Annotated in this window: 50 protein-coding genes (2 of these 50 running past the window's edge); 31 read left to right on the top strand and 19 right to left on the bottom strand. The window is 73.1% G+C overall.

The genetic code is table 11. From position 1 onward, the window contains the following. On the bottom strand, positions 1-1,397 hold the 5' portion of the coding sequence (locus PV364_RS03000) for an MDR family MFS transporter (RefSeq protein WP_319658004.1). The gene continues 64 nt to the left of window position 1, outside the view; only the first 1,397 of its 1,461 coding nucleotides appear in the window; it begins with the start codon at positions 1,395-1,397; the stop codon falls past the left edge of the window. Positions 1,398-1,622: 225 nt separating this feature from the next. Between PV364_RS03000 and PV364_RS03005 the strand changes: the two genes are divergently transcribed. Next, positions 1,623-2,411: a tyrosine-protein phosphatase gene (locus PV364_RS03005; RefSeq protein ID WP_319658005.1), complete on the top strand. Its 789-nt coding sequence runs from the start codon at positions 1,623-1,625 to the stop codon at positions 2,409-2,411. A gap of 6 nt (positions 2,412-2,417) precedes the next feature. Here PV364_RS03005 and PV364_RS03010 read toward each other — a convergent pair whose 3' ends face one another. Then, on the bottom strand, positions 2,418-3,416 hold the full coding sequence (locus PV364_RS03010; protein WP_319658006.1) for an NAD-dependent epimerase/dehydratase family protein: 999 nt from the start codon (positions 3,414-3,416) through the stop codon (positions 2,418-2,420). A gap of 65 nt (positions 3,417-3,481) precedes the next feature. Beyond that, positions 3,482-4,057, bottom strand: coding sequence for an SDR family NAD(P)-dependent oxidoreductase (locus PV364_RS03015; protein ID WP_401974308.1), 576 nt, complete (start codon positions 4,055-4,057; stop codon positions 3,482-3,484). Positions 4,058-4,194: 137 nt separating this feature from the next. On the opposite strand from PV364_RS03015, the gene PV364_RS03020 reads away from it, so the two are divergent. The 5 genes from PV364_RS03020 (at position 4,195) to PV364_RS03040 (ending at position 8,627) form a co-directional block, all read left to right on the top strand. After that, positions 4,195-5,847, top strand: coding sequence for an amidohydrolase (locus tag PV364_RS03020; RefSeq protein WP_319658007.1), 1,653 nt, complete (start codon positions 4,195-4,197; stop codon positions 5,845-5,847). A gap of 55 nt (positions 5,848-5,902) precedes the next feature. Then, positions 5,903-6,325 carry a VOC family protein gene (locus PV364_RS03025; protein ID WP_319658008.1) on the top strand — a complete coding sequence of 141 codons (423 nt, stop codon included), beginning with the start codon at positions 5,903-5,905 and terminating at the stop codon, positions 6,323-6,325. Then, positions 6,322-7,413 (top strand): adenosine deaminase, encoded by a 1,092-nt coding sequence (locus PV364_RS03030; protein ID WP_319658009.1) that lies wholly within the window; start codon positions 6,322-6,324, stop codon positions 7,411-7,413. The genes PV364_RS03025 and PV364_RS03030 overlap by 4 nt, the downstream gene beginning before the upstream one ends. Positions 7,414-7,532: 119 nt before the next feature. Next, complete coding sequence (locus PV364_RS03035; protein ID WP_319658010.1) at positions 7,533-8,186, top strand: hypothetical protein; 654 nt, start codon at positions 7,533-7,535, stop codon at positions 8,184-8,186. 204 nt (positions 8,187-8,390) lie between these two features. Next, positions 8,391-8,627: a hypothetical protein gene (locus PV364_RS03040; protein WP_319658011.1), complete on the top strand. Its 237-nt coding sequence runs from the start codon at positions 8,391-8,393 to the stop codon at positions 8,625-8,627. Positions 8,628-8,653: 26 nt separating this feature from the next. Here PV364_RS03040 and PV364_RS03045 read toward each other — a convergent pair whose 3' ends face one another. The 5 genes from PV364_RS03045 to PV364_RS03065 form a co-directional block, all read right to left on the bottom strand. Beyond that, positions 8,654-9,925, bottom strand: coding sequence for an alpha-L-fucosidase (locus PV364_RS03045; RefSeq protein ID WP_319658012.1), 1,272 nt, complete (start codon positions 9,923-9,925; stop codon positions 8,654-8,656). Between the two features lie 176 nt (positions 9,926-10,101). After that, positions 10,102-11,028, bottom strand: coding sequence for a carbohydrate ABC transporter permease (locus PV364_RS03050; RefSeq protein WP_319658013.1), 927 nt, complete (start codon positions 11,026-11,028; stop codon positions 10,102-10,104). After that, positions 11,025-12,374 (bottom strand): sugar ABC transporter permease, encoded by a 1,350-nt coding sequence (locus PV364_RS03055; protein WP_319658014.1) that lies wholly within the window; start codon positions 12,372-12,374, stop codon positions 11,025-11,027. Before PV364_RS03055 ends, PV364_RS03050 begins: the two co-directional genes overlap by 4 nt. Before the next feature lie 9 nt (positions 12,375-12,383). Further along, complete coding sequence (locus PV364_RS03060) at positions 12,384-13,715, bottom strand: ABC transporter substrate-binding protein (RefSeq protein ID WP_319658015.1); 1,332 nt, start codon at positions 13,713-13,715, stop codon at positions 12,384-12,386. Positions 13,716-13,938: 223 nt separating this feature from the next. Then, a complete protein-coding gene (locus PV364_RS03065) occupies positions 13,939-15,216 on the bottom strand; it encodes an ABC transporter substrate-binding protein (protein ID WP_319658345.1) in 1,278 nt (425 codons plus the stop codon). 169 nt (positions 15,217-15,385) lie between these two features. On the opposite strand from PV364_RS03065, the gene PV364_RS03070 reads away from it, so the two are divergent. From PV364_RS03070 to PV364_RS03090, 5 genes are all read left to right on the top strand, one after another. Continuing rightward, positions 15,386-15,892 (top strand): PadR family transcriptional regulator, encoded by a 507-nt coding sequence (locus tag PV364_RS03070; protein ID WP_319658016.1) that lies wholly within the window; start codon positions 15,386-15,388, stop codon positions 15,890-15,892. Then, positions 15,889-16,665, top strand: coding sequence for an ABC transporter ATP-binding protein (locus tag PV364_RS03075; protein WP_319658017.1), 777 nt, complete (start codon positions 15,889-15,891; stop codon positions 16,663-16,665). Before PV364_RS03070 ends, PV364_RS03075 begins: the two co-directional genes overlap by 4 nt. 5 nt (positions 16,666-16,670) lie before the next feature. Then, positions 16,671-18,986 (top strand): ABC transporter permease, encoded by a 2,316-nt coding sequence (locus PV364_RS03080; RefSeq protein ID WP_319658018.1) that lies wholly within the window; start codon positions 16,671-16,673, stop codon positions 18,984-18,986. A 422-nt stretch (positions 18,987-19,408) separates the two neighbouring features. After that, the gene (locus PV364_RS03085; RefSeq protein ID WP_319658019.1) at positions 19,409-20,494 is read left to right on the top strand and encodes an S-(hydroxymethyl)mycothiol dehydrogenase; all 1,086 of its coding nucleotides are present in this window, start codon (positions 19,409-19,411) and stop codon (positions 20,492-20,494) included. Next, positions 20,494-21,123 carry an MBL fold metallo-hydrolase gene (locus PV364_RS03090; RefSeq protein WP_319658020.1) on the top strand — a complete coding sequence of 210 codons (630 nt, stop codon included), beginning with the start codon at positions 20,494-20,496 and terminating at the stop codon, positions 21,121-21,123. Before PV364_RS03085 ends, PV364_RS03090 begins: the two co-directional genes overlap by 1 nt. A gap of 51 nt (positions 21,124-21,174) precedes the next feature. Here PV364_RS03090 and PV364_RS03095 read toward each other — a convergent pair whose 3' ends face one another. The 7 genes from PV364_RS03095 to PV364_RS03125 form a co-directional block, all read right to left on the bottom strand. After that, a complete protein-coding gene (locus tag PV364_RS03095) occupies positions 21,175-21,303 on the bottom strand; it encodes a hypothetical protein (RefSeq protein ID WP_319658021.1) in 129 nt (42 codons plus the stop codon). Continuing rightward, on the bottom strand, positions 21,300-21,458 hold the full coding sequence (locus PV364_RS03100; protein WP_319658022.1) for a hypothetical protein: 159 nt from the start codon (positions 21,456-21,458) through the stop codon (positions 21,300-21,302). Before PV364_RS03100 ends, PV364_RS03095 begins: the two co-directional genes overlap by 4 nt. An 84-nt stretch (positions 21,459-21,542) precedes the next feature. Further along, positions 21,543-22,487, bottom strand: coding sequence for a D-2-hydroxyacid dehydrogenase family protein (locus tag PV364_RS03105; RefSeq protein WP_319658023.1), 945 nt, complete (start codon positions 22,485-22,487; stop codon positions 21,543-21,545). Positions 22,488-22,604: 117 nt separating this feature from the next. Next, the gene (locus PV364_RS03110; protein WP_319658024.1) at positions 22,605-25,556 is read right to left on the bottom strand and encodes a SpoIIE family protein phosphatase; all 2,952 of its coding nucleotides are present in this window, start codon (positions 25,554-25,556) and stop codon (positions 22,605-22,607) included. 1,138 nt (positions 25,557-26,694) lie between these two features. Next, positions 26,695-28,800 (bottom strand): prolyl oligopeptidase family serine peptidase, encoded by a 2,106-nt coding sequence (locus tag PV364_RS03115; RefSeq protein WP_319658025.1) that lies wholly within the window; start codon positions 28,798-28,800, stop codon positions 26,695-26,697. Then, positions 28,797-30,224 carry a diaminopimelate decarboxylase gene (lysA, locus tag PV364_RS03120; protein WP_319658026.1) on the bottom strand — a complete coding sequence of 476 codons (1,428 nt, stop codon included), beginning with the start codon at positions 30,222-30,224 and terminating at the stop codon, positions 28,797-28,799. The genes PV364_RS03115 and lysA overlap by 4 nt, the downstream gene beginning before the upstream one ends. A 5-nt stretch (positions 30,225-30,229) precedes the next feature. After that, positions 30,230-30,862: a helix-turn-helix domain-containing protein gene (locus PV364_RS03125; RefSeq protein ID WP_319658027.1), complete on the bottom strand. Its 633-nt coding sequence runs from the start codon at positions 30,860-30,862 to the stop codon at positions 30,230-30,232. Positions 30,863-30,986: 124 nt separating this feature from the next. Between PV364_RS03125 and PV364_RS03130 the strand changes: the two genes are divergently transcribed. The 17 genes from PV364_RS03130 to PV364_RS03210 all read left to right on the top strand — a co-directional run bounded on the left by PV364_RS03130 (position 30,987) and on the right by PV364_RS03210 (position 48,308). Continuing rightward, positions 30,987-31,955 carry a MurR/RpiR family transcriptional regulator gene (locus PV364_RS03130; protein WP_319658028.1) on the top strand — a complete coding sequence of 323 codons (969 nt, stop codon included), beginning with the start codon at positions 30,987-30,989 and terminating at the stop codon, positions 31,953-31,955. Beyond that, positions 31,952-33,304 (top strand): M20/M25/M40 family metallo-hydrolase, encoded by a 1,353-nt coding sequence (locus tag PV364_RS03135; RefSeq protein WP_319658029.1) that lies wholly within the window; start codon positions 31,952-31,954, stop codon positions 33,302-33,304. Before PV364_RS03130 ends, PV364_RS03135 begins: the two co-directional genes overlap by 4 nt. 57 nt (positions 33,305-33,361) lie before the next feature. Next, the gene (locus tag PV364_RS03140; protein ID WP_319658030.1) at positions 33,362-35,221 is read left to right on the top strand and encodes an ABC transporter substrate-binding protein; all 1,860 of its coding nucleotides are present in this window, start codon (positions 33,362-33,364) and stop codon (positions 35,219-35,221) included. A gap of 3 nt (positions 35,222-35,224) precedes the next feature. Further along, positions 35,225-36,316: an ABC transporter permease gene (locus PV364_RS03145; protein ID WP_319658031.1), complete on the top strand. Its 1,092-nt coding sequence runs from the start codon at positions 35,225-35,227 to the stop codon at positions 36,314-36,316. After that, positions 36,313-37,206: an ABC transporter permease gene (locus PV364_RS03150; protein ID WP_319658032.1), complete on the top strand. Its 894-nt coding sequence runs from the start codon at positions 36,313-36,315 to the stop codon at positions 37,204-37,206. Before PV364_RS03145 ends, PV364_RS03150 begins: the two co-directional genes overlap by 4 nt. Then, on the top strand, positions 37,203-38,219 hold the full coding sequence (locus PV364_RS03155; RefSeq protein WP_319658034.1) for an ABC transporter ATP-binding protein: 1,017 nt from the start codon (positions 37,203-37,205) through the stop codon (positions 38,217-38,219). The genes PV364_RS03150 and PV364_RS03155 overlap by 4 nt, the downstream gene beginning before the upstream one ends. Next, complete coding sequence (locus PV364_RS03160; RefSeq protein ID WP_319658035.1) at positions 38,216-39,286, top strand: ABC transporter ATP-binding protein; 1,071 nt, start codon at positions 38,216-38,218, stop codon at positions 39,284-39,286. Before PV364_RS03155 ends, PV364_RS03160 begins: the two co-directional genes overlap by 4 nt. Then, positions 39,283-40,134, top strand: coding sequence for a hypothetical protein (locus tag PV364_RS03165; RefSeq protein ID WP_319658036.1), 852 nt, complete (start codon positions 39,283-39,285; stop codon positions 40,132-40,134). Before PV364_RS03160 ends, PV364_RS03165 begins: the two co-directional genes overlap by 4 nt. Before the next feature lie 11 nt (positions 40,135-40,145). Further along, positions 40,146-41,291, top strand: coding sequence for an o-succinylbenzoate synthase (gene menC / locus PV364_RS03170; protein WP_319658037.1), 1,146 nt, complete (start codon positions 40,146-40,148; stop codon positions 41,289-41,291). Then, on the top strand, positions 41,288-42,127 hold the full coding sequence (locus PV364_RS03175; RefSeq protein ID WP_319658039.1) for a M55 family metallopeptidase: 840 nt from the start codon (positions 41,288-41,290) through the stop codon (positions 42,125-42,127). The genes menC and PV364_RS03175 overlap by 4 nt, the downstream gene beginning before the upstream one ends. Continuing rightward, positions 42,120-43,298, top strand: coding sequence for a M20/M25/M40 family metallo-hydrolase (locus PV364_RS03180; protein WP_319658040.1), 1,179 nt, complete (start codon positions 42,120-42,122; stop codon positions 43,296-43,298). The genes PV364_RS03175 and PV364_RS03180 overlap by 8 nt, the downstream gene beginning before the upstream one ends. Beyond that, on the top strand, positions 43,295-44,224 hold the full coding sequence (locus PV364_RS03185) for an LD-carboxypeptidase (RefSeq protein WP_319658041.1): 930 nt from the start codon (positions 43,295-43,297) through the stop codon (positions 44,222-44,224). Before PV364_RS03180 ends, PV364_RS03185 begins: the two co-directional genes overlap by 4 nt. A gap of 111 nt (positions 44,225-44,335) precedes the next feature. Continuing rightward, complete coding sequence (locus PV364_RS03190; protein ID WP_319658042.1) at positions 44,336-44,785, top strand: Rrf2 family transcriptional regulator; 450 nt, start codon at positions 44,336-44,338, stop codon at positions 44,783-44,785. Between the two features lie 91 nt (positions 44,786-44,876). Then, positions 44,877-46,076, top strand: coding sequence for a globin domain-containing protein (locus PV364_RS03195; protein ID WP_319658044.1), 1,200 nt, complete (start codon positions 44,877-44,879; stop codon positions 46,074-46,076). 17 nt (positions 46,077-46,093) lie between these two features. Then, positions 46,094-46,612: an NUDIX domain-containing protein gene (locus PV364_RS03200; protein ID WP_319658045.1), complete on the top strand. Its 519-nt coding sequence runs from the start codon at positions 46,094-46,096 to the stop codon at positions 46,610-46,612. 79 nt (positions 46,613-46,691) lie between these two features. Beyond that, the gene (locus PV364_RS03205; RefSeq protein WP_319658046.1) at positions 46,692-46,883 is read left to right on the top strand and encodes a hypothetical protein; all 192 of its coding nucleotides are present in this window, start codon (positions 46,692-46,694) and stop codon (positions 46,881-46,883) included. Between the two features lie 675 nt (positions 46,884-47,558). Beyond that, positions 47,559-48,308: an SDR family oxidoreductase gene (locus PV364_RS03210; protein WP_319658047.1), complete on the top strand. Its 750-nt coding sequence runs from the start codon at positions 47,559-47,561 to the stop codon at positions 48,306-48,308. A gap of 108 nt (positions 48,309-48,416) precedes the next feature. Here the strand turns inward: PV364_RS03210 and PV364_RS03215 are convergent, their stop codons facing one another. After that, complete coding sequence (locus tag PV364_RS03215; protein WP_319658048.1) at positions 48,417-49,883, bottom strand: FAD-dependent monooxygenase; 1,467 nt, start codon at positions 49,881-49,883, stop codon at positions 48,417-48,419. A gap of 451 nt (positions 49,884-50,334) precedes the next feature. On the opposite strand from PV364_RS03215, the gene PV364_RS03220 reads away from it, so the two are divergent. Further along, positions 50,335-51,333 (top strand): TDT family transporter, encoded by a 999-nt coding sequence (locus PV364_RS03220; RefSeq protein ID WP_319658049.1) that lies wholly within the window; start codon positions 50,335-50,337, stop codon positions 51,331-51,333. Positions 51,334-51,432: 99 nt separating this feature from the next. Here the strand turns inward: PV364_RS03220 and PV364_RS03225 are convergent, their stop codons facing one another. The 3 genes from PV364_RS03225 to PV364_RS03235 all read right to left on the bottom strand — a co-directional run bounded on the left by PV364_RS03225 (position 51,433) and on the right by PV364_RS03235 (position 55,503). Next, positions 51,433-52,185 (bottom strand): ZIP family metal transporter, encoded by a 753-nt coding sequence (locus PV364_RS03225; protein ID WP_319658050.1) that lies wholly within the window; start codon positions 52,183-52,185, stop codon positions 51,433-51,435. A gap of 308 nt (positions 52,186-52,493) precedes the next feature. Beyond that, positions 52,494-54,326, bottom strand: a complete 1,833-nt coding sequence (locus PV364_RS03230; protein WP_319658051.1) for an AMP-dependent synthetase/ligase — start codon at positions 54,324-54,326, stop codon at positions 52,494-52,496. A gap of 187 nt (positions 54,327-54,513) precedes the next feature. Then, on the bottom strand, positions 54,514-55,503 hold the full coding sequence (locus tag PV364_RS03235; protein ID WP_319658052.1) for an alpha/beta hydrolase: 990 nt from the start codon (positions 55,501-55,503) through the stop codon (positions 54,514-54,516). Between the two features lie 232 nt (positions 55,504-55,735). Between PV364_RS03235 and panD the strand changes: the two genes are divergently transcribed. Together panD and chvE are read left to right on the top strand one after the other, a co-directional pair. Beyond that, entirely contained in the window at positions 55,736-56,158 is a 423-nt protein-coding gene (gene panD / locus PV364_RS03240; RefSeq protein ID WP_319658053.1) for an aspartate 1-decarboxylase, read from the top strand. Positions 56,159-56,427: 269 nt separating this feature from the next. Next, on the top strand, positions 56,428-57,467 hold the 5' portion of the coding sequence (gene chvE / locus PV364_RS03245) for a multiple monosaccharide ABC transporter substrate-binding protein (protein WP_319658054.1). It continues 61 nt past the right edge of the window; 1,040 of the gene's 1,101 nt are visible here — the first part of the coding sequence; the start codon lies at positions 56,428-56,430; its stop codon lies off the right edge, out of view.

Genomic DNA, 57,467 nt, shown 5'->3' on the forward strand with positions numbered 1-57,467 from the left:
CGTTCCACGCCCAGGGCGTCCTGGTCGGAGACGAAGAGCGCGGCGACCGCGGAGATCAGCGCGAGCCCGGCGCACAGGACGAAGCCGGCGTGATAGGCCGTCAGGTTGGCGGTCGGCGTCCCGTCGGCGCTCAGCACCGTGGTGCCGACGGCCGCGAGCAGGGTGGCGATCACGGCCGTGCCGAAGGCGCCGCCGAGCTGGCGCTGCATGTTGAAGACGGTGGCGGCCCGCCCGGTCGAGGGGGCCGGGACGGTCGCGAAGGCGGCGTTCTGCGCGGACATCATGACGTGCCCGATGCAGTAGCCCAGGACGAACAGCACACCGCGCAGCGTCCACTCCGACGTGCCTGCGGTGAAGCCCGCCATGACGGCCACGCACAGGCCCATGCCCGCCGAGCCACCCACCATCAGCCGGCGCGGCCCGAGGCGCCGGTACAGGCGGGGCGCCACCTGCGCCGCCGCCATCACGCCCAGGGCCTCGGGGAAGGTGGCCATACCGCTGCGCAGGGCGTCGAAGCCCAGCGCCTCCTGCAGGAACAGCGGGTACAGCCAGACCGTGCCGAGGAACACCGCGCTCAGCGGGAACATCACGATCGTGTTGGCCCGGAACAGCCGGTCCCGGAAGAGCCCCAGGTCCAGCATCGGCATCGCGATGCGCCGTTCCACCGCCACCATGGCGAGCAGCGCCGCGATGCCGAACACCAGCGGCACGAGGACACCGGCCGTGCCCCACCCCTGGTCGGGACCCTCGGTGAACGCGTAGAGCGTCAGCGACAGACCGCCGCCGGCCAGCAGGAAGCCGGTGAGGTCGAAGCGGCCCGGGGTCTCCACCCGGTAGTCCGGCAGGAACAGCAGGCCGAAGGCGACGGCCGCGGCGCCGATGGGCAGGTTGACCAGGAACACCCAGTGCCAGGACACCGCGTCGGAGAGCCAGCCGCCGAGCACCGGGCCCACCGCGGGGGCGACCGCGGTGGGCACCATCAGCGCCCGCTGCGCCTTGATCCGCTTGGCCGGAGGGTAGGCCCGGAACAGCATCGTCTGGCCGACCGGCGTGAGCAGACCGCCGCCCGCGCCCTGCAGGATTCGGTACGCGGTGAGCTGGTCCATGGTGGTGGCCGTGGCGCACAGCGCGGAGGCGCCCGTGAAGACCACCAGTGCGGCCAGGAAGGTCCGCCGGGTGCCGTAGCGGTCGCCGAGCCAGCCGGCGACCGGGATGAACACCGCGAGGCTGACCAGGTAGCCGATGTTGATCGCGCCGAGGCCGGAGGCCGGGACGCCGAAGTCGCGGCCGATCGCGGGGACCGCCACATTGACGATCGTCGTGTCCATGATCGCCATGAAGAGCGCGGAGACGAACACGACGGCTACCGCGGTCGTCGGCGGAATCCTGCGGGCCACGGGGGATCTCCTCGCTCTCGCCGCCGTCAACGCGCGGTCGCCCGCGCCCGGACGGCGCCTGCCGGCCGGGCCGCCCTCACGGACGGTGCGCAGCCGGTCACAGCCTCCAGTGGAACCCGTGCCGCCGCCATCCGCACCCCGGGCGCATCCGGATGCGCGTTCCGTCTCCCTGACGCACTGGTACAAAAGAATCAGGCGACCCGAACCCCGTCCGAGGAGGCCTTCTTGGAAGCGACGCACGACGGGCCGCCCGGCGGCGCGGCCCGGTGGGTGGAACTGGCCGAGGTCGACAACATCCGCGACCTCGGCGGGCTGCCCGTCCACGGCGGCGGCAGGACCCGGCGCGGTGTGGTGTTCCGGGCGAGCACCCTCCAGGACGCCACGGCGGACGACGTGGAACTGCTCCTGGGGCGTTACCGGTTGCGGACGGTCGTCGACCTGCGCGGCCCGGACGAGGCGGCCCGCGAGGGACACGGTCTGCTGGCGGACACCCCCGTGCGCCGGGTCAGCCTGCCCGTCCGCCGTGTGCAGGCGGCCGTGACCGACGCCGTGCCGGCGGTGCGCGGTGAGGCCGTGGACGACACGGCCGGCTTCTACGAGGGCCTGCTCGACGGCAGTGGCGCGTCCCTGGTGGACGCCGCGCGGATCGTCGCGGACACCGACCAGCACGCCGTCGTCTTCCACTGCGCCGTCGGCAAGGACCGCACCGGCGTCCTGGCCGCCCTGCTCCTGGACGCGGTCGGCGTGCCTGCGGACGCCATCGCCGCCGACTACGCCCTCACCGCCCAGCGCGTCGCCCGCATCCGCGAGCGCCTCGCCCGGCTCCCCTCCTACCGGGACCTGCCCGCCGTCGAGCACCACTACATGGCCTCGAAGCCGCAGGTCATGCACCACTTCCTCGACACCCTACGGACCCGCCACGGCGGCGCCGGCCGGTGGCTGCGGGAGCGTGGCCTGACCGGCGCCGAACTCGGCCGCCTCAAAGGCGCGCTCGTGTCAGGGCCCGAGGGCTGACGGCCGTCAGCCGAGGCCGAGCGACTTCAAGGCGGCCGCCTCCTTCTCCGGCGGCAGCCCCACCGCCGGACGGTCCGGGCGCTGCGGCGCCACCCCGCCCACGGAACGCAGCCACGACCAGGTGTCGGCGACCGTCTCGCCGACCGGACGGCAGCGCAGACCGGCGCCGACCGCACGGGAGACGTCGCCGGTGTGCAGGGTGTCGTACAACTCGCCCGGCGGGAGCCAGACCGGAAGTTCGGACCACGGTTCGACACCGGCGTCGAGCACCGCGGAGGGCTCGGCCCAGCGCAGGTCGGCCTCGCCGCCCGTCACCGCGGCGCAGGTGTCGAGCAGTTCGCCCGTCGTGGTGTGCCCGGACGGGCTGACGAGGTTGTACGCGCCGCCCAGGCCCGCCGCGGCGGCGTCCAGCGTGAAGGCGGCGAGGTCGCGCGCGTCGATGTACTGCAGGGGGAGATCGCGCGGCCCGGGAGCGAGCACGGGGCCGCCGCGGGCGATGCGGGTGAGCCACCACGGCAGGCGGCCGATGTTCTCGTACGGGCCGAGGATCAGCCCCGCCCGGAGCAGCAGCGCCCGGTCGCCGAACGCGTCGACGGCGGCCAGTTCACCGCCCCGCTTGGCCCGCGCGTAGTCCACGTCCGCGCCGTCGTCGGGCGACGCGTCGACCACCGGGCCGTCCTCGTCGAGTCCGGCGGCCGCGGGGTAGGTGTACACCGAGCGGCTGGACACGTAGGCGTAGCGCCCGGCGCGGCCCGCCAGCAGGGCGGCGGAGTCCCGCACCGCCGACGGCGCGCCGGACCACGTGTCCACCACCAGGTCCCACTCGCCGTGCGCGAGAGACGCCAGGCCGCCTTCGGCGACCCGGTCCCCGTGCAGCGCGGTGACCCCCGGCGGCGGCGAGTGCCGTCCCCGGTGGAACACCGTGACCTTCTCGCCGCGCGTCAGCGCCTCCTCCGCCACCGCGCGCCCCACGAACTCCGTACCACCCAGGATCAGCACATTCATGACGCCACTGTGCCGCGCCGCGGGCCGACCCGGGGGCGGTCACGCTGTGAGCGCAACCGCGGGGCTCACGCCGGGCGGTCCGTGCCGAGGAGTTCCGCCGTGAGGGCCGCGAGGCGGCGGCGGAACTCCGCGTCGTACGCCTCGGCCGAGGCCCGCGCCTCCCGCGCGCCGTCGAAGTACCGCCCGGTGACGTCGGCCAGTTCGGGGGCCTCGACCAGGCGCCGGGTGGCGGCCACGCCCTCCTCCAGGGAGTCGACGACGTCCATGCCGGACGCACGGGACATGGCCGTCGGCATGGAGGACGCGGGGTGGAGGCTGTTGACGGTGACGCCGCTGCCGGACAGTTCCTCGGCGAGGTCCAGTCCGTGGCCGATCAGGGCCGGCTTGGAGCGGCAGTAGGCGGCGACCTCGGTGCAGCCGCGGGTGAATTGGGGGTCGCCGAAGTCGATCGGCTGCTGTCCGACCGAGGCCACGTCGACGACCCGGGAGGGTGCCGGACGGCGCAGCGGCGGGAGCAGCTCGCGGGTCAGGAGGACGGGCGCGAGGTGGTTCACGGCCAGGCGCAGTTCGTGCCCGTCCTGGGAGGTCAGCCGTCCGGTGCCGGTGGCGTGGAAGCCGACTCCGGCGTTGTTGACGAGCACGTCGAGCCGGTCGTGGGCGGCGGAGACGTCGGCGGCGAGCCGCCCGGACCCCGGCGCCGGGCGTGGTGCGTTCGGCGCGGGTGGGTGTAGAACGGCTGGTCCCTGCCCGCCCCGGACCCCCGCTTGGAGCGTGCCCCATGTCCCGACCCCATGCCGACGTGGTGTTCACCGGTGGCCCGGTCCACACCGTGGACGCCGTGCTCGGCCGTGCCACCGGTGCCGCCGTGACGGACGGCCGGATCACGGCCGTCGGCCACGACGAGGTCCGCGAGCTCATCGGCCCCGGCACCGAGGTCGTCGACCTGGCCGGACGCCTGCTGCTGCCCGGGTTCCAGGACGCCCACGTCCATCCGCTCGGTGCGGGGCTCGAACTCGGGCAGTGCCATCTCGCCGAGGCCCGCGACGCGGGGGAGTACGTGCGGCTGGTCGGCGCGTACGCCGACACGCACCCCGGCGCGGAGTGGATCACCGGCGGCGGCTGGTCGCTCGAGGCGTTCCCCGGCGGCAATCCCACCGCCGAGCTCCTTGACGCCGTCGTCCCCGACCGTCCCGTCTTCCTGCCCAACCGCGACCACCACGGCGCCTGGGTCAACTCCCGTGCCCTGGAGCTCGCCGGGGTCACCCGGGACACCCCGGACCCGGCCGACGGCCGCATCGAGCGCGACGCCGGCGGCAACCCCACCGGCATGCTGCAGGAGGGCGCCCAGCATCTCGTCGGCCGCCTGCTGCCCGCCGTCACGCTCGCCGAGCAGAAGGCCGCGCTGCTGCGCGCCCAGTCGGTGCTGCACGCCTTCGGCGTCACCGCGTGGCAGGACGCCATCGTCGGCACGTACGCCAACATGACCGACCCCGTGCCCGCGTACCACGCCGTTCTCGACGACGGACTGCTCACCGCCCGCGTGGTCGGCGCCCTGTGGTGGGACCGCGACCGCGGCGCCGAGCAGATCCCGGAACTCCTGGAACGGCGTGCGGCGGTGAGCCGCGGGCGGTTCCGTGCCACCACCGTCAAGGTCATGCAGGACGGCATCGCGGAGAACGGGACCGCCGCTCTGCTGGGCCCCTACCTCACCGCCTGCGGCTGCGTCTCCGGCAACAGCGGCATCAGCTTCGTCGATCCGGCCGACCTCGCCAAGTACGTCGCCGAACTCGACGCCCACGACTTCCAGGTGCACTTCCACGCCCTCGGGGACCGCGCCGTCCGCGAGGCCCTGGACGCGGTCCGCGCCGCGCGCGCCGCCAACGGCTTCCGCGACACCCGGCACCACCTGGCGCACCTCCAGGTCGTCCACCCCGACGACGTCGCCCGCTTCCGCGAACTCGGCGCCGCCGCCAACATCCAGGCGCTGTGGGCCGCCCACGAACCCCAGATGGACGAGCTCACGCTGCCCTTCCTCGGCCCCGAACGCGGCGCGTGGCAGTACCCCTTCGGCGACCTCCTGCGCTCCGGGGCGACGCTCGCAGCGGGCAGCGACTGGCCGGTCAGCAGCCCGGACCCGTTCCAGGCCCTGCACGTCGCCGTCAACCGCCGCATCCCGGGCGCCCCCGGCGGGACCCCCGCCTTCCTGCCCGCGCAGCGCCTCGACCTCGCCGCGGCCGTCGCCGCGTACACCGCGGGCTCCGCCCACGTGAACCACCTCGACGACACCGGCACCGTCACGCCGGGCAAGCTGGCCGACCTCGTCGTCCTCGACCGCGACCCCTTCGCCGGCCCGCCGGAGGCCGTCGCGGAGACCCGGGTCCTGCAGACCTTCGTCGACGGCCGCCGCGTGTACGCCGCGGCGGACGCGTGAAGCCCGCCAGGGGCGTGCCTTGCCCGGCTCCAGGTGTTACGTATAACGTGACCGTATGTCCCGCATAGCCCTGGTCACCCTCGTCGTCCCCGACCAAGACGAGGCCATCGCCTTCTACACCGGCCCCCTCGCCTTCGAGCTGGCCGAGGACGAGCCGCGCCCCGGCGGCGGCCGGTGGGTGGTCGTGCGCCCGCGCGGCGCCGGGGAGGGCAGCGGGCTGCTGCTCGCACGGGCGAAGAACGAGGCGGAGCTCGCCCGCGTCGGCGACCAGACCGGGGGGCGGGTCGGCTTCTTCCTGCACACCGAGGACTTCGCCGGCGACTACGCGCGGATGCGCGCCGCCGGGGTGACCTTCCTGGAGGAGCCCCGCCACGAGACGTACGGCTCGGTCGTCGTCTTCCAGGACCCCTGGGGGAACCGCTGGGACCTCCTCCAGCCCGCCGCCCCCGCGACCGCCGACCAGGAGCACACCGCGTGACCACGGCCACCGCCACCGACACCGATCTCGATCTCGTCCGCCGGCTGCCCAAGGCCGTGCTGCACGACCACCTCGACGGCGGCCTGCGCCCGGCGACACTCGTGGAACTGGCCGGGCGGATCGGGCACACGCTGCCCGCCACCGACCCGGCCGCGCTGGCGGCCTGGTACTACGACGCCGCCAACTCCGGCGACCTGGTCCGCTACATCGCCACCTTCGAGCACACCATCGCCGTGATGGGCACCCGCGAGGGCCTGCTGCGCGTCGCCGAGGAGTACGTCCTCGACCTGGCCGCCGACGGCGTGGTCTACGGCGAGGTCCGCTACGCCCCCGAACTGCTCGTCCACAGCGGGCTGGCGCTCGCCGAGGTCGTGGAGACCGTCCAGGAGGGCCTGGCCGCGGGTATGGCCAAGGCCGCCGCGGCGGGCACCCCGGTCCGGGTGGGCACGCTGCTGTGCGCGATGCGGATGACCGACCGCAGCCGCGAGGTCGCGGGCCTGGCCGTCACCTACCGGGACGCGGGTGTCGTCGGCTTCGACATCGCCGGCGCCGAGGACGGCTTCCCGCCCGCCGACCACCTGGCCGCCTTCGCGTACCTGCGCGAGGAGAACGTGCCGTTCACCATCCACGCGGGCGAGGCCCACGGCCTGCCCAGCATCCACCAGGCCGTGCAGGTCTGCGGGGCGCTGCGGATCGGCCACGGCGTCCGGCTGGCCGACGACATCGTCGACGGCAAGCTCGGCCGCCTCGCCCACTGGATACGCGACCGCCGCATCGCCCTGGAGGTCTGCCCCACCTCCAACCTGCAGACCGGCGCGGCGGTCTCCGTGGCCGGCCACCCCATCACCCTCCTGCGCGACCTGGGCTTCCGGGTGACCGTCAACACCGACAACCGGCTGGTGTCCGGTACGACGATGACACGCGAGATGGAACGCCTCGTCACGGAGGCCGGCTGGACGGTGGCGGACCTGCGGAAGGCGACCGTGGACGCGCTCAAGAGCGCGTTCATCCCCTTCGACGAGCGCAACGCGCTCATCCGCGACGTCGTCCTGCCGGGATACGAGTCCGCGCTCGCCGGCGGCCGCTGACCGTCCCCCTCCCGACGGACCGGGTGCCGCGGCGTCCTGACGCGCCGTCGGCCCTGACATGCGGGCACCGGGAGTGTGCCGCAGCATGGAGGGGCCGGAACGGGCAGGCGGGAGGCGCCATGGACGGGGACGACGCCGGCGAGTCCGGGGCCGCGCGCGGTGCGGGGAAGCACGCCGCGCGGCGGTCTCCGGGCGGGCGCGCCGGGGTCTTCTTCGCGTTCGTGCCGTGGATCGCCTTCGACATCGTCGCCGGGCCCAGCACCTGGGAACTCGCCGCGCTCGTCGGCCTCGTCGCGTCCGTCGTGCTGAGCGTGCCGGACGTCGCGCACGGCAGTGTGAAGCTGCTGGACGTCACCGGCATCGTCTTCTTCACCGTCGTCTCGCTGCTGGGGCTGTCCCTGGACCGGCAGGACCTGCTGTGGCTGGAGACCTACGCGCAGGTGCTCGCCAACGCGGTCATCGCGGCCGTCGCCCTGGGGTCCCTCGCCTTCGTGCCCTTCACCGAGCAGTACGCCCGCGAGTCGACGCCCCGGGAGGTCTGGGGCACGCCCGCCTTCCAGCGCACCAACCGGGTGCTGACGCTCGTGTGGGGCGGGGTCTTCCTGGTCACCGCGGTCCTGGGGCTGGTCGCCGTGCACGTCACCGCGGGCACGGACTGGCTGAACTGGGTGGTCCCGATCGCGCTGCTGGTGCTCGCCGTGCGCTTCACCGACTGGTATCCGCAGTACGTGCGCGAGCAGGTGCACAAGGGCGTGGCCGAACCGGACCGCTGACCTCGTCGGTCCCCTGCGCCGGGCTTCGCGCATTCTTGGCCTCGGTCGGTGCCCCGCTGAGGACGGCGGCGGCTCGCCTGGTCCGCCCGCCCGCCCCAAGGACGGTGCTCCTCGTGCAGCCTGCCCCGCACCGTCCCGGCGACGAGTGCGCGCACCCCGGCCGCGCGACGTCGCCGCCCCTGGTCAACACCGCGCAGTACGCTGGTGGACACTGCCGCGCTCACCGCCGAAGCGATTGCCGGGCGCCCGCACGCCGTCCTCGACGTCACCGATCCCGAGCCACTGCCCGCCGGCTTCCCGCTGTGGAACCCGCCCGACGTGCGCCTCGCGGAGGAGCCGGCCCGGCCGGCGGACACGGCGATCGACGGGATCGCGCGGTGCGTCCGCGGCGTGCCCCTGGCGCACGCCGTGCGGGCCGAGGACCTCGACCGCTCCGCGTGACCCGCCGGGCCTTCGGGGCCCGCGGGTCAGGAGCGGCCGGTGCCGCGGTAGAGGTCGAGTTCGCCGTCGAGTTCGACCGCGAGCACGGTCGCGTGGGGGTCCAGGTCCGTCGCGGGCGGGGCGTCGATCCAGGTGACGCCCGGTACCTCGTGCAGCCCGCCGGTGACGTCGTGGCCCAGTTCTGTGCCGGTGCCGACCACCGTCACACGGCGGACGCGGTTGCGCAGCCCCCGTACCGACACGGCCTCCCTCGGGGTGTCGAAGCAGACCAGGTACAGCGTGCGGCGGTCCGCGGACAGGGTGCTGGGGCCGTAGTGGTGACCGGGGGGCAGTCCGGCGACCGTGCCGTGGACGGCGTCGGAGTGCGCGCCGATCCAGGCGCCGAGGCCCTCCAGGCGCTCGGTCTGCTCGGGTGTGATGGTGCCGTCCTCGCGGGGACCGACGTCCAGCAGCAGGTTGCCGCCGGCGCCGATGGTCTCGGTGAAGTAGCGGACCAGCCGGGACACCGATTTGTGGCGGTGGTCGCCGTGCTGGAAACCCCACGAGTCGTTCACGGTCAGGCACAGCTCCCATGGCCCGGTCGGGGGCTCGACCGGGATGCCCTGTTCGGGGGTGGCGTAGTCGCCGTGGCTCATCATCCGGGCGTTGAGCACGGTCGACGGGTTCCCGGCCAGGATCACGGCGGCCAGCGCGTCCAGGCCCCACTGCTCCTCGCTGCGCTCCCACTCGCCGTCGAACCACAGTAGGTCGGGGCGGAACCGCGTGACGAGCTCGGAGACCTGGGCGTCCCGGTAGGCGAGGTAGCGGCGCCAGGCGGCAGGGTCCTGCCGGCCGTCCGCGGGGACCACCCAGCGGCTGGTGGAGACGTCCGGCAGGGGCGGGTCGGGGTGGATCACGCTGGCGTAGTCGGGGTGGTTCCAGTCCGAGTGCGAGTAGTACAGGCCGACCTTCAGGCCCTCCTCGCGCAACGCCCGCGCGTACGGGCCGATCAGGTCGCGTCCCGCCGGGGTGCGGTGTGCCACCGAAAGGTCGCCCTCGGCCGTGTCCCACAGCGCGACGCCGTCGTGGTGGCGGGCGGTGAGGACGGCGTACCGGGCGCCCGCACGGGCGAACAGCCGGGCCCAGGACCCCGGGTCGTAGCGGGCGGCGGTGAAGCCGTCGAGCTGGCGCATGTACTGCTCGTGACCGACCCGGCCGTCGTAGAAGGACCATGACTCGGCGACGCCGTCGACCGCGTAGATCCCGTAGTGGACGAAGATGCCGAGCTTGGCGTCGGGGAACCAGGGCTGCATGGGCATGGCGGCGGGTCCTTGCCGGTCGGGGACGCACGGGCGGGCCGGGACGGCGCGGACATCGGAGGGATCCGGCCTGCGGGGCCGACTCTAAGGTGGTATGGACCACCTGGCAAGCAAGTCCTCCGACGTCTGCGCCGCCCCGGCCCGACGGTCCGCCCCGGCGGTCGGCAGTCAGGGCGTCACTTCACCGAACCGGCCATGACCCCCTCCACGAAGTGCCGTTGGAAGGCGAAGAAGACCGCCAGCGGCACGATCAGCGACAGGAAGGCACCCGGCGCCAGCACGTCGATGTTGGCGCCGAACTGCCGCATCTGCGACTGCAGGGCGACGGTGAGCGGCTGCGACCCGGGGTCCGCGAAGATCAGCGCGACGAGCATGTCGTTCCAGACCCAGAGGAACTGGAAGATGGCCAGGCTCGCGATCGCCGGACGGCCCACCGGCAGCACGAGCTTACGGAAGATCGTCCACTCGGTGCCGCCGTCCATCCGCGCCGCCTCCAGCATCTCGCGCGGGATCTCGGCGAAGTAGTTGCGCAGCAGGAAGATCGCGAAGGGCAGTCCGTACGCGACGTGGAAGAGGACCACGCCGGCCGTCGTCCCGAACAGGCCGACCGCCCCGAAGAGCCGGGCGACCGGCAGCAGCCCGATCTGCACCGGCACCACCAGCATGCCGACCACGACCAGGAACACCCAGTCCCGGCCCGGGAACTCCAGCCAGGCGAAGGCGTATCCGGCGAGCGCGGCGAGCACCACGACCGCCGCGGTCGCGGGGACCGAGATCAGCACGGTGTTCCAGAAGGCCTGGGTGATGCTGCTGTCGGCCAGGATGGCCGAGTAGTTGCCGAAGCCGAGCGACCCGGGGTGCAGCAGCCCGTTCCACCAGCCGGACGTGGAGGTGTCGTCGGAGTTGCGCAGCGACGAGACGAACAGCCCGGCGGTCGGTGTGAGCCAGATCAGCGCGACGACGGTCAGCAGCGTCTGGACCAGCCCGCTGCGCAGCCAGGAGGCGATCCGCCGGGCGGCGGAGGGCCGGCCGGGGCCGCCGCCGGTCCGGGTGGCGGGTGTGCGGGGCGGTGCGGGCCGCGGCGCGGCGCTCTGCACGGTCATCGCGAACTCCTGCGGAAGCGTCGGATGTTGAGGGCCATCGCGGGGAGCACGAGCAGCAGCAGGACGACACCGATCGCGCTGCCCAGGCCCTGGTTGTTGCCGCCGCCGAAGGAGACCAGCCACATCTGCAGGGCCAGCACGTTGGCGTCCTCCTGCACCGGGCCCGGCGCGATGATGTAGACGAGGTCGAAGACCTTCATCACGTTGATCACGAGCGTCACGAAGACCACGCCGAGCACGGGCGCGAGCAGCGGCACCGTGATGCGGCGGAAGATCTGCCACTCGGTCGCGCCGTCCACCCGGGCGGCCTCCAGGGTCTCGCGGGGCAGCGAGGACAGCCCGGCGCCGATCAGCACCATCGCGAAACCGGTCCAGATCCACACGTAGGCACCGATGATCGCCGGGGTGATCAGTGTCGGGCCGAGCCAGGAGACGCCCCCGTACGGAGGCGCGAAGTTCTTCGCCGGGAGCCGGACCTCGCCGCCGCCCGCGGCGTCGGTGAAGCGGAACGAGCCGTCGTCCGCGGTGGTGGTCGTCGCGACGACCCCGCCGTCCTTCATCAGCTCGACCCTCATGTGCGGCAGGCCCTTCTCCTGCGGGTCGACCTGCCCCGGAGTGCCGCCGCCGCCCGGCACGAAGTCCAGGTAGACCACGCCGCTGACGGTGTCCTCACCGGTCGCGGGGGGTGCCGCTGGGCGGGCCGTCGCGGGGATCGAGGCGGGCGGAAGACCCACCAGGCCGAGCGTGACGGTCTGGCCGGGTTCCGCCGGCGTCACGGTCCGGAAGCCGCCGTCGGACGCGGTGAGCACGTCGTCGCCGCGCGGCCGGGCACCCGGGTAGGCCGAGGCGTCGGTGAAGGAGTCGTGGATCGCGACCGCGGCCGCGTTCAGCACGCCGCGCTGCGGGTCCTGGTCGTACACCAAGCGGAAGGTGATGCCCGCGGCGAGGAAGGAGACCGCCATCGGCATGAAGATGAGCAGCTTGAACGCGGTGGCCCAGCGGATCCGTTCGGTGAGCACGGCCAGGACCAGGCCGACGCCGGTGAGCAGCGCCGGGGTGACCACGACCCAGATCGCGGTGTTCCGGACGGCCTTCAAGGTGGCCGGATCGGCGAACATCTCCTGGTAGTTGTCCAGCCCCACGAAGCGGTCGCCGCTCGCGTCGAAGAGGCTGCGGCCGACCGAGAAGAGGATGGGGTAGCCGACGAGGGCGCCGAGCAGTGCCAGCGCCGGCAGCGCGAAGGCGACCGCGGTGACCTTGGCCCGGCGCGAGCGGCGCCGTACGGCCGGCGGGGCGGTGCCGCCCGCCGGGGCGGACGGCACCTTGCGGGTGAGAGCGGAGGACATGGCGGGGCCTCAGCCCTGGTAGGCCTTGGCGGCCGCGGCCTCGAGCTTCGCCGCGGTGGCCTTCGGGTCCTTCGGGTCGGCCAGGAAGTCCTGGAGGATCTTCCACTCGCCCTTGCCGGGCGTGCCGCCGAAGGCGGGCGGGGTCTGGTCGGACATGTCGAAGCGCACCGTGTCCCCGGCGCCGACCAGGGACTTGGCCGTCTCGCGCGTCGTGTCGTCCGCGTAGGCGGCCGGGTCGAGCTTCTGGTTCGGGGAGAGGTAGCCGCCCGCCTTGGCCCAGATCGCCGCGGCCTCGGGGGTCGCCAGGTACTCCAGCAGCTTCATTCCGGCCTTGGTGTTCTTGCCGGACTTCAGCGCCACCGCGGCGTCGCCGCCGCCGACCACCGGCGCGGGACCGCCGTCGACGGACGGGAACGGGAAGAACTTGGCGTCCTCGCCGACCGTGCGGCCCAGGTCGCCGGAGACGACGCCGCCGACGAAGTCGCCCTCGTAGACCATGCCGGCCTTCTGGGTCTTGCCGAAGACCTGCGCGACGGAGTCGGGGAAGCTGGTGGCCAGGGCGCCCTTGCGGCCGCCCGCGAGGAGGTCGTCCTTGCCGAACACCTTCGCCAGGGTGCGGAGCGCCTTCACGACGGTCGGGTCGGTCCAGGGGATCTGGTGCTGCGTCAGCTTGTCGTAGTTCTCCGGGCCGGCCTGCGAGAGGTAGACGTTCTCGAACCAGTCGGTGAGCGTCCAGCCGTCCGAGCCGCCGACGGCGAAGGCGGGCAGGCCCGAGTCGGAGATCGCGCCGGCGGCGTCCAGCAGTTCCTGGAAGGTCTTCGGCGGCTGCACGCCGGCGGTGTCCAGCGCCTGGGGGCTGTACCAGACCGTCGACTTGTCGGAGGCCTTGAAGTACAGGCCGTAGTAGGTGCCGTCGACGGTGCCGAACGTCTGCCAGACCTTGGCGAAGTTCTGCTCCGCGGCGCTCTTCACGGCGGGGGACAGCGGCAGGAGCCAGCCCTTGCCCGCGAACTGCTGGACCACGCCGGGCTGCGGGGCCATGGCCACGTCGGGCGAGTCGCCGCCCGCGATCTTGCTGCCGAGGACGGTGGCGAAGTTGTCGCCGGTGGACACGTAGCTCACCTTCGCCCCGGTCTTCGCGGTGAAGCCGTCCAGGACCTTCTGGAAGTTCTTCTGCTCCGTGCCGGTCCACACGGCGGCGACCGTCACCGTCTGGCCCTTGAGCTGCTGACCGCCGGAGCCGGTACCGGAGTCGGAGGCGGCCTTGGTGTCGCCGCCGCAGGCGGTGGTCGTGAGGGCCAGGCCGCACAGGGCGGTGGCCGCGACGAGCGTGCGCTTCATCGGGGAGGGTCCTTTCCTCGGTGGAGTGGTGCGGGAACGACACGGCACGCCGCGTCAACGGGCTCGTTATACATGCATGTTAGGTATGCATCTCGGCGCGATGTCAATGGAGTTGCCGACAGGAGGCGTCAGCTGGGGGTATTTGCGGCGATAGATGCCGGACGAGCGACAGGGCTCGCCCCAGCCGCATACCTAACATGTAACTATCGGAGGGGAGAGGGGGTCAGCCGCCCCGCACGATCTCCCGCAGCTCGCGGTCCAGCCGCGCCACCGCCTGCGCCGGCGTCGCGTGCTGCGCCAGCGCGTCCCGGCTCACCGCCGCGACCGCCAGGCTCACCTGCTCGTACCGTGCGCTCTTGGGGCGCGGCTTGGCCGCTCGCACGCTCTGCTCCAGCACCGGCAGGTACGGGTAGCGGCGCACCAGCACGGGGTCCCGGTACAGGTCCGCCCACACCGGCGGCAGCGAGCCCTCGGTGAGCACCTGCCGCTGCACGGACTCGCCCGTCATGTAGGCCATCAGATCCGCCGCCGTGCGCGGATGCCGGGTCTGCGCGTTGACCGCCAGGTTGGACCCGCCGAGCACACTGGAGCCCGGACCGTCCGGGCCGGGCAGCGGCACCACGCCGAACCGGCCCGCCACCTTCGAGTCCGGCCCGGAGGCCAGGTCGTACACATAGGGCCAGTTCCGCAGGAAGAGCAACTCGCCGTCCTGGAAGGCGCGCCGGGACTCCTCCTCCTTGAACCGCAGCGCCGCGCGCGGGATCCAGCCCTCGCGTACCCCGCGCACCAGGAAGCCCAGCCCCTCGCGCGCCGCAGCCGAGTCGACGGTGACCCGGCTGCCCTCGCCGCCGAGGATGCCGCCGCCGGCCGACTGCACGGCCTCGGTGACGTTCACCGTCAGTCCCTCGTACGGCAGGAACTGCCCGGCGTAGCCGCCGATCCGGTACGCCGGGGCGAGCGTCTTCGCCTGCTCCTCCAGCTGCGCCCAGGTGCGCGGCGGCGCCAGGTGCTCCCGGTCGAGGATGTCCTTGCGGTAGTACAGCAGCCCGGCGTTGGTCACGTACGGCACCGCGTACAGCCGCCCGTGGAAGGTCGCGGTGTCCACGACCGAGGGCAGCAGCCGGTCCAGCGGCAGCCCGCGCGGGTCGACCGGCGCGATCCAGCCCGCGCCCGCGAACTCCGAGGTCCACGCGACGTCGATATTGAGGACGTCGAACCGGTCGCTGCCGGACCGCAGGCTGTCCACCATCTGCGCGTGCACCTCGTCGGCCGCCTCCGGCAGCTCCACGAGCGTGGCCCGCTCCAGCGGGTGGGCGCGGTTCCAGCCGTCGAGGACGTGCTGCAGGTAGCCGGTCAGATCCCGGCCGGTGGCCAGCGTCACCGGCCCCCGGCCGCCCTCGCCGGGCGGCCCGTCGGCGGCGCGGGCGCCCGCGCCCCCGTACCCGGTCAGCAGCAGCGCAGCGACGAGCAGCGTCCTTCTCGCGGCCCGCCCCCAGCGCATGTCGTCCTCCAGGTCCCGCACCGGCTCGACGTCGTCGTCGTCCGAAGGGCCATGTATACCTGTTGGACATGCGCGATACTAGCCATTGCGGCAATATGACCTGCTCGACGACGGGCCGGGGCGACAGGAGCCCCTAACACGCAGGTAGCCGGGAGGAGGCGGGACGAGCGTGCGCCTTCCCCTGATGGCACTGCTCGCCAAGGGGGCCGCCCACGGCTACGAGCTCAAGACGGAGCTCGAGAAGCTCTTCGGCGCCGCCTATCCCCAGCCGAACATCGGCCAGATCTACGTGACACTGGCGCGCCTGGAGAAGTCGGGACTGATCCGGGGCGAGGACGTCACCCAGTCCGGCCGGCCCAACAAGCGGATCTACGAACTCACCGACGCCGGGCGGGAGGCCGTCTCCGCCTGGTTCGAGGAGCCCTCCAGCGAACCCCGGGTGCGCGACGAGTTCTTCATGAAGCTCGCCCTCGCCCCGGCCACGGGAATGGCCGACCAGGTCTCCCTGATCAACAAGCAGCGCCGCCACTACCTCAACCTGATGCGGGCCATGTCGCGGCTCGCCTCGGGGGAGGACCGGGACAACCGCATCGCGCAACTGCTCATCGAGGGCGCCACCCTGCATCTGCAGGCCGACCTCGACTGGCTGGAGCGCTGCCAGGAGGAGCTGGAATGAGACGGGCCGAACCGCCCCTCCCGCGGGCACCCCACATGCTCCGGGTCGAGGGACTGGTCAAGACGCACCGCGTGGACGGCGGCGAGGTCAGGGCGGTGCGCGGGGTCGACCTGGAGGTGCGGCCCGGCGAGTTCGTCGCCGTCACCGGGCCGTCGGGCGCTGGCAAGTCCACCCTCCTGCATCTGCTCGGCGGGCTGGAACGCCCCGACCGCGGCCGCATATGGCTGGACGGGCAGCGGGTCGACCAACTCAGCGAGGCCCGCTGGGCGGTGCTGCGGCGGCGCGGCGTCGGCATCGTCTTCCAGTTCTTCAACCTCGTCTCCACCCTCACCGTCGCCGACAACATCGAACTTCCCGCCCTCCTGGCCGGCCGCTCGCCGCGCCAGGTGCGCGCCGCCCGCCAGGAACTGCTGGCCGAACTGGGCCTGGAGGGCAAGGAGGACAGCACCCCCGCCGACCTCTCGGGCGGTGAGCAGCAGCGTGTGGCCCTGGCCAGGGCGCTGGTCAACCGCCCGGCCCTGCTGCTGGCCGACGAGCCCACCGGCAGCCTGGACAGCAGGGGCAGCCGGGAGGTGCTGCGGCTGCTCGCCCGCTGCCACGAACGCGGCCAGACCATTCTGCTGGTCACGCACGACGCCAAGGTGGCCAGCGCTGCGGACCGGGTGATCAGCCTCTTCGACGGCGAGATCGTCGACGACGTCGTCCTCGACGGTCCTTCGGCCGGCGCCCGGCCCTCCCGTGCCGCCGCCGACGTCGTGAAACTGCGGGGCTGACCGCCGTGCGCGCCACCGTCCGCTGGGCCCTCGCCGATCTGCGCACGCACCGCGGGCAGGCCCTGTCCATTGTCCTGGCCACCGCGGGGATCACCGTGGCGCTGCTGCTGTCGGTGGCGCTGCTGGTCTACGCCGCCAACCCCTGGCAGCGGATGTTCACCGCCACGGAGGGCGCGCACGTGTGGCTGCGCACCACCGGCTCCGGTACCGCCGAGGGCACCGCGGCGCTGTCCCGGCTGGACGGCGTCACCGCCGTCTCCGGCCCCTTCCGCACGGTCACCGTCACCGCCCAGCACGGCCGCGAGAAGGCCGCCCTCGACCTGCGCGCCTCCGGCGCCACCCCGCCGGAGGTGGGCCGGCCGCTGATGGACCGCGGCCGCTGGCTCGACGGCGGCGCCGGCGACGGTGTGGTGCTGGAACGGTCGGTGGCCACCGCGCTGTGGGCCGAGCCCGGCGACGAGATCACCGTCACCGGCGCCGGACGGCGCACCACCGTACGGGTGGTGGGCGTCGCCGCGACCGCCGAGCCGGGCTACGCCCCGGGCGACACACCCGGCGTCGGCTGGGCCTCCGCCACGCTGATCGGCGCTCTGGGCCCGGCAGCCGGACGCGCGGGGGAGACGGTCGGGCTGCGGCTCGCGGACCCGGCCGACACCGCCTTCGCCGTGCAGCGGGCCGTCACCGCCGTGGGCTCGGACCGCGTGCTGACGGTCTCCACCTGGCGCGAGGCGCGGGCCGACGCCGAGGGCGACAACCACCTTCTCGGGCTGCTGCTCGGGTTGTTCGGGTTGGCCGCGCTGCTCGCTGCGGCGATCGCGGTGACCGGCGGCATCGGCACGCGGGTGCTGGCGTACGTGCGCGACATCGCGGTGCTCAAGGCCGTCGGCTTCACCCCGGCGCAGGTCGTGCGGATGTTCCTGGTGCAGCACGCCGTGCTGGCCACGGCCGGGGTGCTGCTCGGCGCGGTGGCCGCGGAGACCCTGGCGCCGGGGATCCCCGGCCCGATGGGCGAGGCCGTCGCGCTGTGGCAGGGGCTCCCGCAGCACACCTGGGCGCTGCCCGGCACGGCGGCCGCGACCGTGCTGGTCATCGCCCTGGCCACGGTGCTCGCCGCGTGGCGCGCCGGCCGGGTGCCGCCGATTCCCGCCGCGCGCGGGGCCGTTCCGGGGCGGCGGCGGATGTCGGGTGCGGCGCGGGCCGCCCTGCGGCTGCGCACCCCGCCCGCCCTCGTCCTGGGCTGCCGGGGAGTGCTGCACCGCCCGCTGCGGTCGGCGGTCGCGGTCGCCCGGCTGGCGCTCCCGGTACTGATGATCACCGTCGCGCTGGGGACCTGGGCCACCCTGGACCGCTTCGAGCACCATCCCGAACAGGTCGGCCAGGCCGGGGCGTTGACCGCGCGGCCCAACGGACTGACGGACGCGGCCGTGCACCGGCTGCTGGCCGCGGAGCCCGCCGTCACCGCCGTCCACCCGGGCGCCGAACTCACCGCGCTGGCACCCGGCCAGTCGCAGTCCGTCACGCTGCGCGGCATCGGCACCGTCGCCGACCCCTACCCGTTCGCCGTCGCCGAGGGCCGCCGCCCCACCGGTCCGGACGAGGCGGTGGCCGGGCAGGGCCTGCTCGACGCACTGCACGCCGGCGTCGGCCAGTGGGTCCGGGTGACGGTGGGCGGGACCCCGCACATCCTCCACATCGTCGGGCGCAGCATCGAGACCGGGCACGGCGGACGGGTGATCTCGGCGCCGCTGGACGTGCTCCGCGCCCAGGACGACTCGATCCGCCCCGCGTACTACAGCCTGGTGCTACGGCCGGACGCGGACCGGACGGCCGTGCGCACGCGGCTGTCGGAGGTCTCGGACGGCGGGCTGGAGGTGCGCGAGGTCGCCGGGCCCGGCGCCGAACTCTCCCCGGTGCGCGGGGTCGTCATCGGCCTGGTGACCGTGCTGGCGCTGATCGCGCTGGCCGAGCTCTCCACGGCCGTCGGCACCGGCATCCGCGACCACGCCCGCGACATGCGGGCCTACCGCGCGGTGGGCCTGACGCCGCAGCAGACGGTGGCGACGGTGGTGACGGGCATCGGCCTGACCGCGCTGACGGCCGCGGTCACCGGTGTCACGGCCGGGGTGTACGCCTCGGACTGGCTGATCGACCTGCAGGGGCGGTCCAGCGGTGTCGGCGCGGGCATCGCCCAGTCGCCGCCGTGGACGGCGCTCCTGCTGGTCGGCTTCGTGTGCGTGACGGTCGCCGTGACGGCCGCTCTGCTGCCGGCCGCGCGTGCGGCCGGCGACCGCGGCGCGCGCGTGCTGATGCACACCGCCTGACCGGCGGTCCTTGCCCTGCGGGGCCCGCCGCGGTGGAGCCGAGGCGGGCTCCCGGCAAAGGTGGGACGTGGCCGCGCGCCCCGGCGGACCCGTCCGGCGCGCCGATGCCCCCAGGTCTCTCCGCGTGCCGGCAGGACGGCGGCGGCGGGCTGTGCGGCGGCTGCGAGGGCGGCCGCGTACATCGCACCCGCACGCGCCGGAGGAGAACCTCGCGGCGCCGGAGGGCGGCCGGCGGGGCCCGGTCCGCGGCGCGGGGCCCGCCGGCAAGATCCCTGGTAAGAATGGACCGGGCCGGCCGGGCCGGGCCGCGCGGTCCTTGACCGCTCTGTCCGGAGTCGCCGATGCTTGCGTCGCGATATGCGCGTTGTGTGCCGCGACGGGAAACGTCCGTCCCAGGATTCGTACCAGCCGAGGAGTACCCCATGGCCCACCAGGTCCGTGCCGTCGTCGCCCGGGAGAAGGGTTCCCCCGTCAGCCTGGAAACGATCGTCGTGCCCGACCCGGGGCCGGGGGAGGCGCTGGTCAGGATCCAGGCGTGCGGGGTCTGCCACACCGACCTGCACTACCGCGAGGGCGGCATCAACGACGAGTTCCCCTTCCTCCTCGGTCATGAGGCGGCCGGCATCGTGGAGTCCGTCGGCGAGGGCGTGACCGACGTGGCCCCCGGGGACTTCGTCGTCCTCAACTGGCGCGCGGTGTGCGGCCAGTGCCGCGCCTGCCTGCGCGGCCGCCCCTGGTACTGCTTCAACACCCACAACGCGAAGCAGAAGATGACGCTGCTGGACGGGACCGAGCTGTCCCCGGCCCTGGGCATCGGCGCCTTCGCGGAGAAGACCCTCGTCCACGCGGGCCAGTGCACCAAGGTCGACCCCGCCGCCAGCCCGGCCGTCGCCGGGCTGCTCGGCTGCGGGATCATGGCCGGCCTCGGAGCCGCGCTCAACACCGGCAACGTCGGCCGCGGCGACAGCGTCGCCGTCATCGGCTGCGGCGGTGTCGGCGGTTCGGCCGTGATGGGTGCGCGGCTGGCCGGCGCCTCGAAGATCATCGCCATCGACGTCGATCCCCGGAAGCTGGAGACGGCCAGGAAGCTGGGCGCCACCCACACCGTCAACTCCAAGGAGACCGACCCGGTCGAGGCGGTGCGCGAGCTGACCGGCGGCTTCGGCGCCGACGTCGTGATCGAGGCGGTGGGCCGCCCCGAGACGTACAAGCAGGCCTTCTACGCGCGCGACCTGGCCGGTACCGTCGTCCTGGTCGGCGTGCCCACCCCGGAGATGAAGCTGGAGCTCCCGCTGCTGGACGTCTTCGGCCGCGGCGGCGCCCTGAAGTCCTCCTGGTACGGCGACTGCCTGCCCTCCCGCGACTTCCCCGTGCTCATCGACCTGTACCAGCAGGGCCGGCTCGACCTGGGCGCCTTCGTCACCGAGACCATCGCCCTGGACGAGGTGGAGAAGGCCTTCGAGCGGATGCACGGCGGCGACGTCCTGCGTTCGGTGGTGGTCTTCTGATGGCCGCCCGCGTGGACCACCTGGTCACCTCCGGCACCTTCTCCCTCGACGGCGGCACCTGGGACGTCGACAACAACGTCTGGCTCGTCGGCGACGACAGCGAGGCGATCGTCATCGACGCCGCCCACGACGCCGAGGCCATCGCCCGCGCGCTCGGCGGGCGGCGCCTGCTCGCCATCGTCAGCACCCACGCCCACAACGACCACATCGACGCGGCCCCGGCGCTCGCGTCGCTGACCGGCGCGCCGATCCTGCTGCACGGGGACGACCTGCCGCTGTGGAAGCACACGCACCCCGACCGCGCCCCCGACGGCGAATTGACGGACGGTCAGGAGATCGCGGTGGCCGGCACCGGCCTCACCGTCCTGCACACCCCGGGCCACGCCCCGGGCGCCGTCTGCCTGTACGCGCCCGGGCTCGGCACGGTCTTCACCGGTGACACCCTCTTCCAGGGCGGCCCGGGCGCCACGGGGCGGTCCTTCTCGGACTTCCCCACCATCGTCGACTCGATCCGCGAGCGCCTGCTGACCCTGCCGCCGGAGACGGTCGTCCGGACCGGCCACGGCGACAGCACCACCATCGGCGCCGAGGCACCGCACCTCGACGAGTGGATCGCCCGCGGCCACTGAGCCGGGAGACCGTCTGCCGGGGGAGGGCCGGCCGGTCCTCCCCCGCCGGGGTCACGGCGACCGGACGGAGGTGTGGCCGGTCGCGGTGACCGTGGCCGGCACGATCAGGCCGGCCGCGCCGAACAGCCCCGGTACCGCCCGCCCTTGGCGCGTCTGTGCCGGGGCCGCGGCCACGGTCATCGCTCCCCGCGGTGCGCCAGACGCCCGCGGATCCCGTAGAGGGCCAGCCAGACGCCGATGGCGGCGGCCGCGACGAGGGTGATGTGCAGGGGCAGTTGTGCGACGGGTCCAAGCACCAGCCCGAACAGGGCCAGTGCGGCCACCAGGAACAGCATGCCGGTCCTTCCCGGTTGCTCGCGATTTCAGTGAACAGTTGTACACCTGCCCTTCCGGGCCACCGCGAAACCCGCCCGCACGGCTCAGGACGTCAGCACCCGCAGCGGCGTTCCGTCGCGGAACGCCGCGATGTCCTCGGCGGCCTGCCGGTAGAAGACGTCGTACGTGGCCTCCGTGACGTAGCCGAGGTGCGGGGTCAGCAGGGTGTTGGGCAGGGTGCGCAGCTCGTCCCGCGGGGGCAGCGGCTCGATGTCGTAGACGTCCAGCGCCGCGCCCGCGATCCGGCCCTCGCGCAGGGCGGCGACCAGGGCGGGCCTGTCGACAAGAGGGCCGCGGGAGGTGTTCACCAGCAGCGCGGTCGGCTTCATCCAGGCCAGTTCCCCGGCACCGACGAGGCCCGTGCTGCGCTCGCTGAGCTTGTAGTGCACGGAGACGACGTCGGACGTGGAGAACAGCTCCTCCTTGTCCACCGCCAGCGCCCCGTGCCCGGCCGCCCTGGCCGGGTCCAGGTGGGTGCTCCACGCCAGCACCCGCATCCCGAAGGCGGTGCCGATCGCTGCGACGCGCGCCCCGAGCCGTCCGAGGCCCACGATCCCGAGCGTCCGGCCCTCGAGGTCCCCGCCGATGCTGTGCTGCCACTCGCCGCGGCGCATCCCGGCCGCCTCCTGGTGGATGTGCCGGGTGAGCGACAGGATCAGCCCCCACGTCAGCTCCGCCGCGGCGTGCGCGGGGCTGTCGGTGCCGCAGACCGTCACCCCGTGACGCCGGGCCGCCTCCAGGTCGATGGACGCGTTGACCATGCCCGTCGTCACCAGCAGCCGCAGCGCGGGCAGCGCCGCGAAGCGCTCGGCGGTGAACGGGGTGCGCTCCCGCATGGCCACCACCACGTCGAACCCGTCCAGCGCCGCGACCAGCGCATCGGTGGTGTCGAGGTGGTCCTGGCGGAAGACGACCTCCGCCCCCAGGGCGTTCCAGTCGGCGAAGCGGTGGGCCGCCCTCTGGTAGTCGTCCAGCACTGCGATGCGCATCGCTCGGCTCCTTGGCTCGGGACCGGTGCTCCGCCGGTCGGTTCTTGATCGCTGCCGCCGAGGGTAATCCGCGAGCGCGCGCCGCCCGTGGACACCCCCGGCCGAGTGGGCGGCGGATCAGGGCCCCGGCCGTGCGTCCGGCTCCGGGATCGTCTGCTCGGTCCAGATGCTCTTCCCGTACGGCGTGTAGCGGGTGCCCCACCGCTGGCACAGCGCGGCGACCAACTGCAGTCCGCGGCCGCCCTCGTCGCTGGGGGCGGCGTGCCGGATGCGGGGAGTGGTGAGGCTGCCGTCCGACACCTCGCACACCAGACTGCGGCTGCGGATCAGCCGCAGGCCCACGGGGCCGCGCGCGTGCCGGACGACGTTGCCGACCAGCTCACTGGCGATCAGCTCCGTGGTCGTGACCAGGTCGTCCAGGCCCCACCGCTCCAGCTGCCGACGTACGTGGTCGCGGGCCTGGCCGGCGGCGACCGGCTCCTCGGGCAGCGACCACGAGGCCATGTCCTCGGGTGCCAGCGCGTGGGCGCAGGCGATCAGCAGCGCCGCGTCGTCGCCGGCGTGCCCCTTGCCGAGGCCGAGCGCGGTGCACACCTGCTCGCACAGCCGCTCCAGACGGCGCACTTCGAGCCGCCGGTCGTCGTGCCGCCCACCGCTGCCGGGCGCGGCGGGCGTGAGCGTGAGGGCCCGGGTCAGCACCTCGGCGAGCTCGGCCATGCCGGTGTCGATGTCCCGCCGTGAGGACTCGACCAGGCCGTCGGAGTACAGGGCCAGCAGACTGCGGTCCGGCACCTCCAGCTCCACCAGCGCGAACGGCGGCGTGGCCGCTCCCAGCGGGGGGTCGGGCGGGCCGCCGACGAAGTGGACGGTCCCGTCGGGACGGACCAGCGCGGGCGGTGGATGGCCCGCCCGCGCCAGGGCGCAGCGCCCCGCCGCGGGGTCGTACACGGCGTACAGGCAGGTCGCGTAGAAGTCGTCGCCGAGATCGCTCACCAGGTCGTTGAGGTGCGCCATCAGCTCGTCGGGCGGCAGTTCCAGACCTGCCAGGGTGTGTACGGCGGTACGCAGCCGGCCCATCGTGACGGCCTCGGAGATGCCGTGGCCCATCACGTCGCCGATGACCAGCGCGGTGCGGTCGGCGGAGAGCGGGATGACGTCGTACCAGTCGCCGCCGGCCGTCGTGCCCTCGGTGGCCGGCAGGTAGCGCGCGGCGGCGGTGACCGCGGGCAGCACCGGCAGCGTGCGGGGGAGCAGCCCGCGCTGCAGCTCCTGGGCCCTGCCGTGCTCGGCGTCGTACAACCGGGCACGCTCCAGCGCCTGGGCGATCAGCCCGGCGAGCGCGGTGAGCAGGGTGCGCTCCTCCTCGGTGAACGGGCGCGGCTCGGAGAAGGAGACGACGCAGCAGCCGACCGGTTTGCCCGAGACGATCAGCGGCAGGAACGCCCAGGCATGCTTCTGCGCCCATTCGCGCAGCTCGGCGCGGTTCGGGTAGAGGGAGACGTACTCCCGGGCCGAGGTGATGTAGAGCGGCATCCGGTCGCGGAGCGCGTCGGCGCCCGGGGTGCCCGGGGTCAGCTGCTCCCGCCCGGTGCGCCGCATGAGGTCCGGGGGGTAGCCGACGAAGCCGACGGCGCGCAGGAAGTCGCCCTCCAGGGTCTGGATGATCAGACCGGTCGCGTCGAACAACGGCAGGACGCGCTCGGCCACGGCGTGCACGACGTCGTTCACCGTCACCGCCTCGGCCAGCGCCGTGGTCAGCCGCCCGATGTGCGCGGCGCGGTCCGCCGCGCCCTGAGCGGCCTTGGCCTGCGCCTCCTCCGCCCTGCGCCGCTCGGACACGTCGGTGAGGTAGACCGTCAGGCCGTCGGGCACGGGCATCACCCGGGCCCGGTACGTGCGCTGCCCGCCGTCCCAGGCGATGTCACCGCTGACCGGGGTCCCGGACCGGGCGGCCTCCCGGCAGCGGGCCTCCAGCGCCGAGGGGCCGACCCCGGGCAGGTCCCACAGGATCCGGCCGCCGGTCCTGCCGGGGGTGCCGAGCAGCCGATCGGCCTGGGCGTTGGCGAAGATGATCCGCCCGTCCGGGGCGAGCGCGAGGAAGCCGTCGCTCATGTGCCGCAGCGCGCGCCCCACCGTGTCCATGGCGACCCGGGTCTCGGTGCTGTCCCACAGCACCCCGCGCAGCAGCAAAGGCCTGCCGTCGTCGCCGTGGACGCTGCGCCCGCGCGCCTGGACCCAGCGGAAGCCGCCGTCGGGGCGCCGCACCCGGTACTCGGCGGCGTAGCCGCCGACCGCCCGGGCGGCGTCCTCCGCGTCGGCGATCACCCAGGGCAGGTCCTCGGGGTGCACGAGTTCCACCCAGGTCTCGATGCGCCCGTCGTACATGTCGGGGGGCATGCCGAAGACGTGCTGGGCGGCGTCGTCGAGGAAGGCCTCGCCGGTGCGGACGTTCCACTCCCAGGTGCCCACGCCGACGTCGGTGGCGGTGGTGGGGAGCCGGGTACCGGGCCTGCGCTCGGCCAGGCGCCAGCGCTGGCGCGGCTCGGCGGGCGCGGGCCGGCCGAGCCGGTCGGCCACCCAGGCCGCGATCCGTTCGAGCAGGTCCCACTGGCCGTCGGTGGGCGGCAGGTCGCCGGCCGTCACCACCGACAGCGCGCCGAGCGGGCCCTCGGAGCCGGGCAGCGGGACCGCCGCGACACCGGAGCCCGGCGGGAGGGGGCCCGGGGTGTCCGCGGTCGTGGGCAGCCACAGCCGGATGTTCTCCGCGGTGGCCCTGCCCGGGGCGGTGCGGTCGTGGTCGGCGAGGTAGACCCAGCCGCGGGTGAGGTTCCGGGGCAGCCCGATGCTGGTCGAGAGCCGCAGCGGAACCCCGCCGCGGGCCTGCCGTCCGCGCAGGTGCGCCAGCCCGCCCAGCCCTGCCAGGGCGCCCACCGCCTGCTGCAGCCCCAGCCGCAGCGCATCGCGTTCGCCCTGGTCGTCGCCCGTGGACAGGAGCAGCCGCAGCCTGTCCTCTCCGGGCTGCTCCGATGGCGCTCGCGGTTCCTGGGCGGAGGCTTCGTTCGGGATCATGCCCTCATTCCGTCGGATACTCCTCCCGAGGCCAACATAGCGCCGAGCGCGCGCGCCGTCAGTGCGAGCGGGTCGCGCTGCGCGGGTGGCGGTAGGCGGCGGGTCGTGGCGGTGACCGGCCCCCGCCACCGCGGGAGCCTGCGGCTCCGTGTCGGTCTGCGCGTCCGCTGCCGATGCGCCGGGGCGGGCCTGTCGTGCCCGGCGGACCCCGGGGGGTGGACGGCCGGCCGGTGCTGCTGTCCGTGGGGTGTTGCCCCTGGGTCGCGCGGCCCCAGTCGGGCCGGGCGTCCACCTTTCCTCCCACGCCGGGGCCCCGGGCGGCGCTGCCGTGCCCGGGGGCGAGCCTTCGTGCCTGGCAGAACGAGGGTCGTGGCGGTCCCGGTCCTGCAGTCGCGGGAGCCTGCGGCCCCGCACAGGGCCGGGCGTCCGCGACCGATGCCGGGGGCGCGACGACGCGCGCGAGGGGGCGGGGTGCGGGCGCCGCTGCCCTGCTGGGTGGGCCGTCGGCGGGGACCGTGAGGCCTCCGGTCAGGTGGGCCGCTGGGCGGCGCTGTTACCCAGGCGGCATTGCTCCTGGCCCGAGGGAGCCGCGCTTCTGTATCGGGCCGGGCGCCTGCTGCCCGTGTGAGGGGTGCGGGCGCCGCTGCCGTGCCGGGTGGTGGGTGTTGGCGGGGGGCTCGCGAGCCTTCGGGTGGGGGCGGAGCAGGCTCCGGCGGCAGGCGCATGGCTCCTGGCCGCGGGAGCGAGCGCCGTCGGTGTGAGCGGGTCCCGCTGCGCGGGGTTGTGGGGTACGGCGCGGGGCGTGGCGGTCTCAGTCCCGTAGTCGCAGGTGCCGAGGCTCTGCACAGGGCCGGGCGTCTGCGACCGATGCCCTGGATGCGCATTCGATGACGACCTGCGCGGGGAGGAGGGGTGCGGGCGCCGCTGCCGTGCCGGGTGGTGGGTGTTGGCGGGGGGCGAGCCTTCGGGTGGGGGCGGAGCAGGCTCCGGCGGCGGGCGGGCATGGCTCCTGGCCGCGGGAGCCGCGCATCCGTATCGGGCCGGGGGCCGCTGCCCCGCGTCGTGGCGGACGTCGGCGGGGGGACCGGGCGGCGCGGTGCGGGACCGGCCGGACGGTCCCGCACCGGGTGACCGGCCGTCAGGCGTCCTCGTGGCCCACGTCGACCGTGACGCCCATGACGTGGCTGTACAGTTCCGCCTCGGCGAGCAGCGACCGCGCGACGCTGGACGCCTTGCGGAAGCCGTGCCCCTCGCCCTCGAAGAGCAGATAGCGGTGCCACAGTCCGCGCGCCGCGACCGCCGCGACGATGACCTCCGCCTGGTCCGGGCGGCAGATGAAGTCGTCGGCGCCCTGCAGCATCACCAGCGGGCTGCTGATGCGCGCCGCGTTCGCCAGCGGTGAGACCCGCTCGTACCGCGCGCGGTCGCGGGGGAGTTCACCGATGAGGCCGTGGACGTAGCGGGACTCGAAGTCGTGCGTGTGGCCGCCGGACCAGGCCAGCGGATCGCTGATCGGGTAGTACACCGCACCGCAGGCGAACACGTCGGTCGAGCTGAGGCAGGCCAACGACGTCCACCCCCCGGCCGAGCCGCCGCGGATCGCGGTGCGGGCGGGGTCCGCGAGTCCGAGAGCGGCCAGTTCGCGTGCCACGGTGACGCTGTCCTCGACGTCCACCACGCCCCAGGAGTGCCGGAGGCGGTCGCGGTACTCACGGCCGTATCCGGTGGAGCCGCCGTAGTCGACGCTCGCGACCGCGAAGCCCCGACTGCAGAAGAGCGAGAACTCCAGGTCGGGGGTGGCGCCGGTGCCGCTGGTCGGGCCGCCGTGGACGTGGATCAGCAGCGGCGGCGCCTCGCCGTCCGGTCCCTCGGCGTCCGGGTTGACCGGCGGGTAGTAGACGTAGTGCACCTCACGGCCGTCCGCCGCGTGGGCGGTGCGGCGCTCCGGAACCGAGTGCCAGGCGGCGTACGGGGTGCGGCCCGCCGGAGTGCAGTCGACGGGCGGGGCGGGGGGCGTCCCGGAGCCGGGCAGGGGCACCCGCAGCACGGTGCGGCCGCGATCGGCGGCGCCCGCGAGGAGCACGGCGTGCGTGTCGTCGGCCCACAGGTCGGAGCCGAACTCGGTCCATCCCGGGGCGAGATCGGTGAGTGTCCCGGTGTCCGGACGCCAGAGCGCGAGCTGCTGGTCGCCGAGGCCGTGGCGCAGGACGACGCCGGCGGTGGTGACCGCGAACCAGCTCTGGCCCACCCGCCACAGCGCGCCGGCGCACTCCCGTCGCATCGGCAGGACGCACTCGACGGCGGCGGCGTCGGCGGGGCCGGCGTCGCGCGGCCCCAGCGAGACGCGGTGCAGATTCCACCAGCCGTCCGGGTCCGCCATCGCGTACAGCGTGTCCGGGCCGGCCCACTCCGCCTGCGGCACCGACACCCCGTCACCGCCCAGTACGCGTACGGCGCCGACCGCGACGCCGTCCACCAGGTCGGCGACCATCAGGTCGGTGGCGTCCCACGGCATCAGCGGATGGTCCCAGCCGATCCAGGCCAGCCGGCGGCCGTCGGGGCTGACGCGGGCACCGGACAGGAAGTGGTGGGAGCGGGCGACCACTCTGATCGCTCCGGGGTCGTCGGCGGCCGCCCCGGACAGCGGCACGGCCACGATGTCGCGGCGGGTGCGGGGGGCCGGATCGTCGTCCCCGGGACCGGACGGCGCGACCGTCACCTCGCGGACGCACCAGACCTCCGTGCCGTCCTGACTGATCGTCATGTCGACGTAACAGGTGTCGGCTCCAGGTCCGTCCGGCGGGGTCAGCGGACGCGGCTCCGGCTCGGCCGGCGCGCCGGGCGCCGCGGCGTCGTCCTGGAGGGACGGGACGTCGGCGCGGTAGAGGCGCTGGTCGCGGTGGTCGGTGAAGACCAGCAGGTGGTGTGCGGCTCCCGGTCGCAGGACGTAGGGACGGCCGCCGTAGCCGAGCGCGCGGTTGCGCACGGACCAGCCCTCGCCCAGCACCGGTCGTGGATCCGGCGCGGCCGCGTGGGTGCGCAGCAGCCGCACGGTGGCGGTCCGCGGGTCCAGGGCGCACCACCAGGTCTCCGCCCCGGCGCCGGAGGGCCAGCTCCTGGATCCCGAACCGGCCGCGACCATGTCCGCGGTGATCGGCGAGGGCCACTCCCCGTGCGGCAGCGCCCGCTTGGGGCCGGGGTCCTGCCGCACCTGACTCCCCTGAAGTGCCTGATGCTCCGTCACGGCGCGCTCCCCTCGAGGTCGACGGCCTGTCCGGCCGCGTCGCGGGCCAGCAGATCGGCCGCGGTCTCCCGGCGCACCATCAGCCGGGCGCGGCCGTCGGCGACCGCGACCACGGCCGGGCGCGGCTGGAAGTTGTAGTTGCTGGCCATCACGTGGTGGTAGGCGCCGGTGGCGGGGACGGCGAGCAGATCGCCGACGGCGACGTCTCCGGGCAGGGCGATGTCGGGCACCACGACGTCACCGCTCTCGCAGTGCTTGCCGACGACGACCGAGTGCCTGGGCGGGCCGGTCACCGTGCGGTTGGCGGTCCAGGCCGTGTACTGGGCGGCGTACAGCGAGGGGCGCAGGGCGTCGCTCATGCCGCCGTCGACGGAGACGAAGCGCCGCCGCAGGCCGTCCTTGACCACGCCGACCCGGTACAGCGTCACCCCGGCCGTGCCGATCATCGACCGGCCGGGCTCCACGGCCAGACGGACCTTGCGGGGATCGAGCACCTCGGCGATCCCCGCCCGCAGCGCGGCGACCGCGTCGGCCGGACGCAGCCGCGGCCGCCCCGGCAGGTAGGGGATGCCGGCGCCGCCGCCGAGGTCGATCTCCGTGACGGTGATGCCGTGGCGCTCGGCGAGCGTCCGGACGAAGCCGGCGATCCGGGCCGCCGCGGTGCGCAGCCCCGCGGTGTCCACGATCTGCGAGCCGATGTGCGAGTGGACGCCCGCGAACCGCAGGCCCGGGGCGCGGTGGGCGGCGAGGGCGGCCCGCTCGGCGTGGCCGCCGGAGATCGGGAAGCCGAACTTGACGTCGTCGCTGCCGGTCGCCATGTAGTCGTGGGTGTCGGCCGCGACCCCGGGCGCGATCCGCAGATAGACGTCCTGGACCCGGCCGGCGGCGCGCGAGAGGGCGGCCAGCCGCTCGATCTCCTCCAGGCAGTCGACGACCACGACGCCGACCCCGTGCCGGACGGCGGCGGCCAGCTCGGCCGGGAGCTTGTTGTTGCCGTGCAGGACGATCCGGGCCGGGTCGAAGCCGGTGCCGACGGCGAGTTCGAGTTCGCCCTCGCTGCACACGTCCAGGTGCAGCCGCTCGGCGTCCGCCCAGCGGACCATCTCGGCGCACAGGAAGGCCTTGGAGGCGTAGTGCACCCGGTCGGCCCCGGAGACCCGCCACTGGCGGGCCCGTTCCCTGAAGTCGGCCTCGTCGACGACGTACAGGGGTGTGCCGCACACCTCGGCCAGAGCGGGCAACGAGACCCCGCCGATGTGCAGTTCACCGCCGACGGTGCGGGCGGTCAGCGGCCAGACCTCGGGTGCCTCCTCCGGTCCGGCGGCCGGGGCCAGACCGTCGGCCGCCGCCTCGTGCGCGGCGGGCACGCTGCCGGCGGCGGACGCCTGGCGCGGGGCGGGCGGGGCCGCGTGGGCCGATGACATGGGCGCTACTCCTCGGTGAGGACGACCAGCAGCAGCAGGTCGTCGCTGGACTCGGTGATCTGGTGTTCGTCCGACGCCGCCAGGTGGCAGACGTCGGCGGGGCGCAGGGGGTGCACGAAGTCGCCGACCCGCACGGTGCATTCGCCGGCCAGCACGACGAGGACCTCCTCGCCCGGGTGGCGGACCGGCTCCGCGTGGTCGCCGGGGTCGCCGTGGACCAGCCGGACCTGCAGCCGGGACGCGCCGCTCGCGGTGCGGTCCCAGATGCCGGAGTGGCCGGGCACCTGGGCGAGCAGCGGGGCGGCCGCGAAGCGGGCCGGGAACGCGGGGGCGCTCCCGGCCTCGCCTCCCGCCGCGCCGAACAGTTCGGCCACGCCGCACCCGAGGCCCGCGGCCACCTGTGCCAGCGTGCGCGCGGTCGGGTTGGCCGAGCCCGATTCGATCTGGGAGATGTAGGCCGGGGAGAAGCCCGCCCGGCCGGCAACGGTCGACAGGGTCAGGCCGGATGCCCGTCTGACCTGGGCCACCGACCCGGCGAGTGTGGCGATCGCCCGGTTCGCGGCCTCGTCCAGTGCGGCACGGGGCGACCCGTCCGGTGGTGGTGATGCCTCGGGTGATTCAACCCTTGACGATGTCATCGGGCGACAGTAATACTCGCCGAGCACTTAGGGCAATCGATCCGTCAGATGTATTAACTCCCAGTAAATCGACCTCGCTTAACGGACCAGCTCACCGCGAAACGGACATGAGGGAGGGTCGCGGATGGCCACGGCATTCGCCCCGACGCCGGTGCTCACTCTGCTGAGGACGGCGGCCGCGCAGTGCGGCCCGGCCGGTGAGCGCCTGGTCGCGGTCATCGCGGCGGACTACCCCGCGGCGCTGGAACGCAGACCGGCGCAACTGCTCCGTGCGTCCGGGGCCAGGTCCGAGGACCTCGACCGGCTGCTGGCCATGGCCGGGTTCGCCGACACCGACGATCTGCGGCGTCAGGCCGGCCGGGAGGCGAACCGCCGGCTCACCCCGCCCGATCTGCGGTTCACCCGCCGGGACGGCGAGGCGCAGGATCGTTCCCCGCTGCGCCGCACGCTCGACCGGGAGCAGCAGAACCTCGCCGGCACGCTCAACTCGCTGCAGGCCAACGGTGCCCTGGAGCTGGCGGCCGAGGCGATCCTCGCGGGCCGCCGCCGGTGGATCTTCGGCGACCTCAAGTCGATCGGCTATGCGGCGCTGCTCGCCTCGGACCTGACCTCGTCGCTGCGCGACGTCACGCTGATCCAGCCGGGCAGCGGGGCGGCCGTCAACGCGATCAGTGACGCTCACCCCAGCGATGTACTTGTGGCATACAGCTTTCGCAGTTACAGTCAGCTCACCCTGGGCGTGGCCCGGCAGTTCCAGGCGCTCGGCGCGACGGTGATCGCCCTCACCGACAGCTACGACAGCCCGGTCTGCGCGACGGCGCACCACGTGCTCGCCATCAACACGAGAAGCGAGTCGCCTCGTCACTCGCCCACAGCGGTCACCGCGGTGGGCCACATCCTGGCCTCGCTGGCCGCCGCGGGCGCGAAGGGCGCCGGCCGCCGTGACCGGCGCCGGGCCGAACTCGCCCGGGCACTGCAGTGCTACGCCGACGACGCCGCGGCAGAAGCCCCGGCCGTCACCCGCCCGGTCACCGCCGCGCCGACCGACGTCGCCATCCTCCCGCAGGCAGACCCCGAGAGAAGCACTTCGTGACCGCACAGCCCGCACCCGCGACGCCCGAGCACCACGCCATGGCGGCCGACACCGTCGACCTGTGCTCCCGTCTCATCACCTTCGACACCAGCAACTTCGGCGGCGGCGACTCCCGGGGCGAGCGTGCCGCGGCGGAGTGGGTCGCCGAGACCCTCACCGACGCGGGCTTCGCGCCGACCGTGCTGGAGTCCGCCCCCGGCCGGGCCAGCACCGTCGTGCGCATCCCGGGCACCGACCCCTCCGCCCCCGCCCTGCTGGTCCACGGGCACCTGGACGTGGTGCCGGCCGAGCCCGCCGACTGGAGCTTCGACCCCTTTTGCGGAGAGGTGCGGGACGGGGCCGTCTGGGGCCGGGGCGCCCTGGACATGAAGGACATGGACGCGATGATGCTGGCCGTGGCCCGGTCGTTCGGCCGCACCGGCTACCGGCCGCCGCGGGACATCGTCATGGCCTTCGTCGCGGACGAGGAGGACACCGGCGCGTACGGCGCGGGCTTCCTGACGGAGAAGCACCCCGACCTCTTCGAAGGCGTCACCACCGCGATCAGTGAATCCGGCGGCCACGCGGTGCACCTTCCGAACGGGACGCGGTTGTACCCGATCGCCGCGGGGGAGCGGGGCAGCGCCTGGATGACCCTCACCGCCCGCGGCACGGCGGGCCACGGCTCCCGCCGCAATCCGGACAACGCTGTCAGCACCCTCGCCCGCGTGCTCGCGGAACTGTCCGCCCACTCCTGGCCCGTGCACATCACGCCCACCGTGGGCGCCCTCCTCGACGGGCTGGGCGCGCACCTCGGGATCGAGATCGACCCGGCGGACCCGGCCTCCCTGGCGCGACTCGGCGAGGCCGCGCGGCTGGTCGAGGCGACCGTGTCCAACACCCTCAACCCGACCATGCTGCAGGCCGGCTACAAGCACAACGTCATCCCCAGCGAGGCCACCGCCGGTGTGGACGGCCGGATCCTGCCCGGCGCGGAGGACGCCTTCTTCGAGGTCGTCGACGCCATCCTGGGCTCCGCGGTGACCCGGGAGTTCGCCAGCTTCGCCGCCCCGGTCTCCGCCGACCACACCACCGCGGAGTTCGCCGCGATGGCGGCGGCGCTGCGGGCCCACGACCCCGAGGCGCTGGTACTGCCGTACTGCATGTCCGGGGGCACCGACGCCAAGGCGTTCGCACGGCTCGGCATCGCCGGCTACGGCTTCGCCCCCGGCACCACTCCACCGGGTTTCTCCCACTGGGACTTCGTGCACGGCGTCGACGAGCGGGTGCTCGTGGACAGCCTCGCCTTCGGAGTCCGGGTCCTCGACAGCTACCTGCGAACGGACCCTCGTACCGGCTCTGCCCGCTGAGCCGACGTCCCCCCCCTGCCCTGGCACGACCACGGCACTGAAAAGGAGAAGGATTCCGTGACGATAGGCACTGCCACGCCCCCGAGAGCCCGCGGCCGCGGATTCGCACGCGCCGCGTCCGCTCTGGGCGCCACCCTGCTGCTCGGCGCCGCGACGATCGGCACCGCGCCGACGGCGTCCGCCGCGCAGGGCACCACCCTGCGGTCGGCGATGGCCGGCCAGGTGGACTCCCTGAATCCCTTCCTCGGGTACCTCAAGGGTTCGCTCGACGTCTACGCAGCTGTCTATCCGACCCTCAACACCCTGAAGGCCGACGGCACCCCGGGTCCGTACCTCGCGACCTCGTGGAGCACCTCGCCGGACAAGCTCACCTGGACGTTCAAGATCCGGGACGGCCTGAAGTGGAGCGACGGCAAGCCGCTCACCGCCGAGGACGCCGCCTGGACGCTCAACCTCATCATGACCGACGACATCGCCGGCACGGCCAACGGGTCGCTGGTCGAGAACTTCGCGTCGGTCACCGCCCCCGACCCCACCACCCTGGTCATCAAGACCAAGGCGCCGCAGGCGAACATGCTGTACGTCAGCATCCCCGTCAGCGGCATCCCGATCGTGCCGAAGCACATCTGGGAGTCGCACGTCGCCGGTCTCAAGGACTACACGAACGACAGCTTCCCGCTCGTCGGCTACGGCCCGTGGACGCTGACGCAGTACAAGACCGAGCAGTACGCCAAGTTCGACGCCAACAAGAAGTTCGTCCTGGGCGCCCCCAAGTTCGACCACCTGATCCAGCAGTCCTTCAAGACCTCCGACGCCGCGGTCGCCGCGCTGCGCAGTGGTCAGCTCGACTTCGTCAACAACGCCAGCCTCAACTCGACGCTGTACGAGTCGCTGAAGGGCCAGAAGTCGGTCCAGACCTTCCAGGAGGTCGGCAACCGCTGGACCGCCGTCGAGATCAACGCGGGCGCCAGGACCCGGACCGGCAAGAAGATCGGCACCGGCAACCCGGCGCTGGCCGACGCGACCCTGCGTACCGCGATCGCGCTGGCCACCGACAAGCAGACCCTGGTCGACAAGGTGCTCGGCGGTCTCGGCACGGTGAGCCACAGCTACCTCCCGCCGGCCTGGCCCCAGTGGTCCTGGAGCCCCGCCGCCGGGGAGAAGCTCGACCACGACCCGGCCAAGGCGAACCAGATGCTGGACGACGCCGGCTACACCAAGGGCGAGGACGGCATCCGGACCGACCCCAAGACCAAGAAGCCGCTGGTCCTGCGGCTGGGGATCCACTCCGACACCTCGCGTGACACCCAGGTATCGACCTACATGTCGGGCTGGCTGAAGCAGATCGGCATCAAGGTCGACATCCAGGCGCTGAGCTCCACCAAGCTCAACGACGACCTGGCCAAGGGCGACTGGGACATGCTCATGGACTCCTGGAGCACCGGCGCGGACCCGACCTACCTGCTCGGCATCCAGACCTGCGACGCCCGGCCCAACGACGACGGCTCGGCCGGCAGCACCGACGCCTTCTTCTGCGACCCGGAGTACGACCGGCTCTTCAAGCAGCAGGTCATCACCTTCGACCCGGCCGAGCGGGCGAAGATCATCGGCCGGATGCAGTCCATCCTCTACAAGGCCAACAGCGACCTGACCCTGTACTACGCCAACGGCCTGAACGCGGTGCGCACCGACACGGTGACCGGCCTCGCGGAGGGCAAGCCCGACGCGGCCGGCCTCTACCAGCCGCAGACCACCTTCTGGAACTACCTGAACGCCACCCCGGCGGCGGGAGGGAAGGCGGCCTCCTCCTCCGGCAACGGCACGCTCATCGGCGTGGGCGTCGCCCTCGTGGTCGTGATCCTCGGCGGCGCCGTGTTCGTGATCAGGCGCCGGGCCGGCGCGGACGAGCGTGAATAGCCGATGACCAGCACTACGGACACCGCCGGGCCGGCCGGCCCGGGCACCGTGGGGGAGGCGCCTTCGGGCGCCCCCCGCCCGGGGCCGGGCACGCCGCGCGACCCGCGACGACTCGGCCTGCTGCGCTACCTCGGCGGCAAACTCGCCGCCGCCGCGGTGAGCTTCGCCGTCACCCTCGTCATCTGCTTCGTGATGTTCAGCCTGATGCCGGCCGACCCGGTGCAGGCGCTCACCCGGGGCCGTCCGGTCAGCGACGCCCAGATGATCCAGTTGCGCCACCAGCTCGGGGTCGACCAGCCGCTGTGGCGGCAGTTCGTCTCGTTCGTGACTGACACCCTGCAGGGAAAGCTCGGTTACTCGTGGGGGCTCAAGGACTCGGTGGCCCACCTGATCGGTGAGCGCATCGGCCCCACACTGCTGCTGATGGGGACCGCCACCGTGATCTCCGTCGTGCTCGGCCTCTGGCTGGGCGTCCGCAGCGGCTGGCGGCACGGCAGCCTCCTGGACCGGATCACCTCGGGTGCCTCGCTGACGCTGTGGTCGGTGCCGACCTTCTGGCTCGGCATGATCCTCCTGATCGTCTTCAGCGTCGGCATCGGACCGATCCCCGGCCTGTTCCCGGCGGGCCAGATGAGCGACCCCTCCCTGGACGGCGGCGGGATCGAGCACGTCCTCGACGTGGCCCGGCACCTGGTGCTTCCCGCGACGACCCTGGTCCTGGTGGTCTTCGCGCAGTACGTGACCATCATGCGGTCCTCCATCATCGACGAGCTGGGCAGCCCGTACCTGCTGACCGCGCGCGCCAAGGGCCTGCGGGACGACGTCGTCCGGCGCCACCACGCGGTGCCCAACGCCCTGCTGCCCTCGGTGACCGTGATCTTCCTCCACCTCGGCACCATCGTCGGCGGGGCGATCACGGTGGAGACCGTCTACTCCTGGCCGGGCCTGGGCTATCTGACCTACCAGGCCCTCCAGGTCCCCGATCTCCCGCTGCTGCGGGGGACCTTCATCATCTTCAGCGCCTCGGTGATCATCATGAACCTCCTCGCCGACGTGGTGTACCGCTTCCTCGACCCGCGGGTGCGTGCCCAGTGACCCACCTCGACACCGCACTCGCGCCGCCGCGGTTCCACGCGCTGCGCCGCTTCGCCCGCGCCTACGCGCAGCGTCCGTCCGGCCTGGCGGGCCTCGGCATCCTGCTGGCCTTCGGCCTGCTGGCGCTGTGCGCCCCGCTGTTCATCGGCGACGACCAGCTCGACGTGGTCAAGGTGGACGGCCCGCTGCTCGCGGCGCCGAGCGGCGGTTATCTGCTGGGCACCGACCAGGCGGGCCGGTCGATCCTGCTGATGACGATCTGGGGCGCCCGCTCGTCGCTGGCCATCGGCATCATCGCCACCTTGCTGACCGTGCTGCTCGGCAGCGCGATCGGACTGCTGGCCGGCCACTACCAGGGCCGCGTCGGCAAGGCCCTGATGCACGTCACCGACTGGTTCATCGCGCTGCCCAGCCTGCCGCTGGCCATCTCGCTGTCCGCGGTGATCGGTCAGGGCTCGGCGTCCATCACCATCGCCATCGCGGTGACGAGCTGGACCGGCACGGCGCGCCTGATCCGGGCCCAGACGCTCGCCGTCGAGGCGCGGCCGTTCATCGAGCGGGCCAAGGCACTCGGCGCCAGCGACGTCCAGGTGATGCTGCGGCACGTACTGCCCAACGTGGCACCGCTGATCCTGGTCTCCAGCACGCTGACCGTGGCCTCGGCCATCCTGTCCCAGGCGACCCTGACCTTCCTCGGGCTCGGCGACCCGATCAGTGTGTCCTGGGGCTCGATGCTCAACGCGGCGCTCGCCCAGGGAGCGGTGAGCGCCGGCGACTGGTGGTGGCTGCTGCCGCCCGGCGTCGCGATCCTTGTCGTCGTCCTGGGCTTCACCCTCACCGGACGGGCCGTCGAGCACGTCCTCAACCCCCGGATGGTGAGCGGCTCATGAGCATGCTCGAGGTACGCGACCTCAAGGTCACCTACCGGAACGGCAAGAACGGCAGCGACGTACCCGCCGTACGCGGAGTGAGCTTCGACCTCGACGGCGGCCAGACCCTCGGCCTGGCCGGCGAGTCCGGCTCCGGCAAGTCGACCATGGCGCTGAGCCTGCTGCGGCTGCTGCCCGCGTCCGCCCGGATCAGTGGCGAGGTGCGCTTCCAGGGCGAGGACACCCTGACCGCGTCCTGGAGCAGACTCCGCGCGGTGCGCTGGGCACAGGCGTCGGTGGTGTTCCAGGGCGCGATGAGCGCGCTGAACCCGGTGCAGACCATCGGCGACCAGATCTGCGAGCCGATCGTGCTGCACGAGAAGGTGGGCCGGCGGGCGGCACGTGCCCGCGCGGCCGAACTCCTCGACAGCGTGGGCGTCCCCGCGCGCCGGCTGGGCAGCTACCCGCACGAGTTCTCCGGTGGCCAGCGGCAGCGCATCATGATCGCCATGGCGCTGGCCTGCCGCCCCGACCTGATCATCGCGGACGAGCCGACCACCGCCCTGGACGTGATGGTGCAGGCGCAGATCCTGCAGCTGCTCACGGACCTGGTCCAGGAGCGGAACATCGGCGTCATCATGATCAGCCACGACCTGTCCGTGCTCTCGCATATGTGCGACCGCCTCGCGGTGATGTACGCGGGGGAGATGGTGGAGACCGGGCCGTCCACCGAGCTGTTCGGGGATCCGCGCCACCCCTACACCCGGGCACTGGGCCGGGCCTTCCCGACCATCGGCGACCCGGCCTCGCGCCGCGCGCCCGCCGGGCTGCCGGGCGACCCGCCGAACCTGGCGCAGCTCGGCGAGGGCTGTGCGTTCGCCCCCCGCTGCCCCGAGGTGTCGGACGCGTGCCGGACCCGTGCGGTCGAGCTGTGGCCGAGCGGACCAGAGCGGCACGCGGCCTGCCTGCGCGTACTGCCCGAATTCCCCGGCGGGTCGGCAGACCGCACCGTCAGCAGAGGGAGTGAGAAGTGAGCACCACCGCAGAGCGAGCCGCCGCCGACGCCCGTACGGACGCGGAGGCGCCGGCGCTCGAGGTCCGCGACCTCCGCGTCACCTATCCGCCCCGGGGCGGCCGCGGCCCGGCCCACGCCGTGGACGGCGCGGACCTGCGGATCGGACAGGGCGAGATCGTGGCGCTGATCGGCGAGTCCGGCTGCGGCAAGAGCACCCTCGCCAGGGCGCTGGTGGGGCTCGTCAGGCCCACCGGCGGTGAGGTCCGGTACCGGGGCGACCGGCTGGGCCACTCCAACGCGGCGCTCAAGGAGCACCGGCGCCATGTGCAGCTCGTGCTGCAGGACCCCGGTGGCGCGCTGAACCCCCGGCAGACCGTCTACGACGCGGTCGCGGAGGGGCCGCGTCTGCACGGGATGACCGGCGATCTCAACGCCCGCGTCCACCACGCCCTGTCCCAGGCGGGGCTGCGGCCTCCCGAGGACTTCATGCGGCGCTATCCGCACGAGATGTCGGGCGGCCAGCAGCAGCGCGTGGTGATCGCCGGCGCGCTGGCGCTCGGCCCGTCGGTCGTCGTCGCCGACGAGCCGGTCGCCTCCCTGGACGCCTCGGTGCGCGGCGAGATCCTGAAGCTGCTCCTGGACCTCCGTGACGAACTGGGCCTGTCCGCCCTCGTGGTGAGCCACGATCTGGGCCTTGCCTGGAACATCGCGGACCGGGTGGCGGTGATGTACCTCGGGCGGATCGTCGAGGTCGGCACCGTGGAGGAGGTGCTGCTGCATCCGCGGCACCCCTACACCAAGGCGCTGTTGTCGGTGCTGCCGGACTCCGGCCGCGACCGGCGTCCCACCCTGCTGACCGGCGAGCCGCCGGACCCCACGGCGATCCCGGAAGGCTGCCGGTTCCACCCGCGCTGCCCGCTGTTCGCCGGGCTGGACGAGGAAGGGCGGCGCACGGCCCGGTGCACCACGGACGACCTTCCGGTGCTCTCCGCGGACCCGTCGCTCGGCGCCCAGGTCGCCTGCCACCTGGCCGGGGAGAACGGGGCCGCGGAGAGCCGGGACGAGGACAGCGGAGCCGCCCGATGACGGGCGGCGGCACCATCGTCCGGGGCTGCGCCCGGCCCGGCGCGTCCGGCGACGACATCGTGGTCGACGATGTCGACGGCCCCGAGGAGATGGCCTCCTGCATGGAGCTGTACGCCGACGTCATGGGCCTGCGCCCGGGTGACGGCGGTGTCAACCCCCGGCTGCTGACCGCCCTCCAGGCCAACAGCGGCCTGGTGGTGGACGCGCACCGGGGCCGGGAACTGGTCGGCTTCGCCTACAGCTTCCTGGCCCGCGAACCCCTCGAGGACGGGCCCGGCACGGCCGGTGGGCCCGCCTGGCGCTTCTACCAGTACTCCCAGCTCGCCGTGGTCGCCCGCGCCCACCAGGGCAAGGGGATCGGCCGGCGGCTCAAGCACGCCCAGCGGGACCGGTGTCTGGCCGAGGGGATCACGCTGATGCGGTGGACCTTCGACCCGGTCAAGACCCGCAACGCGCACTTCAACCTCGATGTCCTCGGCGGCCGGCTGACCGCCGTCAAACCCGCCATGTACGGCCCGGACGGCTTCGGTGACGACACCGGCGAGGTGACCGACCGGTTCCTCGTGGACTGGCACCTCACCGAGCCGCCCCGCGCCGCCCGGCCGCTGGTCCCCCGGGCCGGCTGGCGGCCCGGCACGGTCCACCGCGACGGGGAGGACGTCATCGTCGTCGTTCCCGCCCAGTGGCAGAAGCACCGGGCCGAGCACGGCGCCGGCGCCGCGGCCGACCTGCGCCGGCGGCTGTGCGAGACCTTCGGAACGGTCCTCACCGAGCACGAAGGGGTGTCCTGCCGGCGGCTGGACGAAGATCTCGCGGCCTACCGGTTCGTGCCCCGCCGGGCAGACTAGGAATGCACCACATGCCCATCACCATCACCGAGGTCGAGCTCTCGCTGACGCGGCTCGACCTCGTCCACGCGTTCGAGACCAGCTCGCACCGCAAGTCCCACCTGGACCACATCCTCATCCGGGCCACCGCGTCGGACGGCACCGTGGGGTGGGGCGAGTGCGCCTCGCCCAGCGATCCGTACTACTGCGGCGAGTCGACCTGGAGCTGCTGGCACATCCTCAGCGAGTACCTCGTCCCCCTCCTGCTGGGCAGGCCCTGGGAGACACCGCAGGACGCGGCACGCCACACCGCCGCCGTGAGCGGGAACAACTTCGCCCGCGCGGGCCTGGAGATGGCCTGCTGGGACCTGTACGGCAAGACCCGCGGCGCGCCGCTGGCCGACCTGCTCGGCGGGACGGCCGACCGGGTCGCCGCCGGAGTCAGCCTCGGTATCGAACCGACCGTCGACGAGCTGCTGGAGCAGGTGTCCCGCCACGTCGGCGACGGATACCGGCGGGTCAAGCTCAAGATCCGGCCGGGCTGGGACATCGAGCCGGTCAAGGCCGTACGCGCCGCCTTCCCCGGCATCGCCCTCCAGGTGGACGCCAACACCGCCTACACCCCCGGCCAGTCCGAGCTGCTGACCGCGCTCGACGGCCTCGGCCTGCTGATGATCGAGCAGCCGTACGCGGAGGACGACCTGCTCTCGCACGCGGAACTGGCCGCCCGCCTCGACACCCCGGTCTGCCTGGACGAGAGCATCACCTCGGTGCCGGTGCTCAGGACCGCGCTGCGACTGGGGGCGGCGGACGTCGTGAACATCAAGGTCTCCCGGCTGGGCGGGCTGCACCCGGCCAGGGCCGTGCACGACGTGTGCGCCGGCGCCGGGGTCCCGGTCTGGTGCGGCGGCATGCACGAGTTCGGGATCGGCCGCGCCGCGAACCTCGCGCTGGCCGCCCTTCCGGGATTCACCCTGCCGTCCGACGTGTCGGGGTCCGACAAGTACTACCGCGAGGACATCGTGTCCCCGCCGATCCGGGCCGTCGACGGCCTGGTGGAGGTGCCGCGCGCCACGCCCGGGATCGGGGTCACCGTCGAGGAGCATGTCGTGGCCGAGCACACGCTGCGCACCTGGACCGGCGCGGTGGACCGTACGACCGAGGGGAGCCGGGCGTGAAGGTCCTGATCTCCGCCGACATGGAGGGCGCCACCGGCGTCACCTTCCCCGACGACGTCCGGCCGGGCCACGCCCGCTGGGAGTACCACCGGCAACTCCTCACCGCCGACGTCAACGCCGCGGTCGCCGGCTTCGCCGCGGCCGGGGCCACCGAGATCCTGGTCAACGAGGCGCACTCCGACCAGCGCAACCTGCTGCTCGACCGGCTCGACGAGCGGGCGCGGCTGCTCATCGGCACCCACAAGCCGCTGGGCATGATGGAGGGCATCGACCGTTCGCCGGACGCGGTGGCCCTCGTCGGCTACCACACCGGTGCCGGGCAGCCCGGCGTTCTCGCCCACACCTATCTGCCGAACACCATCACCGAGGTGCGCATCGACGGCCGCCCCGCCTCCGAGGGACGGATGAACGCCCTGCTCGCCGACGAGTACGGGGTCCCCGTCGTCCTGGTGACCGGCGACGACCTGTGCTGCCTGGACTCCGAGGACTGGGCCCCGCACGCCGCCCGCGCCGTGGTGAAGACCTGCGTCGACCGCTACGCGGCGGTCTGCCTGCCGCCCGTCCACAGCGCCGCCCGGATCGCCGAGGCCGCGCGCGAGGGGCTGCGGGCGCTGCCCGGGCCCGCGGGTCCCAAGGCACCGCCGCCGGGCGGCTACACCTACGAGGTGGCCTTCGACGCCGCCCACCTCGCACCGGCCGCCACCTACATCCCGGGCGTCGAGCAGACCGACCCGCTGACGGTCCGCTTCACCCTGCCCACCATGTACGAGGCGATCCGCTGCTTCCGGGCCGTGACCCGGGTGGCCACATCCGCCATGGAGAGCTGCTATGGCTGAGTCGATGGACGAACTACTGGCCCGGGCCGCCCTGTTGAGGGACCAGGCGTTGCGCCGGCTGGAGACCCTGGTGAACGCCGAGAGCCCGTCCGGCGACGCCGGACGCATCGACGTCGTCACCAGGGAACTGGAGGCCGCCTACACGGCCGTCGGCGCGCGCACCGAGCGCGTTCCCGGAGCGGACGGCGACCACCTGGTGTGCCACTGGGCCGGCGGCGGCCCCGACGACGGCCACATTCTGATGATCGGTCACTCCGACACCGTGTTCCCCGCGGGAACCACCGCGGAGCGGCCGTTCCGGCTGGAGCCCGACGGCGACACCGTCACCGGCCCCGGGGTCTTCGACATGAAGGGCTCCCTGGTCGAGGTCGAACTGGCCATGCGGCTGCTGGCCGGCACCGGGTCCCGGCCCTTCCGGCCGGTCCGGCTGGTCGTCGTCAACGACGAGGAGATCGGCAGCCCCGACGGCCGTCGTCTGGTGGCCCGGCACGCCGAGGGGGCCGTCGCCGTGCTCGGCCTCGAAGCGCCGCTGCCCGGCGGCGCGTTGAAGACCGGACGGCGTGGCGTGGCCCGGATCAGGATCGACGTGGAGGGCGTGAGCGCCCACGCGGGCCTCGACCCCGGCCTCGGCGTCCCGGCGATCGACGAGCTGGTCGACCAGCTGAGGGCCCTGCGTACCGCGGTCCCGGCCCCGCCGGCCGCCGAGCTCAACGTGGGCACGATCCAGGGCGGCACCCGGGCCAACGTGGTGTCCGGGCACGCCCGGGCGGAACTGGGCCTGCGCTTCGCCGACCAGGAGGCCGAGGACGCCGCCCTCGCCGCGGTGGAGTCGCTCGTGCCGTTCCGCGACGGCGCGCGGATCAGCACCACGCGGGTGTCCTACCGGCCCGCCTGGGCCGCCGACCCCGCCAACCCGCTCGCCGCGGATCTGATCCGGCTGGCCGGCGCCCTGGGACTGGAGCTGACCACCGGGACCTCCGGCGGCGCCGGGGACACCAATCACACCGGAGCGGCGGGGATCCCCACGGCGGACGGGCTCGGCCCCGAGGGCGGCGGCGCGCACAGTGCCGCCGAACACGCCTCGGTGCGCTCGCTGCTGCACCGGGCCGCGCTGCTGGCCGCCTATCTGGGCGGCCCCGCCGCCGTGGCGGAGGACAAGGAGAACACGTGAGCACCCAAACCGGATACGTCCGCCCCCGGGCACTGCGCGCGGGCGATCGCGTCGCGGTCATCGCCGCCAGCGGCCCACCGAACCAGGAACGGCTCGACCGCGGCGTGCGGGCGCTGCTCGACCTGGGGCTGCGGCCCGACGTCCTCGACTCGGCCCGTGCCCCGGGTGAGTACCTGGCGGGGGACGACGACCTGCGCGCGGCCGACCTCACCACCGCGCTCACCGACCCGGCCTACGCCGCCGTGCTGTGCGCCTGCGGCGGATACGGCGCCCAGCGCACCCTGGAACGGGTCGACTGGGAGAAGATCGGCACGCCCTTGCCCCGGGTCCTGGTGGGCTATTCCGACGTGACGTCCCTGCTGGAGGCGGTCGCCGTCAAGCTGGGCTGGGTCTCGCTGTTCGGGCCCATGGTCGCGGGCCGGGACTTCCACCAGGGCGAGTACGGCTTCGACACCCTCGCCCGTCTGCTGACCGACCCGGAGCCGGTCCGCGAGCTCGTCTTCCCCGGTGCCAGGACGCTGGTGCCGGGCGTCGCGGAGGGCACCACCCTGGGCGGTACCGCGAGCATGCTCGCCAGCTCGCTGGGCAGTGACACCTCGCTGCCCGCCCGGGGCGGCATCCTCTTCCTCGAGGACGTGGACGAGGAGCCGTACCGGCTGGACCGGATCCTCACCCAGCTGCGCCGCTCCGGGTACCTGGACGGCGTGGCGGGCATTCTCTGCGGCACCTGGACCGGCTGCGGCGAGCCGGAGCAGGTCGAGCGGCTGCTCCGCGACCGGCTCGGCGGCCTCGGCGTCCCGGTGCTCACGGGGGCCGACATCGGCCACGGCGTGCCGATGCAGACCTTCCCGGTCGGCGTACCGGCCCGACTCGACGCCACAGCGGGGGTCCTGCGGTTCCTGGAGCCCGTCCTGTCGGCGTCCTGAGCCGGGCGGTCCGCGACGGGGCCGCGGGGCGTCCGCGGCGCACCTGTGACGTGCGCCGCAGACGCCCCGCCCTAACTTGAATCTCAGATGCGCATTATCTAGCCTCGGGGTATGCGCCTCACCAAGTCCACCGACCTCGCGCTCCGCGCGGTGATGGCCCTCGCCGTCAAGGGCGAGCCGTCCACCGCCAGGGACGTCGCCGACGCGGTACGGGTTCCGTACTCGCACCTGGCCAAGGTCGTGGCCCGGCTGCAGCACCTCGGGGTCGTCGAGACCCGGCGCGGCCGCGGCGGGGGCCTCACCCTCACCGAGGCCGGGCGCGCGGCCTCGATCGGTGCCCTGGTGCGGGAGCTGGAGGGGGCCGGGGACGTGGTGGACTGTGAGGGGGAGGTGCCCTGCCCGCTGGCCGGTGCCTGCCGGCTGCGCGGGGCGCTGCGCCGCGCGCAGGAGGCCTTCTACGTCTCCCTCGACCCGCTCACGGTCCAGGACCTGACGGCCGCGCCGACCGGGCCGGTCCTGGTGGGGCTGGTCGGGCGGGGCCCGTCCGGTCCCGGCGCCTGAGGGTCCGGCCCGCATCCCGTTTCCCGCCGTTCCGGGGCGCCTTCCGTGCGCCTTTTAATGCGAAACCCGTATGCCTATTAAGGAACCGTCCATGCTCAGCGAGAAGTCCGCGGCGACCGTCCGCGCCACCCTGCCCGCCGTCGGCGCGGCGATCTCCGAGATCTCCGAGCGCTTCTACGACCGGCTCTTCGCCGCCCACCCCGAGCTGCTGCGCGATCTGTTCAACCGCGGCAACCAGGCGGACGGCACCCAGCGGCAGGCGCTCGCGGCAGCCATCGCCCACTTCGCGACCGCCCTCGTCGAGCACCCCGACCGGCGCCCGGACGCCATGCTGGCCCGCATCGCGCACAAGCACGCCTCCCTCGGCATCAGCCCCGGCCAGTACGAGGTCGTCCACACGCACCTGTTCGCCGGGATCGCCGAGGTCCTGGGCGACGCCGTCACCGAGGAGGTCGGCGCGGCCTGGAACGAGGTCTACTGGCTCATGGCGAACGCCCTCATCGCCATCGAGCAGCGCCTGTACGCCGAGAAGGGCGTCCTGCTCGGCGACACCTGGCGCCCGTGGGAGGTGGCCGAGCGCGTCCGTGAGACCGAGGACGTCGTCACCTTCCGGCTGCGCCCCGCCGACGGCGGCCCGCTGCCCGCCTTCGGCCCCGGTCAGTACGTCTCCGTACGCGTCGAACTCCCCGACGGCGCCCGCCAGATCCGCCAGTACAGCCTGTCCGGCGCCCCGGGCGACGCCACCCGGCAGTTCAGCGTCAAGCGGGTGCACGGCCGCGCCGGGGACCCGGCGGGCGAGGTCTCCTGCCACCTCCACGACCACGTCGCCGAGGGCGCGCGGCTCGAACTGTCCGCCCCCTACGGCGATGTCGTCCTGCGCGACGAGGGCGCGCCGCTGCTGCTGGCGTCCGCCGGGATCGGCTGCACTCCGATGCTCGCGATGCTCCACCAGCTGGCCGGCTCCGGCTACGAGGCCCCCGTCGCCGTCGTCCACGGCGACCGCTCGCCGGCCGACCACGCCCACGCCGCGGACCACCGGGCCCTGACCGCGAAGCTTCCCCGGGGCAGCGCCCACTTCTGGTACGAGGACCCCCAGGGCGCCCTGTCCGGCGACCGGAGGGGCCGGGTGGACCTCCGCGACGTCCCGCTGCCCGAAGGGCTCCAGGCGTACCTCTGCGGCCCGCTGCCGTTCCTGCGCGCCGTCCGCACCCAGCTGCTGGAGCGCGGGGTGCCCGCCTCCGCCGTGCACTACGAGGTCTTCGGCCCCGATTTGTGGCTGGGCCGGGACTGACCGGCCACACTGGTCGGATGGCGGCAGTGGAGAAGGCCGGCGGCAAGGCGGTCAAGCGCAGCGCGGGAATCCTGCTCTTCCGCGGTACCCCGGGCGCGGCGCCCGAGGTGCTGCTGGGCCACATGGGCGGCCCCTTCTGGGCGTCGAAGGACGCCGGTGGATGGACCATCCCCAAGGGCGAGTACGAGCCGGACGAGACCGCGGAGGCCGCCGCCCGGCGCGAGTTCCTGGAGGAACTGGGCCTGCCGGTGCCGGACGGCGAGCTGCTGCCGCTGGGGGAGAACACCCAGTCCAACGGCAAGATCGTCACCATCTGGGCCCTGGAGGGCGATCTCGACACCGCTCTCGTCGTCCCCGGCACCTTCACCTTGGAGTGGCCGAGGGGATCGGGGAACATCCGTGAGTTCCCCGAGGTCGACCGCGCCGAGTGGTTCCCCCTCGACGCGGCCGGCGACAAGATCCTCACGGCCCAGCGCACCTTTCTCGACCGCCTCCGCCGCCTGCTCACCGCCGCGGGCTCGGTTGACGGATCTTGAGAAGGGTGAGGGTCTTCCGGCCTGGTGCGGAGTGCGACAGCTGCACCGGTGACCGGAAAGGCCCTCGTGCCGCACCGCAATGTGCACCCCTGACCGAGACCGGACGGCTGCCCGGCGCGAAGCCCCGGCCGCGGCCGTGATCGCCTACCAGCGACCGGCCCTGCCGTCCGCCGGCAACGGCACAGCCGAAGGCCTCGACCGCACCCTGCTCGAGGAGCCGGAGCGTGACGCGCTCCCCGGCCGGCCGCGCAGCCGCAACCACCACCGCTGACACACCCCCTGAAGCGGCGGAGGCCGACTGCTCCGGTGCCGCCGCGTACGCGTCCTGCGGATTCCCGGCCGGCCCGAGCTCCCGCTCCGGCACCGGTACCCGACGGCTCGCCGCCCGGCTCCCGTGTCTCCTCGGGCCGGAGCGGCGCGTGCGGGACGAGCATCGCGTGCCGCGGCGGGATCACCACCACGACCGTGCCGTTCCTCCCCGGCGCCACGGCGAACAGCCGTACTGCCGCTGCGCGGTTTCCCCGCGGGCCCGACCCGGTACGGCTTCGCGTGCGGCACGCGTCAACCGCGTGCCGTGTGAGCGGGGGAGCGCGCGTGACCTCCGGCTGCGGCACCTCGACGTCCTCGCGCCCGCGGACCCTCCGGTGCCGGTGGTGCGCCCCTTTGTCGGCATCGACCTGCTGGAAGCCGACGCCGTGCTCCTGACCCGCACGCCGCTCGGCCCGGACGCGTGTTCCGCCCGGGCAGCGTGCGGTACTCCGCGGCACGGTGTGCGATCCGGGCCCCTGGGTGCCGGGAATGTGCGTTACGTCATAGTTTTTGACCATCCGGTCCAGCACCGGGTTTCTTACCGTACAGTCCAGAACGGGACCCGCCACATGGGACGCGGGTCCGACGTGGAACAGCGACCGCGGAGGAAGACCTCCGCCGAACAGGAGCCTTGATCATGGGACAGCTCGACGGTAAGACAGCGATCGTCACCGGGGGCAACAGCGGTATCGGGCTGGCCACCGCCAAGCGATTCGCGGCCGAGGGCGCACACGTGTTCATCACGGGCCGCCGCCAGGAGGCGCTCGACGCCGCGCTGGCCGAGATCGGCCCGAACGCCACTGCCGTCCGGGGCGACGTCTCCGATCTTGCCGACATCGACCGCCTCTACGCGGCCGTCGCCGAGCAGGGCCGCCGCATCGATGTGCTGTTCGCCAACGCGGGCGGCGGCGAGTTCGCCACCTTGGAAGACGTCACCGAGAAGCACTTCGACTCGACCTTCGGCATCAACGTGCGGGGTACGCTCTTCACGGTCCAGAAGGCGCTTCCCTTGCTGAACGACGCCGCTTCGGTCATCCTCACCGGATCCACTGCGGCGACCTCCGGTGGCGAGGCCTTCGGCGTCTACGCCGCTTCCAAGGCCGCCATCCGGTCCTTCTCCCGCACCTGGGCAAACGAACTCAAGGTCCGGAACATCCGGGTGAACACGCTCGTTCCGGGTCCGATCGAGACGCCCGGCAACTCCGGACTGGCTCCCAACGCGGCAGAGGCCGCCAAGCTCTGGGACTTCTTCGCCGGCCAGATCCCCCTGGGGCGGATGGGCCGCCCCGAGGAGGCCGCCGCCGCGGCACTCTTCCTCGCCGGCGACCAGAGCAGCTTCATCACCGGCATCGAGCTCTTCGTCGACGGCGGCCTCAAGCAGGTCTGACCGCCGATTCGGCTCCGGAGGTATCCGCCCCCGCGGGCGCGGCGGCTTCGGCCCGCGGGCGGCACCCCCTCATTCCGGGAGCCACGGCAACTCGCCGTACCGGAGGCGTCATGGGCCCGCGCCCGCTCCACAGTGTCCGGCGAGTGCCTGCCTGATCTCGGTGGCTCGGCGGTGTGCCGACCGCTCGGACGAGGCCCATGCGATGTAGGCGTCCGGTCTGACCAGTACGGACGTGCTGGTCGGACCGGCTGGGCTGACGCACTCCACCGCGTCGGCCCACCCTTCGCCCACCGCGGCGAAAAGTGCCGCGTCTGCCGGAGTCACCAGTACGAACCGGCGGCCGCGCAGGACCTCGTACAGGCGTCGTCCATCGGTGAGGAGGGCATCCGGTGCCCTCTTGCCCGTGAGGGGGTGCGCGCCGGCCGGGGCTCTGTAGGCGATGTCGATTCCCGACATCGCCCGCCCCAGCCGCAGGGCCACCGGCGGGAAACGCAGGACGGTCCGGGCGGCGAAGTCCCGGACGCCGCGAAGGGCCCGCGGGGTGGTCAGCACACCACGCAGCAGCGTTCCACTCATGCGCAGCACTCTGCGTCCCACCGGGAGCCTTTCGGCCTCATAGGTGTCGAGCAGGGCTTCGGGGGCACGGTCGCGCAGAACGGCGGCGAGTTTCCAGCCCAAGTTCGCCGAGTCCTGGATGCTGGTGTTCATGCCCATGCCGCCGGCAGGGGAGTGCACGTGCGCCGCGTCACCGACGAGGAAGACCCTGCCTACGCGGTAGCGGGGCGACTGCCGCTCGTCGCTGTGGAACCGTGAGATCCAGCGCGGGTCGTGCATGCCGAAATCGCGGCCGAGCGCCCGGCGGGCGATGGCTCGAATCTCCTCCAGGTCGACCGGTGCGTTGTCGGGCATCTCATGGTGGCGATTCCACGCCATGATGCGGAACCATCCATCGCCGAACGGAACGAGGATCGCGAAGGCATCGCCCACCGCCCCCACGGTAGGGGGCTTCTTCGGGGGGTCGGCCAACCGGACATCGGCAAGCATCATCGACCGCACCGCGGAGCGGCCGGGGAAGGGCAGGCCGAGAGATCGGCGCACCGTGCTGCCTCTTCCGTCGGCGCCCACAACCCAGGCGGCGCGCAGGGTCCGAGTGGAGCCGTCCGGCGCCCGAACCCGAACGTCGACTCCGGTCGCATCCTGCGCGAGCCCGACGGCTTCCCAGCCTTCCCGGAAATCGGCGCCATGGGAAAGGGCCCGCGTCCGGAGTACGTGCTCGGTGTGGTACTGCGGAGTCACCAGCACATGCGGGAAACGGGTCGGCAACCGCGACAGATCGATCCCCAGGAACTGGAGAACCGGGTTACGGATGCCGGTCGCGAGCAGCTGGTCGGCAACACCGCGGGCGTCGAGCTGTTCCAACGTCCGCGCGTGGACCGCGAACGCCCGAGTGAGCGGTGATTCCTGCACTCGGCGCTCGACAACGGTACAGCTGACACCGGCCTCCGCCAGATCACCCGCCAGCAATAGCCCCGATGGACCTGCTCCCACGATCACTACCTGATGGTCGGAGCTCATTCTGATGCCCTCCAGGGGTCGACGGGGCCACCGTGGTGGGTCCGCCCCAGGACTGACTCCGGTACTCCTCGCCCGGCCGCCCGGCCGCCGAAAAACGAAGCCCCCGGGGCGCCGGTGCCGGCCGCGCGAGGGCTCTACAAACCGTACCGCCGGCTCGAGACCTTCGCGCGGCGTCCCGGCACGCCCGCTCGGCCTCGAAACACGGCAAGGCGGGGACGGGCCACCGCTGTCGCCGCTTTCTGCGAGGGCTCGGGCATCCGTTGTGCATCACACGAGAAGGAGTAACGCATCTGGTGAGCTGGGGCGGACTCCCGGGCCGACGTGCAGACTCGAAAGAACTGCGTGTGGGAGCCCGAAGCCACTGAGCCGAAGCGACGTTGTCCATTCGGCCCCGTAAGCCCGGACTTCGGAGGGGTGCACGCCGCCGGCCTTTGCAGAAGTGGGTGCCGTCATGACCGTAGCGCGCATACCTGTCACCTTTTTCGGCATTTCCCTGGGAATCTCAGGTCTGGCGGGCACCTGGCTGACAGCGGCCCAGCAAGGCCATGTGCCTCCTGAGGTCGGCCGGGCCCTGGTGGCGGTCGCCGCCGTCGTCTGGTGCGGGACGTTGTCGCTGTACCTGCGGTACGTCCTGTCCGTACGGGGCGCGTTCAAGGCCGACATGCTCGACAGTGCGGCAAGCCCCTTCGCCTCACTGGCCGTCATCACCCCGATGCTGCTTGCCGCGCAGGGAATAGTGCCTTACGCCCCTGACGCCGGCCGGTTCGTCGTGGACGTCTTCCTCGTCCTCACCGTGCTGCTGGGCGGCTGGTACACCGGGCAATGGATATACGGCCCGCTCGGACTGGACCAACTCCACCCCGGCTACTTCCTGCCCACCGTCGGCGGTGGTCTCGTTGCCGCCTTCAGCGCCGCCCAGGTCGGACAGCGGCGGTTGGCGGAGGTCATGTTCGGCCTGGGCATCGTCTCGTGGCTCGTCCTGGGCTCGATGATCCTGGCCCGACTGTTCTTTCGGCCTCCCCTGCCCCCTGGCCTCTCGCCGACGCTTGCCATCGAGATCGTGCCCGCCTCGATGGCAAGCGTCGCCTGCTTCGCTCTCAACGACAACCGCGTCGACCGGCTCTCGGCGGTACTGGCGGGCTACTGCCTATTGATGATCCTGGCCCAGATCCGCCTCCTTCCCCTGTTCCTGAGCCTGAGGTTCACGCCGGGCTTCTGGGCCTTCACCTTTTCCTGGACGACAGTGGCCATCACCGCACTGCACTGGATCGACCGCGGTCGCCCTCCCGGCGGCCTCATCGCCTCCTACCTCCTCCTGGCCGCTGCCACCGTGCTCGTAGGAGCCATAGCGGTGCGGACCCTCATCGCCATGAAGGAGCATCAATTGCTGCCCCCGCCGAACGCACCACCGCCGTCAGCGGAGGGATACAGACGCTCCGGCACGGCCTGACAGGGGCGGCGCCGAACAAGCCATCATCTGCCGGCGCACCCCGGAGGCAAGCGCTGCTCCGCCCCATCGTGGCTCGTCGGACCTCTCGTCGTTTCCGGCTCACTCGGCAAGCCCGATCACCAGCCACATCAGCAGAGCCCCCGTCACCGTGAACAACAAAGTGGCCTTGGAAGGGTGCGGACTGTGCGCCTCCGGCAATATGTCCGATGTCGCGAGGTACAGCAGGAAGCCGGCGAAGAATCCGAGGTACAGGCCCAGCAACCCCGTCGGGATCGTGAATCCCAAAGTAATCGCCGCCCCGACCACCGGGGCCACCGCGTCGGCCACCAGCAGCGTCTGAGCCCGGCGCCGGGCACTGCCGTAGAGCCTGGTGATCGTGTAGGTGTTGAACCCGTCGGCGAAGTCATGGGAGATCACGGCGATGGCGACGACGATGCCCAGCGTATTGCCGGCCTGATACGCGGCACCGATGGCGAATCCGTCGATCACACTGTGTCCCACCAGTGCTGAGGCCGCGGCCAGGCCGACTCCCTCCGCCGGCTGCTGCGCATGCCCCAAAGCGTGGGTGTGCGGTGCGTACTCGCTCTCGTGACCGCGATGAATGGCGACCCCTCGCTCCACCACGTGCAGAGTGAGGAATCCCGCAACGAACATGAGCAATGCCGCGGGAACACCGAAAACGTGCCGTGGCTGAGCGATCAGCGCATCGGGAAGCAGATCGAAGCCGATGACGCCGAGCATGAGGCCGGCGGCAAGACCGAGCACCAGATGACGGCGGTCACCGACCCGCTGCGCCACGACTCCACCGACAAGGGTCATGGCCATGGCGCACGCGGCTATCAGAACCGGCATAGGGCAATCTTGCGCGACGTCGTGAAGGGTTGCTACTTCGCCTGCCGCCGGGCCGTCACAGTGAGCCGCACGCCTTCATGCCGTCATCAGGCCCGACCGCGCCCGTCCCCGGGGAGACGGCTTTCACCCGGTGCCTCGGCCGCGCAGGTCGGGAAATGGACGGAACGCCGAGGTGCGGCCTGCCCGGCCGAGACCGGCAGGGTCCAGTGCCCTGTCGAGTACCGGGTACGTAACCCGCGCGGGGGCGGCCACGCGGCGGGGCCGTGTCGCACGAGTGGCTCCGCGGCCACCGCGCGGCGAGCGCGTGGCTAGGGGGCCCCGGCGGGGCCGCTGTTGGCGCGTTCGGAGGAGGAGTAGATCGACTCGATCTGCGCCGCGTACTCGCGCAGGATCGCGTCCCGGCGCAGCTTCAGGGACGGCGTCAGCAGCCCGTTGGCCACGGAGAACTCGTGCGGCAGCACGCGGAACGCGCGGATGGACTCGGCGCGCGAGACAGCGGCGTTGGCGACCGACACCGCCCGCTGGAGTTCGGCCCGCAGGTCGCGCTCCGCCATGCCCGCCCCCATCTGCACGGCTTCCGGGTCGAGCGTGATCAGGGCGGCGATGAACGGGCGGTTGTCGCCGATGACGACGCACTGCGAGACGAACGGGTGCGCCCGCAGCCGCTCCTCCAGCACCAGCGGGGCGACGCTCTTGCCGCTGCTGGTGATGATGATGTCCTTCTTCCGCCCGGTGATCGTGAGATATCCGTCCGGGTCGAGCCGCCCCACGTCGCCGGTGGCCATCCAGCCGCCGAGCCGCCAGACGGCCTGGTTGGCCGCGGGGTTGGCGTGGTAGCCGGCGAAGACGGTGCTTCCGCGCACCAGCACCTCGCCGTCCGGGGCGATGCGCACCGCGCAGCCCGGCAGCGCGCGGCCCACCGTGCCGAAGCGCACTTTGCCTCGCGGCTGGGCGGTGATGGCCGCCGTCGTCTCGGTCAGCCCGTAGCCGTCGTAGATCGTCAGCCCCGCGCCGGCGAACAGCAGGGACAGGTCGCGGCTGAGCGGGGAGCCGCCGGAGACGGTGTAGTGCACCCTGCCGCCCAGGATGTCGCGGATGCGGCCGTACACCATGCGCTCGAAGGCCGAATGCGCCGCCCTCAGCAGCGGACCGGGGCCCGGCCCGCCCTCCACCGTGTGCCGTTCCGCGGCCTCGGCCCAGCGCACGGCGACGTCGGCGGCCCGGTCGAACAGCTGGCGCTTGCCGGCCCGCTCGGCGGCCCGGCGGGCGCCTTCGATGATCTTCTCGTAGATGTACGGGACGGCCAGGACGATCGTCGGCCGGAAGGTCGCGAACGCCGGCAGCAGCGCGGCGGGGGACAGGTCCGGCTGATGCCCCAGCAGCACACCGCCGCGCAGTGCGCAGACCGAGATCATCAATCCGTATATGTGGGACATCGGCAGGAACGCCAGGACCGACGCCCGCTGCCCGGGCGGCGCGAACAGGGGGCCGTAGCCGGCCAGCAGGGTGTCGCACTCGGCGGCCAGGTTGGCGTGCGTGATCAGGCAGCCCTTGGGCGGCCCCGTGGTGCCCGAGGTGTACGCCACGACCGCGACCGACTGCGGCTCCACCTCCCAGCGCCGCTGCTCCACCAGCACCGCGGGAACCGCCCGGCCGAGCGCGCCGAGCCACCGCACGCAGTCCGCGTCGAGCTGCCAGATGCGGCGCAGCGCGGGCAGGGTGTCGCAGACGGCGCCCACCGTCATGGCGTGGTCCTCGTGCTCCACCACGATCGCCACGGCCCCGGAGTCGCCGAGGATCCAGCGGACCTGCTCGGCCGAGGACGTCGGGTAGACCGGCACGACCCGTGCGCCCACCGACCAGAGGGCGTAGGCGAACAACGTCCACTCGTAGCGGGTCCTGGCCATCACCGCGACCGGGTCGCCGAAGCCGATCCCCTCGGCGACGAGCCCCTTCGCGAGTTCGACCACCTCGTCGCGGAACCCGGCCGCCGACACCTCCTGCCAGACCTCGCCGTCCGGTTCGACCCTGCGGGCGAGGGCGGGCGTGCCCGGCCGCTTCCAGGCCGCCTCGTACACCGATTCCGCGAGTCCCCCCGACCGCAGCGGCTCGGCCAGGGGCGGAAGGCCGAATTCGCGCAAGGTGCCCCCTTCCCCGAGCCAGTGCCACGCCGCACCCGGATCCGGCGTGGACGGAAGATATCCGGCCAATGGGCCACCTGCCTAGAGGTGGGGCGGAAGCGGCGGTCCCGGTGCGAACGGGAAGCTCCGGCCCTGCGGGGCGTCCGGCCGGGGCCGGGATGCCCCGGCAGTGCGCCCCGACGCCGTCTCAGGCGGGCAGCCCGGCCAGCCAGTCGGCCAGGATCCGGTTGACCTCGTCCGGCCGTTCCTGCTGGACCCAGTGGCCGCAGTCGTCGAGGAGGCGGGAGGAGACCAGCCCGGGAAGGGTGTCGGGGAAGGCGCCGATGGCGTCGGCCATCCACGCGACGGAGGCGTCCAGGGCGCCGGCGACGAACAGCGACGGCTGGCGGACCGGAGCGCCGTCGAACGCGGCGAGGTCCTCCCAGTCGCGGTCCATGTTCCGGTAGCGGTTGAGCGCCCCGGTCGTCCCGGTCCGCTCGAACTCCCCGGCGCAGGCGTCCAGTCCGTCCTCACCGAGCCACGCGGGCGGCGGTCCGACGGGGAAGCGGTCGCGTAGCCTGCCGCCCGCGCCGACGAAGTACGGGCTCGCGGCGCCCGGCGGCGGCATGGTGCCGGCCGACAGGGCCGCGTAGAAGCCCGCCAGCCAGCCCCGCACATCGGGCTCGATCTCGGCCTCCGCGCGGCCCGGCTCCTGGAAGTAGGACACGTAGAACTCGTCCTCCCCGGCGCCCCCGCCCATCCGTGCGAAGACCTCACCGGGCCGCGGGCCGCCGCGTGGGGCGTAGGGGACGCCGAGCATCCCCACCGCGCGGAAGACGTCCGGTTCGGTCAGGGCGGAGGTGGCGGCGATGGCCGAGCCCCAGTCGTGGCCGACCACCACGGCCGTCTCCTCACCCAGGGCGCGTACCACCGCGACGTTGTCCGCCACCAGGTCGAGCATCCGGTACGCCTCCACGGCGCCCGGCCGGGAGGACCGGCCGTAGCCGCGGACGTCGACGGCGACCGCGCGGTACCCGGCCGCCGCGAGCGCCGGCACCTGGTGGCGCCAGGAGTACCAGCCCTCCGGGAAGCCGTGCACGAGAAGCACCAGCGGCCCCTTGCCCTGTTCCACCAGGTGGATCCGGCCCGCCGGTGACGGGACCAGGCGATGCCTTGCCCGACCGCCCTGTTGCGTCATGCATCCCTCCACAACCACTGATTCGTCATGTCGTGGCACGGCGCCCTGCGCCCGTTCCGTGCCCACGGCCCGATCATGCGGGGGACCCGTGCGGCGGGCGAGTTTCCTTGCCGTTCCGGCAAACGACGCCAGGCGGGGGCGCCCGTAGCCCGCCTCACCCACCGGCGTATGATGGGAGATCGCCCTTGACCTGCAATGACGCGGGCAGGGAGCCGAGTCCGGGAGTTTCGCGATGCTGCGCACCATGTTCAAGTCCAAGATCCACCGTGCCACGGTGACCGAGGCCGATCTCCACTATGTCGGATCCGTGACCATCGACGCCGAGTTGATGGAGGCGGCCGACCTCCTCCCCGGCGAACTGGTCCACATCGTCGATGTCACCAACGGTGCACGGCTGGAGACCTACGTCATCGAGGGCCGGCGCGGTTCCGGGGTCATCGGCATCAACGGTGCCGCGGCCCATCTGGTGCATCCCGGGGACCTCGTGATCCTCATCAGCTATGCCCAGGTGGACGACTCCGAGGCCCGTGACCTGCGGCCGAAGGTCGTTCATGTCGACGCGGCCAACGGCATCGTGGCCCTGGGCGACGACCTCGCGGAGCCCGTGCCGGGAAGCGGCACCACGGCGAGCCCACAGGCGGCGTATGGGGCCTGAGGGGGTCCTGTGAAGGCTGTGCTATTGTCCGCTCAACTTCGAGGTATCCGCCCTGGTACACACCGTGACCACGGACGGAACACCGGTGGGGGAGCGGCCGGCGGCCGTACCCGCACAGCACGCCTCGGGCCTGACGTACCAGCAGCTCTCCGTGCCCCGGTGGATCGGCTGGGCGGCCACGGGAACCCTCGTGCCCGGGCCCGGACACCGGCGTCCGCGTGAGCGGACGGCGGAGCACCGTTTTGTTCGGCCCGAAAGGAACTGAGTCCATGCACGCTGGCAGAGCTGCCAGACTGCGCACCGCGATATTCGTGGTCCTCACTCTCACCGCGTCGACCGCCGCCGCAGGCTGCGGCGGCCAGTCGGGGAGCGACGGGGGCGCTGTCAGGGTGGGCATCGCGCTCCCTACCAGGGCCCAGACGCGGTGGATCGCCGACGGCCAGAATATGGTCAAGCAGTTCAAGGCGAAGGGGTACGAGACCGACCTCCAATTCGCCGGAGACAACGTTGACACGCAGGTCGACCAGGTTCAGAAGATGATCGACGAGGGCGACAAGGTCCTGGTCATCGGCGCGGTCGACGGCTTCGAGCTGGGTGAGGTGCTCCAGCAGGCGCACCGGGCCGGCATCAAGGTCATCGCGTACGACCGCCTGCTGCTCGGCACCAGCAACGTCGACTACTACGCCAGCTTCAACAACGACAAGGTCGGCCAGCTGCAGGCCGACTACATCGTCGACAAGCTCGGCCTCAAGCAGCACCCGGACAGCACGTTCACCCTGGAAATCTTCGCCGGCGACACCGACGACAACAACGCGCAGTTCTTCTTCAACGGCGCGATGAACGTCCTCCAGCCGTACATCAAGAGCGGCCGGCTGGTCATCAAGAGTGGCCAGTCCCGGCTCAGCCAGGTGGCCACGCTCAAGTGGGACGCCGCGATCGCCACCGAGACGATGACGACCCGGCTGAAGAACTACTACCGTTCGGCCACCGTCGACGCCGTCCTCGCCCCCAACGACGGCATCGCGCGCGGTGTCATCGACGCCCTGAAGAAGGACGGGTACGGGAAGGACGGCAAGCCGATGCCGGTCATCACCGGCCAGGACGCCGAAGTGGACTCCGTCAAGGAGATCATCAAGGGCGATCAGTCGATGACCGTGTACAAGGACACCCGCAAGCTCGCGGCCCGTGCCGTCGAGATGGCCGGCGCGGTCCTCTCCGGCGCGAAGCCGGAGATCAACAACGACACGGACTACGACAACGGCAACAAGGTCGTGCCCGCGTACCTGCTCACCCCGGTCAGCGTCGACAA

The sequence above is a fragment of the Streptomyces sp. MI02-7b genome (assembly GCF_033793585.1).
Taxonomy (GTDB): domain Bacteria; phylum Actinomycetota; class Actinomycetes; order Streptomycetales; family Streptomycetaceae; genus Actinacidiphila.

Bases quoted from the DNA above. Each gene is read 5' to 3' on its own strand.
- PV364_RS03125 (WP_319658027.1), bottom strand. From the start codon at position 30,862: ATGACATCGTCAAGGGTTGAATCACCCGAGGCATCACCACCACCGGAC.
- panD (WP_319658053.1), top strand. From the start codon at position 55,736: ATGCTGCGCACCATGTTCAAGTCCAAGATCCACCGTGCCACGGTGACC.
- PV364_RS03050 (WP_319658013.1), bottom strand. From the start codon at position 11,028: ATGACCGTGCAGAGCGCCGCGCCGCGGCCCGCACCGCCCCGCACACCC.
- PV364_RS03075 (WP_319658017.1), top strand. From the start codon at position 15,889: ATGAGACGGGCCGAACCGCCCCTCCCGCGGGCACCCCACATGCTCCGG.
- PV364_RS03195 (WP_319658044.1), top strand. From the start codon at position 44,877: ATGCTCAGCGAGAAGTCCGCGGCGACCGTCCGCGCCACCCTGCCCGCC.
- lysA (WP_319658026.1), bottom strand. From the start codon at position 30,224: ATGTCATCGGCCCACGCGGCCCCGCCCGCCCCGCGCCAGGCGTCCGCC.
- PV364_RS03090 (WP_319658020.1), top strand. From the start codon at position 20,494: ATGGCCGCCCGCGTGGACCACCTGGTCACCTCCGGCACCTTCTCCCTC.
- PV364_RS03100 (WP_319658022.1), bottom strand. From the start codon at position 21,458: ATGCTGTTCCTGGTGGCCGCACTGGCCCTGTTCGGGCTGGTGCTTGGA.
- PV364_RS03055 (WP_319658014.1), bottom strand. From the start codon at position 12,374: ATGTCCTCCGCTCTCACCCGCAAGGTGCCGTCCGCCCCGGCGGGCGGC.
- PV364_RS03085 (WP_319658019.1), top strand. From the start codon at position 19,409: ATGGCCCACCAGGTCCGTGCCGTCGTCGCCCGGGAGAAGGGTTCCCCC.
- PV364_RS03095 (WP_319658021.1), bottom strand. From the start codon at position 21,303: ATGACCGTGGCCGCGGCCCCGGCACAGACGCGCCAAGGGCGGGCGGTA.
- PV364_RS03105 (WP_319658023.1), bottom strand. From the start codon at position 22,487: ATGCGCATCGCAGTGCTGGACGACTACCAGAGGGCGGCCCACCGCTTC.
- PV364_RS03180 (WP_319658040.1), top strand. From the start codon at position 42,120: ATGGCTGAGTCGATGGACGAACTACTGGCCCGGGCCGCCCTGTTGAGG.
- PV364_RS03110 (WP_319658024.1), bottom strand. From the start codon at position 25,556: ATGATCCCGAACGAAGCCTCCGCCCAGGAACCGCGAGCGCCATCGGAG.
- PV364_RS03215 (WP_319658048.1), bottom strand. From the start codon at position 49,883: ATGAGCTCCGACCATCAGGTAGTGATCGTGGGAGCAGGTCCATCGGGG.
- PV364_RS03060 (WP_319658015.1), bottom strand. From the start codon at position 13,715: ATGAAGCGCACGCTCGTCGCGGCCACCGCCCTGTGCGGCCTGGCCCTC.
- PV364_RS03130 (WP_319658028.1), top strand. From the start codon at position 30,987: ATGGCCACGGCATTCGCCCCGACGCCGGTGCTCACTCTGCTGAGGACG.
- PV364_RS03045 (WP_319658012.1), bottom strand. From the start codon at position 9,925: ATGCCCATGCAGCCCTGGTTCCCCGACGCCAAGCTCGGCATCTTCGTC.
- PV364_RS03065 (WP_319658345.1), bottom strand. From the start codon at position 15,216: ATGCGCTGGGGGCGGGCCGCGAGAAGGACGCTGCTCGTCGCTGCGCTG.
- PV364_RS03225 (WP_319658050.1), bottom strand. From the start codon at position 52,185: ATGCCGGTTCTGATAGCCGCGTGCGCCATGGCCATGACCCTTGTCGGT.
- PV364_RS03020 (WP_319658007.1), top strand. From the start codon at position 4,195: ATGTCCCGACCCCATGCCGACGTGGTGTTCACCGGTGGCCCGGTCCAC.
- PV364_RS03190 (WP_319658042.1), top strand. From the start codon at position 44,336: ATGCGCCTCACCAAGTCCACCGACCTCGCGCTCCGCGCGGTGATGGCC.
- PV364_RS03210 (WP_319658047.1), top strand. From the start codon at position 47,559: ATGGGACAGCTCGACGGTAAGACAGCGATCGTCACCGGGGGCAACAGC.
- menC (WP_319658037.1), top strand. From the start codon at position 40,146: ATGCCCATCACCATCACCGAGGTCGAGCTCTCGCTGACGCGGCTCGAC.
- PV364_RS03205 (WP_319658046.1), top strand. From the start codon at position 46,692: ATGTGCACCCCTGACCGAGACCGGACGGCTGCCCGGCGCGAAGCCCCG.
- PV364_RS03035 (WP_319658010.1), top strand. From the start codon at position 7,533: ATGGACGGGGACGACGCCGGCGAGTCCGGGGCCGCGCGCGGTGCGGGG.
- PV364_RS03025 (WP_319658008.1), top strand. From the start codon at position 5,903: ATGTCCCGCATAGCCCTGGTCACCCTCGTCGTCCCCGACCAAGACGAG.
- PV364_RS03220 (WP_319658049.1), top strand. From the start codon at position 50,335: ATGACCGTAGCGCGCATACCTGTCACCTTTTTCGGCATTTCCCTGGGA.
- PV364_RS03155 (WP_319658034.1), top strand. From the start codon at position 37,203: ATGAGCATGCTCGAGGTACGCGACCTCAAGGTCACCTACCGGAACGGC.
- PV364_RS03200 (WP_319658045.1), top strand. From the start codon at position 46,094: ATGGCGGCAGTGGAGAAGGCCGGCGGCAAGGCGGTCAAGCGCAGCGCG.
- PV364_RS03235 (WP_319658052.1), bottom strand. From the start codon at position 55,503: ATGACGCAACAGGGCGGTCGGGCAAGGCATCGCCTGGTCCCGTCACCG.
- PV364_RS03165 (WP_319658036.1), top strand. From the start codon at position 39,283: ATGACGGGCGGCGGCACCATCGTCCGGGGCTGCGCCCGGCCCGGCGCG.
- PV364_RS03145 (WP_319658031.1), top strand. From the start codon at position 35,225: ATGACCAGCACTACGGACACCGCCGGGCCGGCCGGCCCGGGCACCGTG.
- PV364_RS03010 (WP_319658006.1), bottom strand. From the start codon at position 3,416: ATGAATGTGCTGATCCTGGGTGGTACGGAGTTCGTGGGGCGCGCGGTG.